This window comes from Actinoplanes octamycinicus, from assembly GCF_014205225.1.
GTDB lineage: Bacteria > Actinomycetota > Actinomycetes > Mycobacteriales > Micromonosporaceae > Actinoplanes > Actinoplanes octamycinicus.
On the sequence record NZ_JACHNB010000001.1, the window covers coordinates 6,339,514 to 6,396,205 of the forward strand.

General features: G+C 71.4%; 52 protein-coding genes (1 of these 52 cut by a window edge). 32 read left to right on the forward strand and 20 right to left on the reverse strand.

Translation table 11 applies throughout. The features are described from left to right. From BJY16_RS28025 to BJY16_RS28035, 3 genes are all read left to right on the forward strand, one after another. A protein-coding gene (locus BJY16_RS28025) for a glycosyltransferase 87 family protein (protein WP_185042553.1) crosses the window boundary here: on the forward strand, positions 1–455 show its 3' portion. 778 nt of this gene lie to the left of the window's left edge; 455 of the gene's 1,233 nt are visible here — the last part of the coding sequence; its start codon lies beyond the left edge, outside the window; the stop codon is at positions 453–455. A gap of 17 nt (positions 456–472) precedes the next feature. Beyond that, positions 473–886, forward strand: coding sequence for a DUF6069 family protein (locus BJY16_RS28030; RefSeq protein ID WP_185042554.1), 414 nt, complete (start codon positions 473–475; stop codon positions 884–886). Positions 887–1,158: 272 nt separating this feature from the next. Further along, positions 1,159–1,353, forward strand: coding sequence for a hypothetical protein (locus BJY16_RS28035; RefSeq protein WP_185042555.1), 195 nt, complete (start codon positions 1,159–1,161; stop codon positions 1,351–1,353). A gap of 13 nt (positions 1,354–1,366) precedes the next feature. On the opposite strand, the gene BJY16_RS28040 is transcribed toward BJY16_RS28035, so the two are convergent. Beyond that, positions 1,367–2,707 carry a glucose/sorbosone family PQQ-dependent dehydrogenase gene (locus BJY16_RS28040; protein ID WP_185042556.1) on the reverse strand — a complete coding sequence of 447 codons (1,341 nt, stop codon included), beginning with the start codon at positions 2,705–2,707 and terminating at the stop codon, positions 1,367–1,369. A 143-nt stretch (positions 2,708–2,850) separates the two neighbouring features. On the opposite strand from BJY16_RS28040, the gene BJY16_RS28045 reads away from it, so the two are divergent. After that, entirely contained in the window at positions 2,851–5,883 is a 3,033-nt protein-coding gene (locus BJY16_RS28045) for a hybrid sensor histidine kinase/response regulator (RefSeq protein ID WP_203759088.1), read from the forward strand. Between the two features lie 20 nt (positions 5,884–5,903). On the opposite strand, the gene BJY16_RS28050 is transcribed toward BJY16_RS28045, so the two are convergent. Further along, positions 5,904–7,130, reverse strand: coding sequence for a sensor histidine kinase (locus tag BJY16_RS28050; protein ID WP_185042557.1), 1,227 nt, complete (start codon positions 7,128–7,130; stop codon positions 5,904–5,906). A 221-nt stretch (positions 7,131–7,351) separates the two neighbouring features. Here BJY16_RS28050 and BJY16_RS28055 point away from each other — a divergent pair, with 221 nt between their 5' ends. Together BJY16_RS28055 and BJY16_RS28060 are read left to right on the forward strand one after the other, a co-directional pair. After that, entirely contained in the window at positions 7,352–9,655 is a 2,304-nt protein-coding gene (locus BJY16_RS28055) for an arylsulfatase (RefSeq protein WP_185042558.1), read from the forward strand. A 132-nt stretch (positions 9,656–9,787) separates the two neighbouring features. Beyond that, positions 9,788–10,351 carry a dihydrofolate reductase family protein gene (locus BJY16_RS28060; protein ID WP_185042559.1) on the forward strand — a complete coding sequence of 188 codons (564 nt, stop codon included), beginning with the start codon at positions 9,788–9,790 and terminating at the stop codon, positions 10,349–10,351. 144 nt (positions 10,352–10,495) lie between these two features. On the opposite strand, the gene BJY16_RS28065 is transcribed toward BJY16_RS28060, so the two are convergent. From BJY16_RS28065 to BJY16_RS28075, 3 genes are read right to left on the reverse strand one after another with little or no spacing between them, the layout of a single operon-like run. Then, positions 10,496–10,699: a tautomerase family protein gene (locus tag BJY16_RS28065; RefSeq protein ID WP_185042560.1), complete on the reverse strand. Its 204-nt coding sequence runs from the start codon at positions 10,697–10,699 to the stop codon at positions 10,496–10,498. Positions 10,700–10,701: 2 nt separating this feature from the next. Further along, the gene (locus BJY16_RS28070) at positions 10,702–11,100 is read right to left on the reverse strand and encodes a nuclear transport factor 2 family protein (protein ID WP_185042561.1); all 399 of its coding nucleotides are present in this window, start codon (positions 11,098–11,100) and stop codon (positions 10,702–10,704) included. Then, the gene (locus tag BJY16_RS28075; RefSeq protein WP_185042562.1) at positions 11,097–11,834 is read right to left on the reverse strand and encodes an SDR family NAD(P)-dependent oxidoreductase; all 738 of its coding nucleotides are present in this window, start codon (positions 11,832–11,834) and stop codon (positions 11,097–11,099) included. Before BJY16_RS28075 ends, BJY16_RS28070 begins: the two co-directional genes overlap by 4 nt. Positions 11,835–11,956: 122 nt before the next feature. Here BJY16_RS28075 and BJY16_RS28080 point away from each other — a divergent pair, with 122 nt between their 5' ends. From BJY16_RS28080 to BJY16_RS28095, 4 genes are all read left to right on the forward strand, one after another. Then, on the forward strand, positions 11,957–12,898 hold the full coding sequence (locus BJY16_RS28080) for a LysR family transcriptional regulator (protein ID WP_185042563.1): 942 nt from the start codon (positions 11,957–11,959) through the stop codon (positions 12,896–12,898). Positions 12,899–12,991: 93 nt separating this feature from the next. Next, the gene (locus BJY16_RS28085) at positions 12,992–13,315 is read left to right on the forward strand and encodes a hypothetical protein (RefSeq protein ID WP_185042564.1); all 324 of its coding nucleotides are present in this window, start codon (positions 12,992–12,994) and stop codon (positions 13,313–13,315) included. Between the two features lie 35 nt (positions 13,316–13,350). Continuing rightward, positions 13,351–14,019, forward strand: coding sequence for a VOC family protein (locus BJY16_RS28090; protein ID WP_185042565.1), 669 nt, complete (start codon positions 13,351–13,353; stop codon positions 14,017–14,019). Between the two features lie 75 nt (positions 14,020–14,094). Then, a complete protein-coding gene (locus BJY16_RS28095; RefSeq protein WP_185042566.1) occupies positions 14,095–17,751 on the forward strand; it encodes an ATP-binding protein in 3,657 nt (1,218 codons plus the stop codon). Here BJY16_RS28095 and BJY16_RS48610 read toward each other — a convergent pair. The 5 genes from BJY16_RS48610 to BJY16_RS28120 all read right to left on the reverse strand — a co-directional run bounded on the left by BJY16_RS48610 (position 17,748) and on the right by BJY16_RS28120 (position 25,858). Next, a complete protein-coding gene (locus BJY16_RS48610) occupies positions 17,748–18,197 on the reverse strand; it encodes a DUF6232 family protein (protein ID WP_185042567.1) in 450 nt (149 codons plus the stop codon). The genes BJY16_RS28095 and BJY16_RS48610 overlap by 4 nt on opposite strands. A gap of 38 nt (positions 18,198–18,235) precedes the next feature. Next, the gene (locus tag BJY16_RS48615; RefSeq protein WP_185042568.1) at positions 18,236–18,727 is read right to left on the reverse strand and encodes a hypothetical protein; all 492 of its coding nucleotides are present in this window, start codon (positions 18,725–18,727) and stop codon (positions 18,236–18,238) included. Next, entirely contained in the window at positions 18,717–19,274 is a 558-nt protein-coding gene (locus BJY16_RS28110) for a hypothetical protein (protein ID WP_185042569.1), read from the reverse strand. The genes BJY16_RS48615 and BJY16_RS28110 overlap by 11 nt, the downstream gene beginning before the upstream one ends. Positions 19,275–19,335: 61 nt before the next feature. Beyond that, complete coding sequence (locus BJY16_RS28115) at positions 19,336–21,579, reverse strand: putative bifunctional diguanylate cyclase/phosphodiesterase (protein ID WP_185042570.1); 2,244 nt, start codon at positions 21,577–21,579, stop codon at positions 19,336–19,338. Positions 21,580–21,631: 52 nt separating this feature from the next. After that, positions 21,632–25,858, reverse strand: a complete 4,227-nt coding sequence (locus BJY16_RS28120; RefSeq protein ID WP_185042571.1) for a PAS domain S-box protein — start codon at positions 25,856–25,858, stop codon at positions 21,632–21,634. Positions 25,859–26,326: 468 nt separating this feature from the next. Between BJY16_RS28120 and BJY16_RS28125 the strand changes: the two genes are divergently transcribed. From BJY16_RS28125 to BJY16_RS28170, 10 genes are all read left to right on the forward strand, one after another. Then, positions 26,327–26,746, forward strand: a complete 420-nt coding sequence (locus BJY16_RS28125) for a hypothetical protein (protein ID WP_185042572.1) — start codon at positions 26,327–26,329, stop codon at positions 26,744–26,746. A gap of 513 nt (positions 26,747–27,259) precedes the next feature. Continuing rightward, the gene (locus BJY16_RS28130; protein WP_185042573.1) at positions 27,260–28,132 is read left to right on the forward strand and encodes a helix-turn-helix domain-containing protein; all 873 of its coding nucleotides are present in this window, start codon (positions 27,260–27,262) and stop codon (positions 28,130–28,132) included. Between the two features lie 162 nt (positions 28,133–28,294). Then, on the forward strand, positions 28,295–28,795 hold the full coding sequence (locus BJY16_RS28135; protein WP_185042574.1) for a GyrI-like domain-containing protein: 501 nt from the start codon (positions 28,295–28,297) through the stop codon (positions 28,793–28,795). Between the two features lie 407 nt (positions 28,796–29,202). Then, positions 29,203–30,294, forward strand: coding sequence for a sensor histidine kinase (locus tag BJY16_RS28140; protein WP_185042575.1), 1,092 nt, complete (start codon positions 29,203–29,205; stop codon positions 30,292–30,294). Positions 30,295–30,571: 277 nt separating this feature from the next. Continuing rightward, a complete protein-coding gene (gene kdpF, locus BJY16_RS48620) occupies positions 30,572–30,661 on the forward strand; it encodes a K(+)-transporting ATPase subunit F (RefSeq protein WP_185042576.1) in 90 nt (29 codons plus the stop codon). Further along, a complete protein-coding gene (gene kdpA, locus BJY16_RS28150) occupies positions 30,661–32,307 on the forward strand; it encodes a potassium-transporting ATPase subunit KdpA (protein WP_185042577.1) in 1,647 nt (548 codons plus the stop codon). The genes kdpF and kdpA overlap by 1 nt, the downstream gene beginning before the upstream one ends. Then, positions 32,304–34,424 carry a potassium-transporting ATPase subunit KdpB gene (gene kdpB, locus BJY16_RS28155; protein ID WP_185042578.1) on the forward strand — a complete coding sequence of 707 codons (2,121 nt, stop codon included), beginning with the start codon at positions 32,304–32,306 and terminating at the stop codon, positions 34,422–34,424. Before kdpA ends, kdpB begins: the two co-directional genes overlap by 4 nt. Positions 34,425–34,429: 5 nt before the next feature. Next, entirely contained in the window at positions 34,430–35,209 is a 780-nt protein-coding gene (locus tag BJY16_RS28160; RefSeq protein WP_185042579.1) for a potassium-transporting ATPase subunit C, read from the forward strand. Positions 35,210–35,249: 40 nt separating this feature from the next. Further along, the gene (locus tag BJY16_RS28165; RefSeq protein WP_185042580.1) at positions 35,250–37,733 is read left to right on the forward strand and encodes a sensor histidine kinase; all 2,484 of its coding nucleotides are present in this window, start codon (positions 35,250–35,252) and stop codon (positions 37,731–37,733) included. Beyond that, a complete protein-coding gene (locus tag BJY16_RS28170) occupies positions 37,730–38,401 on the forward strand; it encodes a response regulator (protein ID WP_185042581.1) in 672 nt (223 codons plus the stop codon). The genes BJY16_RS28165 and BJY16_RS28170 overlap by 4 nt, the downstream gene beginning before the upstream one ends. 7 nt (positions 38,402–38,408) lie before the next feature. Here the strand turns inward: BJY16_RS28170 and BJY16_RS28175 are convergent, their stop codons facing one another. After that, positions 38,409–40,331 (reverse strand): APC family permease, encoded by a 1,923-nt coding sequence (locus BJY16_RS28175; protein ID WP_185042582.1) that lies wholly within the window; start codon positions 40,329–40,331, stop codon positions 38,409–38,411. A gap of 206 nt (positions 40,332–40,537) precedes the next feature. Between BJY16_RS28175 and BJY16_RS28180 the strand changes: the two genes are divergently transcribed. Genes BJY16_RS28180 through BJY16_RS28200 form a run of 5 tightly spaced genes read left to right on the forward strand, consistent with a single transcriptional unit; the run spans position 40,538 to position 43,084 of the window. Further along, positions 40,538–40,864: a PadR family transcriptional regulator gene (locus BJY16_RS28180; protein ID WP_185042583.1), complete on the forward strand. Its 327-nt coding sequence runs from the start codon at positions 40,538–40,540 to the stop codon at positions 40,862–40,864. Beyond that, entirely contained in the window at positions 40,861–41,217 is a 357-nt protein-coding gene (locus BJY16_RS28185; protein ID WP_185042584.1) for a DUF1048 domain-containing protein, read from the forward strand. Before BJY16_RS28180 ends, BJY16_RS28185 begins: the two co-directional genes overlap by 4 nt. 1 nt (position 41,218) lies before the next feature. Further along, positions 41,219–41,551, forward strand: a complete 333-nt coding sequence (locus BJY16_RS28190; RefSeq protein ID WP_185042585.1) for a DUF1048 domain-containing protein — start codon at positions 41,219–41,221, stop codon at positions 41,549–41,551. Next, positions 41,535–42,326 (forward strand): ABC transporter ATP-binding protein, encoded by a 792-nt coding sequence (locus tag BJY16_RS28195; protein WP_185042586.1) that lies wholly within the window; start codon positions 41,535–41,537, stop codon positions 42,324–42,326. The genes BJY16_RS28190 and BJY16_RS28195 overlap by 17 nt, the downstream gene beginning before the upstream one ends. Next, positions 42,323–43,084 carry an ABC transporter permease gene (locus BJY16_RS28200; RefSeq protein WP_185042587.1) on the forward strand — a complete coding sequence of 254 codons (762 nt, stop codon included), beginning with the start codon at positions 42,323–42,325 and terminating at the stop codon, positions 43,082–43,084. The genes BJY16_RS28195 and BJY16_RS28200 overlap by 4 nt, the downstream gene beginning before the upstream one ends. 47 nt (positions 43,085–43,131) lie before the next feature. Here BJY16_RS28200 and BJY16_RS28205 read toward each other — a convergent pair whose 3' ends face one another. Beyond that, positions 43,132–44,130 (reverse strand): DUF389 domain-containing protein, encoded by a 999-nt coding sequence (locus tag BJY16_RS28205; protein ID WP_185042588.1) that lies wholly within the window; start codon positions 44,128–44,130, stop codon positions 43,132–43,134. Between the two features lie 193 nt (positions 44,131–44,323). On the opposite strand from BJY16_RS28205, the gene BJY16_RS28210 reads away from it, so the two are divergent. Together BJY16_RS28210 and BJY16_RS28215 are read left to right on the forward strand one after the other, a co-directional pair. Further along, positions 44,324–45,256, forward strand: coding sequence for an ATP-binding protein (locus tag BJY16_RS28210; RefSeq protein ID WP_185042589.1), 933 nt, complete (start codon positions 44,324–44,326; stop codon positions 45,254–45,256). 121 nt (positions 45,257–45,377) lie between these two features. After that, complete coding sequence (locus tag BJY16_RS28215) at positions 45,378–46,223, forward strand: aldo/keto reductase (protein WP_185042590.1); 846 nt, start codon at positions 45,378–45,380, stop codon at positions 46,221–46,223. 126 nt (positions 46,224–46,349) lie between these two features. On the opposite strand, the gene BJY16_RS28220 is transcribed toward BJY16_RS28215, so the two are convergent. After that, positions 46,350–46,601 carry a hypothetical protein gene (locus BJY16_RS28220; protein WP_185042591.1) on the reverse strand — a complete coding sequence of 84 codons (252 nt, stop codon included), beginning with the start codon at positions 46,599–46,601 and terminating at the stop codon, positions 46,350–46,352. 122 nt (positions 46,602–46,723) lie between these two features. Further along, positions 46,724–48,370: a Na+/H+ antiporter gene (locus BJY16_RS28225; protein ID WP_185042592.1), complete on the reverse strand. Its 1,647-nt coding sequence runs from the start codon at positions 48,368–48,370 to the stop codon at positions 46,724–46,726. Between the two features lie 281 nt (positions 48,371–48,651). On the opposite strand from BJY16_RS28225, the gene BJY16_RS28230 reads away from it, so the two are divergent. Both BJY16_RS28230 and BJY16_RS28235 read left to right on the forward strand, forming a co-directional pair. Then, the gene (locus BJY16_RS28230; RefSeq protein ID WP_185046705.1) at positions 48,652–48,855 is read left to right on the forward strand and encodes a cold-shock protein; all 204 of its coding nucleotides are present in this window, start codon (positions 48,652–48,654) and stop codon (positions 48,853–48,855) included. A gap of 137 nt (positions 48,856–48,992) precedes the next feature. Continuing rightward, the gene (locus tag BJY16_RS28235; protein WP_185042593.1) at positions 48,993–49,205 is read left to right on the forward strand and encodes a hypothetical protein; all 213 of its coding nucleotides are present in this window, start codon (positions 48,993–48,995) and stop codon (positions 49,203–49,205) included. 388 nt (positions 49,206–49,593) lie between these two features. On the opposite strand, the gene BJY16_RS28240 is transcribed toward BJY16_RS28235, so the two are convergent. The 4 genes from BJY16_RS28240 to BJY16_RS28250 all read right to left on the reverse strand — a co-directional run bounded on the left by BJY16_RS28240 (position 49,594) and on the right by BJY16_RS28250 (position 51,633). Continuing rightward, positions 49,594–49,938 (reverse strand): STAS domain-containing protein, encoded by a 345-nt coding sequence (locus tag BJY16_RS28240; RefSeq protein ID WP_185042594.1) that lies wholly within the window; start codon positions 49,936–49,938, stop codon positions 49,594–49,596. 132 nt (positions 49,939–50,070) lie between these two features. Further along, a complete protein-coding gene (locus BJY16_RS47565) occupies positions 50,071–50,481 on the reverse strand; it encodes an arsenate reductase ArsC (protein ID WP_203759087.1) in 411 nt (136 codons plus the stop codon). A 39-nt stretch (positions 50,482–50,520) separates the two neighbouring features. Further along, positions 50,521–51,243, reverse strand: a complete 723-nt coding sequence (locus BJY16_RS47570) for an aquaporin (protein ID WP_203759086.1) — start codon at positions 51,241–51,243, stop codon at positions 50,521–50,523. Between the two features lie 21 nt (positions 51,244–51,264). Continuing rightward, positions 51,265–51,633, reverse strand: coding sequence for an ArsR/SmtB family transcription factor (locus BJY16_RS28250; protein ID WP_185042595.1), 369 nt, complete (start codon positions 51,631–51,633; stop codon positions 51,265–51,267). Between the two features lie 100 nt (positions 51,634–51,733). Between BJY16_RS28250 and BJY16_RS28255 the strand changes: the two genes are divergently transcribed. From BJY16_RS28255 to BJY16_RS28265, 3 genes are all read left to right on the forward strand, one after another. Further along, a complete protein-coding gene (locus BJY16_RS28255; protein ID WP_185042596.1) occupies positions 51,734–51,943 on the forward strand; it encodes a hypothetical protein in 210 nt (69 codons plus the stop codon). Positions 51,944–52,037: 94 nt separating this feature from the next. Next, a complete protein-coding gene (locus BJY16_RS28260; RefSeq protein ID WP_203759091.1) occupies positions 52,038–53,426 on the forward strand; it encodes an FAD-dependent oxidoreductase in 1,389 nt (462 codons plus the stop codon). Positions 53,427–53,432: 6 nt separating this feature from the next. Beyond that, a complete protein-coding gene (locus BJY16_RS28265) occupies positions 53,433–54,710 on the forward strand; it encodes an MFS transporter (RefSeq protein ID WP_185042598.1) in 1,278 nt (425 codons plus the stop codon). Here the strand turns inward: BJY16_RS28265 and BJY16_RS28270 are convergent. Both BJY16_RS28270 and BJY16_RS28275 read right to left on the reverse strand, forming a co-directional pair. After that, on the reverse strand, positions 54,705–54,872 hold the full coding sequence (locus BJY16_RS28270) for a hypothetical protein (RefSeq protein WP_185042599.1): 168 nt from the start codon (positions 54,870–54,872) through the stop codon (positions 54,705–54,707). The genes BJY16_RS28265 and BJY16_RS28270 overlap by 6 nt on opposite strands. Positions 54,873–54,951: 79 nt before the next feature. After that, positions 54,952–56,682: a DUF1996 domain-containing protein gene (locus BJY16_RS28275; protein ID WP_185042600.1), complete on the reverse strand. Its 1,731-nt coding sequence runs from the start codon at positions 56,680–56,682 to the stop codon at positions 54,952–54,954. Between the last annotated feature and the right edge of the window lie 10 nt (positions 56,683–56,692).

Here is a 56,692-nt window from a genome sequence, read left to right on the forward strand (position 1 = left end):
CGCTGTGGCTCGCCGTGGCCGGGCCGCTCGCCGTGGCGGTGGTGGCCGTCGCCGCCGTCTGCTGGCGCCGCGGCGACCGGGTGCTCGGCACCGGGCTGGCCGCCCTGGCCATGTTGCTCGCCTCGCCCATCTCCTGGTCCCACCACTGGGTGTGGGCCGTGCCGATCGGACTGGCGCTGGGGGAGCGCAGCCGGATCGCGAGCATCCTGTGGACCGCGACCTTCCTGACCCGCCCGTTCGTCTGGCCGCCTTGGGGCCAGCGCCGCGAGTACGAGTGGGCCCCGATCGAACACCTCCCGGGCAACGCCTACCTGCTCGCCGCCCTGATCCTCACCTTGTGGACGGCGGTGCGGCTCGGTCGCCCGGCAAAGAGCGGACCAACCAAAGTTGTAGGCGGCCCCGACCGGAGAGGGCGCGGTCCGTTCCTGCGGTCCGATGTGGCGCGGTGCCGGTAGCCGAGATGCTCATCGGCATGACGAACCAGATGCAGACCACCGCTTTCGGTACGACCGGCCGGACCGCCCGCCTGATCACCATCGGCGCTGCCACGACGGCCGTGCTGGTGCAGTGGACGAGCAACGAACTGTGGGCCGACACCCCGCTGACCGTCGTGCGGGGCGGCGCCACCCAGCACCTCGGCGCGGGCGCGGTCACCGTCACCGCCCTGGTTGCCGGGCTGGCCGCCTGGGGCCTGCTCGCCGTGCTCGAACGCACCACCCGCCGCCCGGTCCGCGCCTTCCGGATCATCGCCACGGTCGGGCTGCTGCTGTCGCTGGCCGGGCCGCTCGGCAGCGGCGCGGACCCGCAGTCGACGACGACCCTGCTGGCCATGCACACCACCGTCGCCGCCGCCCTGATCCTCGGGCTGCCCCGCCGTCACTGCTGATCCGGTACGCCGGGCGTACCGGTACTGTGGGGTGCGGTCCTGATCCGCGAGGCCGGGCCGATCCTGTCCACGCCCGGAGACCAGACTGCCGTAGTGATCATCATTGTTCTTGCGGGGCGCCGCCCGACACGCGCCGCCGCCGGTCCACAGCACGGCATCGTCGCAGCGGGGGCCGGTGTCCGCCGACCGCGCCGTGCAGTGGCATGACCTCCTCCTCCCCGCGATCCGGGCGAGACCGTCCGGCGGCGCCGCGCCGCCGGACCGGGCCGCGGATGCCGATGTACCGGGCGGTCCTCGCGCTCGGCCTGCTGTCGGCGGGACCGCCGCTGGTGATCCATGACGGCTGGGCCGGCGCGGTTCCGGCGGCGGCCGCGGCCGGCTACGCCGTCTTCCTGCTCGGCGGCAAACGGTGGCCGCGCCTGTCCCGGCGCCGCAAACCCGCTGCCCGCGGCGGCGACCAGGACTGATCAGCTCGGGTGATCACGAGGCCGCGGTGCGCTGGAAGGCGAGGACCGCGCCCGGATGCTCGAGCTTCGTCGTGGGCTTTCCGTTCCGGCCGAGGGCGCTGCCGGCGGGATCGGTGGCGACGAAGACGGTGCGGCCGTCCGGGCTGATCGCGACGTCGCGGTAACGGTCGACGGTGCGCAGCTCGGGGATCGGATCGGTGTGCCGGCCGAGCGGGATCCGGTACACGGTGCCGTCCTTGAGGGCCGGCATCAGCAGCGATCCGCGCCAGCCCGGGATGCCGGGCGCGTCGTAGAAGTCGAGGCTCGACGGTGCCACCGTGGGCCAGCACATGTTCAGGTCGTCGGCGCATCGCCGGTCACGGAAGTCGTGTCCGTCCGGCACGGTGCCCACCGTCAAGAGCGGTTCGGTGTACGCCACGCTGCTGAAACTCGTCTCGGAGTGGGTGGGCACCGAGGGCGGGACGGTGTAGTCGCTGTAGGTCAGCGACGAGCAGGGGACCGGCGCGGAGGCCGACCAGTCGGCGTACCGGTAGGCCTGGTCGTCGCGACGCCCGGCGACCCGCGGCCAGCCGTAATCACCGCCCGCCCGGATCTCGTTGATCTCGTCGTCGGTCTTCGGCCCCTGCTCGCTGGCGTACAGGCGGCCGCGCCCGAAGACCAGGCCCTGCGCGTTGCGGTGCCCATAGGACCAGACATGCGTCCGTACGCCGCCGAGCACCGGGTTGTCCGCCGGGACCGAGCCGTCGCGTTCCAGCCGCAGGACCTTTCCCTGGTACGCCGACCGGTCCCGGGCGTCGGCCGGCAGGTCCCGGGCCCGGTTGCGCAGGCAGAACCGGTCGAACTGATTGTTCCCCTGGTCGCCGATCGTGTAGTACAGCTTGTCGTCGGGGCCGAGCACGAGCCGCCCGGAGTCGTGGTCGGGACTGGCCGGCAGCCCGGTCAGCAGGTCGGCTCGGTGACGTAGCGTGCCGGTCGTGACGTCGTACCGGAAATTGGCGATTTTGAATCTCTCGGCGATCGCCGGGGACGGATCGCTGTCGTAGCTGTAGGCGAGGTAGACGTCCGGCAGGCGCAGGGCCATGCCGAGCAGCCCGTCCTGGCTGCGGTCGCCGCCGATCGCCTCGGTGACGGTGGCCGCGACCTTGGTCGTGCCGGTCGCCGGGTCGATCCGGAGCACCCGGTGGCCGGCGCGCTCGGTCACCCAGAGCCATCCGTCCGGACCGGTCAGGATCTCCCACGGGTTGCGCAGGCCGGACGCGAGCACGCGCGGCGTGAAGCCGGCTGCGGCGGGCGCCGCGGTCGAGCAGGTCAGCAGGACGGTGACGGCGACCGCGGCAACCAGGAGTCTGCGCACGCGGCGGGCATACCCGCGATCCGGCCGGCCAAGCAGCCATTTACCTGGGCGTTCGCCAAGAACTCGGGCCCGATTGTCATAACCTGGTATGGATTGCCCCTTCGCCGAGGCCGGTCCGCCCGCCCGGCGGGACTGAGGTTTCGATGGCGCAGATCCTGGTGACGTCGCTGTTCGCGCTGATCATGGCGTGGGTGTCCTGGCGATACCTGCGGCGCCGTGATCCGCTGATGCGCGACGTGATGTGGATGTTCTCCTCGGTCGCGATGCTGTTCGTGCTCGGCCTGGTCCGCCTCTTCGTGGGGACGCCGCCGCGCTCGGTACTGATGCTGGCGATCGCCCTGTTGCTGGCCAAGCCGCTGTTCAGCCTGCGGCTGGCGAGCCGGCTACGGCCGTTGCGCTCCTGGTGGTGGCCGTCGGCGCTGGCCGGATGGGCGGTGACCGCGGTGCCGGTCCTGGTGTCGGCCACCCGGCCGCTGCCCCGGCCCGCGGTGTGGCCCGCGGTGACCGTTTTCTTTGCCGTCGAGACGCTCGCGGCCTGGCTGCTGGGTGCGGAGGCACAGCGCCGGGGCGGCGCGGCCCGGGCCCGCCTGCGGTGCGCCGCCGCCGGCACCGGCGTGTTCGGCGCCGCACTGCTGATCTCCGCCGCCGATCGTGCCGTCGCGGCGCGCGTCCTCGCCGTGGTGTCCGGCCTGCTGTACCTCATGGCGTTCGTGCCGCCCCGCTCGCTGCGCCGGATGTGGGCGCAGGGCGCCACCCACGCGGTGATCCGCCGGCTGCTCGCCGTGCCCGCGAACGAGTCCAACCGGACGTGGCAGAGCTACTGTCAGGACGCCGCCGCGGTGCTCGGCGCGGATGCCGTCGTGGTGCTGATGACCGACGCCGACGACCGGGTGCGGGTGGCCGGCTGCGGCGGACCGCCGCCGGTCCAGCGGGAATGGACCCGGGCGGAACTCGCCGAACTGCTGGCCGCCGGCGACACGATCGACGCACTGGCGGGCTGGACCCACCCGCCCGGGCTGGCGGTCACGCTCGCGCACGAGACCGAGACCCGGTACGTGACCGTGGCGCCGGTGCCCGCCTCGGCCCGACCCGGTGCGCTGGTGCTGCTCAGCCGCTACCGCAGCCTCTTCGCCGAGGACGACGTCGCCGCCTTCACCGAACTGGCCGGTCACGCCGCGGCGCTCGCGGACCGGGCCCGCACGCTCGCCGAACGGGAAAGCCTCGCGGTGATCGTGGACTCCTCGCACGACGCCATCGTCAGCAAGAACCTGGACGGGACGATCACCAGCTGGAACAGCGGCGCCGCCGACCTCTACGGCTACCGCCCGGAGGAGATCGTCGGCCGGTCCGCCGCCATCCTCTTCCCACCCGGGCGGCGGGACGCCGAAGAGCAGTACATGCTCCGCATCGCCACGGGGGAGCGGATCGACCAGCAGCGGGTCGAACGCTGCCGCAAGGACGGCACCACGATCACCGTCGCCCTGACGTTGTCACCGATCACCGGCCCGGACGGCAGGATCGTGGGCGTCGCGTCGGTGTCGCGCGACATCACCGAACGCGAACGTGCCGAGGCCATGTTCGAAGGTCTGCTGGAAGCGGCACCCGACGCGATCATCGGGGTCACCCGGGACGGCACCGTCACGCTGATCAACGCCCAGGCCGAACGCCTGTTCGGCTACCGGCGGGAGGAGCTGCTGGGCCGGTCGGTCGAGGTCCTCGTCCCGGAACGGTTCCGGGCCGGTCACTCCCGCCACCGCGACGGCTACTTCGCCCATCCCCGGATCCGGCCGATGGGCGCCGGGGCGGCACTGGCCGCCGTCCGCAAGGACGGCACCGAGTTCCCCGCCGAGATCAGCCTCTCCTCGGTCGACACCGACCACGGCATGATCGTCACCACGGCCATCCGGGACGTCACCGACCGCCTCATCGCCCAGGCCGAACGGGAACGCCTGATCGGCCAGGCCGAACGCGATGCCAGCGAACGCCGCATGCAGCACACCCGCCGGCTGGAGAGCCTCGGCCAGCTCGCCGGTGGCGTCGCCCACGACTTCAACAACATCCTCGCGGTGATCAGCAATTACGCCGAGATGATCGCGGAGACCCTGGACACGCCGAACCCCGGTCCCGACGACCTGGCCGAGGCCCGCACCGACATCGGCCAGATCAGCCGCGCCGCGGAACGCGCCGCCCAGCTGACCAAGCAGCTGCTCGCCTTCGGCCGCCGCGACATCACCCAGGCCGAAGTCCTCGACCTCAACCACGTCATCGGCGACGTCGAGCAGATGCTGCGCCGCACCCTCGGCGAACACATCCACCTGATCACCACCCCGCACCGCGACCTGTGGCCGGTCTACGCCGACGCCGGCCAGATCGAGCAGATCCTGGTCAATCTCGCCGTGAACGCCCGCGACGCGATGCCTGGCGGCGGCACCCTGTCCATCGACACCACCAACGCCGAGATCGACGACGACGACCTCACCGGCTCGCCGCTGGCCGCCGGCCGCTACGTGCGCATCCGGGTCAGCGACACCGGCAGCGGCATGCCACCCGAGGTGATCGAACGCGCCTTCGAACCGTTCTACACCACCAAACCCAAAGGCTCCGGCACCGGCCTGGGCCTGGCCACCGTCTACGGCATCGCCACCGCCGCCGGCGGCGACGTCCGCCTGTACTCCGAGAACGGCATCGGCACCACCGTCACCGTCATCCTGCCCGCCGCCGACGCCGCCACCGGCCATCCCGCCATCAGCACCGAACCGGCGGCGGCGCCGGTGCCCGGCACCGCACCGCACGAGACGATCCTGATGGCCGAGGACGAGGACGACCTGCGGGTGACCACCGGCCGCATCCTCACCCGCGCCGGTTACCGCGTCCTCATCGCCAGCGGCGGCGACCAGGCCCTGCACCTCGCGAGCACGCACGAGGGGCCGATCGACCTGCTCCTCACCGACGTGATCATGCCCAAGATGACCGGCAACGAACTCGCCGCCCGCCTGCGCGCCCTGCGTCCCGACCTCCCCGTGCTCTACATGTCCGGCTACGCCGAACCGGTCCTCGCCGAGAACGGCACCCTGCCCGAGGGCGTCACCATCGTCGAGAAGCCCTTCACCAGCCGGGACCTGCTCACCCGGGTCCACAACGTCCTGCATCAGCGCACCACCGCCAGCCCTCGCTGACCGCGGCGGGCCAGCACTGATCAGCTGGGGACGGGCAGGACGACGCAGACGGTGGTGCCGCCGCCCGGCGTCTCACCGAACTCCAATCGGCCACCGTGCGCGTAGGTGATGCGGGCGCACGTCGACAGCCCGATCCCGAAGCCGGCCGCGCCGGTCGGGTCGAGCCGGGTGAACGGCTCCAGGATCACCTCGCGCTGGTCGGCGGGGATGCCGATGCCGTTGTCCGCGACGCACACCCGGAGGCAGTCGTCACCGGTGCGGGCGCCGACGCTGACCTGGCAGGGGCGCTGCGGGTGGCGGTACTTGACCGCGTTGCCGATCAGGTTCTGCAGCAGGATGCGCCACTGCGTCACCTCGCCGGTGACCACGGGCAGCGCTCCCACGGTGAGGTCGGCGCCGGCTTCCTTGATCGGTACGGCGAGATCCTCGATCACCTCGCGGGCGACCTCGGCCAGGTCGACGTCCACCCGATGGCCGGCGGCGTCGGTGGTGGCCTGCCGCAGCACGTCGTCGATGAGCTGAGTCATCCGCTGGGCGGACGAGGCGACGCGCTCGGTGCACCAGCGGGCGTCCGCGTCGCCGGCGACCGCGGGCAGTGACCGGAGCTCGGCGGCGCAGGCCAGCACACCGGTCAGCGGGCTGCTCAGGTCATGGGCGACCTGGGCGGCGAAATGGCGCAGCGTGGCGTTGGTCTGCTCCAGCGCGATCCGGGTGCGCTGTTGCTCCTGAAGCAGGTCGGCGACGAGGAACCCGTGGCGGCGCAGCTCCAGCACGTCGACGGCCAAGCGCCCGAGACGTTGCAGACCCTGCTTCTGCTGCTCGGTCAGCTGCCGCGGGACCTGGTCGAACACGCACAGCGTGCCGAGCACGAACCCGTCGGGCGTGCAGAGCCGGCAGGAGCCGTAGAACCGGAACCGCTGGAACTTCCCGGTGACGAACGGATTCTCGGCGAACCGCTCGTCCAGCCGGGCGTCCTCGATGAAGGTCGGCTCCGGATTCACCAGGGCGACGGAGCACATCGACTCGTCGCGCCGGCAGGCGTCCACCTCGATGCCGATCGCGGCGATCTGCTGCTGCCGATCGGCGTCCAGCACGAACAGCACCGCGATCGGCACCTCGCACAGCTGTGCGGCCAGCTCCACCACGGTCTGGAGATCCGGCTCCTTCGGCCCGTCGAGCAGCCGGTACCGGGCGAGGGCCGCCGCCTGCCGCTCGATCGTCTCGGCGGGCATGGTGCCGGGCGTCATGGGACTCACCTCCGCCCGCGAGCGCCTGTGCGTCGCTGTACCGCATTCACCGTATCGGCCGGTGACGCCGCTGGTGAGCCGAACGACCGCAACGGTCACCCGTCACGGGTGACGACCCGGTGCGCGGGCGCGGGGATCATCGGGCCTGCGGGGAGCCATGCGGCCGGGTCTCACCTCCGGGCGGCGAGCCGCTGAGTCGCGACTTCCGACGAGGGGAACCGATGGACGTCCATGAGGTCTTGCCTTTCCCGCCGGTCCCGTCCGCGAGCATCGCCGGCCGGACCCTGCAGGAATCGGTGTACGCGCAGCGTGCCGAGCCGCGACGGCTGCCCGAGGACGCGCCCAACATCCTCATCGTGCTGATCGACGACGCGGGGCCGGGACTGCCCAGCACCTTCGGCGGCGAGGTCCGCACCGACACGCTGACCCGGATCCACCAGGAAGGCATCGGCTTCAACCGGTTCCACACCACGGCGATGTGCTCGCCGACCCGGGCGTCGCTGCTGACCGGCCGCAACCATCACCGGATCGGCAACGGGCAGATCGCCGAGCTGGCCAACGACTGGGACGGCTACTCGGGGACGATCCCGAAGAGCAGCGCGCTGGTGGCCGAGGTGCTCAAGCAGTACGGGTACGCGACCTCGGCGTTCGGCAAATGGCACAACACGCCGGCGGCCGAGACCACGCCGGCCGGCCCGTACGATAATTGGCCCTCCCACATCGGCTTCGAGTACTTCTACGGCTTCCTGGCCGGTGAGGCCTCGCAGTACGAGCCGAACCTGGTGCGCAACACCACCGTGGTGCGACCACCGAAGAGCGCGGCCGAGGGCTACCACCTGAGCGAGGACCTGGCCGACGACGCCATCGGCTGGTTGCACCGGCACCACGCGTTCACCCCGGACAAGCCGTTCCTGATGTACTGGGCCAGCGGCTGCCTGCACGGGCCGCACCACGTGGCCAAGGAATGGGCCGACAAGTACGCCGGGAAGTTCGACGACGGCTGGGACGCGTACCGGGAGCGGGTCTTCCACCGCGCCAAAGAGATGGGCTGGATCCCGGCGCAGGCGCAACTGACCCCACGGGACCCACGGATGCCGGCCTGGGAGGACATCCCCGAGCACGAGCGGCCGTTCCAGAGCCGGCTCATGGAGGTCGCCGCCGGCTTCGGCGAACACGTCGACGTGCAGGTCGGCCGGCTGATCGACGAGGTCGACGCGCTCGGCTACGGCGACAACACGCTGGTGTTCTACATCTGGGGCGACAACGGCTCCTCCGGCGAGGGCCAGAACGGCACGATCAGCGAACTGCTGGCCCAGAACGCCATCCCGACCACCGTCGACATGCACCTCGAGGCGCTCGACGAGCTCGGCGGCCTGGACGTGCTCGGCTCACCGAAGGTGGACAACCAGTACCACGCCGGCTGGGCGTGGGCCGGCAGCGCCCCGTACAAGGGCATGAAGCTGCTCGCCTCGCACCTGGGCGGAACCCGTAACCCGATGGCGGTCCGCTGGCCGGCGCGGGTCGCTCCGGACGCGGCGCCGCGGGCCCAGTTCCACCACTGCAACGATCTCGTCCCGACGATCTACGACATCGTCGGGATCACCCCGCCCCGGGTGGTCAACGGCGTGCAGCAGGACCCGATCGACGGGGTGAGTTTCGCCTACACGTTCGATCAACCGGACGCGCCCGGCCGCCTGAGGACCCAGTATTTCGAGATCATGGGCAGCCGGGCGATCTACCACGACGGGTGGATGGCGTCCGCCTTCGGCCCCCGAGCCCCGTGGGTGCCCGGCCTGCCGCCCGGCATCGGCGACTGGACGCCGGACCGGGACACCTGGGAGCTGTACCACCTCGACGAGGACTGGACGCAGGCCAACGATCTCGCCGGCCAGCGGCCCGACAAGCTGGCCCAGTTGAAGGAGACGTTCGCCATCGAGGCCGCCCGCAACAGCGTCTACCCGATCGGGGGCGGCCTGTGGATCCCGGTCTTCCACCCCGAACTGCGCATCTCCACGCCGTACCGGGAATGGAACTTCGCCGGGGACATCACCCGGATGCCGGAGTTCTGCGCGCCGGCGCTGGGCAACCGGGCCAACCGGGTGAGCATCGACCTCGACCTCCCGGCCGACGCGAACGGTGTCCTGTACGCCCTCGGCGGCACCGGCGGGGGACTGACCTGCTACCTCGAGGACGGCATCCTCTGCTTCGAGTACAACCTGTTCATCGTGATGCGCACGAAGATCCGCGCGGAGCGCAAGCTGCCGGTCGGCAAAGCGCGGATCGACATCGAGACGACGTGCCCGGAGCCTCGCCCGGCGGGACCGCTGGACATCACCATCGCGGTCAACAAGGAGCAGTACGCCGCCGGCCGGGTCCCGGTCAGCGCGCCGCTGCTGTTCTCCGCCAACGACTGCCTGGACATCGGCACCTGTCTGGGCGGCCCGGTCTCGCTCGACTACTTCGACAAGGCCCCGTTCGCGTTCAACGGCACGATCGAGAAGGTCACCGTACGCTATCTGTCCTGAATGTCGGTGGTCGTAGCACCGTCGTAGCCTCGGCTTCGCTTTTCTCGCCGATGGTGTCGGATCCGGGCCGGGTCTTTCGTAGAACAGGTGAGGGGCGGACATCTCTGCCCGCGCGCGCCGGGAGGAAGAGGCATGGCCAAGCTGACCTACATCACCAACGTGTCGATCGACGGGTACATCGAGGACGAGAAAGGGACCTTCGCCTGGTTCCCGCCCGACGACGAGGTGTTCGCGTTCACCACCGGCCTCATCCGGTCCGCGGGGACCTTCCTCTACGGGCGGCGGCTGTACGAGATGATGGCGGTCTGGGAGACCGACGCTGCTCTCGCCGCGCAGTCCGGCCTCTTCGCCGACTTCGCGAGCGCCTGGCAGGCGGCGGACAAGATCGTCTACTCCACGACTCTCACCGAGGTGCCCACGGCGCGCACCAGCGTGGAACGCCGTTTCGACCCGGCCGCCGTGCGCCGGCTCAAGGACACGGCCGGCAGCGACATCATCGTCGGCGGTGCGCACCTGGCGGCGCAGGCCATCCAGGCCGGACTGGTCGACGAGTGTCAGCTGCTCGTCTGGCCCCTGGCCGTCGGCGGCGGCAAGCCGGGCCTGCCGACCGGCACCCGCACCGACTTCACGCTTCTCGACGAGCGCCGATTCGGCAACGGCGTCGTCTTCCTCCGCTACGGCGTGGCCGGCCACTGATCGAGCTTCCACCTCGGTCGCGGCCGGAATGACGACGGTGCCGAAGGGTGGCGTCTCGCTGGAGACGCCACCCTTCGGGACCCTTGCGCTGGCGGCCAAGCGCAGGGACTTCGCCCCCGAACACCGGAGTTTGGTGCAGCAGGATCAGGTGGCACTCTTGCGGAACTCGGGAACCGGCAGCCCTCCGATGCCCCAGTCCTCGAGATCCACCTCGTCGATGACGACGAAGGTGGTCCGCGGATCCTTGCCGAGCACGTCGGCGAGCACCTGGGTCATCGCACTGATGATGCGGCGCTTCTGGTCCCGCGTCACACCCTCACGGGTGATCTTCACGTTGACGTACGGCATGGTCAGCCCTCCTCGGCACGGCGTCGCGCAGTCGCGTGGAACGCCTTCGTCACGATCTGCCAGCGCCCGCCGGCATCGAGCAGGGTCAGCACATCGAGGTAGTCGACGTCGCCCAGCGAGCACTCGACAACGGCAACGATGAGGCTCGGCGCGACCTGCGTGATCGAGACGACCCGGTCGTTGCGTGGTTCCCCGCGTGCTGCCGGAGACGTCCGGTGCGCGACCACGTCGAGGTAGGTCGGCAGGTCGCGGTGCAGCGTGCCGTCCGGCGTCTGGGTGATGTACAGCGCGGCGGGGTGGAAGACAGCCGCGAGACGGTCGGCGTCGCTGCGGTACAACCCTTCGAAGTAGGTCGTCAGCACACTCTCGATGTCCTGGAACCCGATGGCGGCGGCGGTCATGACCGGACCGCGACGAAGCCGCCGTCAACCGCGAGGACGTGACCGGTGACGAACTGCGCCGTCGCGAGGTAATGCACCGCCTCGGCGATCTCGTCGGCCTCGCCGACGCGGTTCAGCACGGCGAGCCCCGCGAACGCGTCGACGTCGACGCCGGCGTGCAGCGGGGTCCGCACCACCCCGGGAGCCACCTCATTGACCCGGATCGCGTGCGGCGCGAGTTCGGCGGCGAGTGCCACGGTGAGCGCACGGACCCCGCCCTTGGACACCAGTGCCGCGGACGCGGGGAAGCCGGTGACGGCGTGGTCGTTGAGCACCGTGCCGATGTTCACCACGCTGCCACCCCGGCCTCGCGCGACCATGTGGGCAACGACCGCCTGAGTGGTGAGATAGGTGCCCCGGAGGTTTCCGCCGAGGAAACCGTCGAGCTCCTCGCCGGTCACGTCGAGGAACGGTTTCGCGGCGAACGTGCCGGCGCTGTTGACCAGTACGTCGACCCCGCCGAACCGGTCGACGGCAGTGCCGACGAGGCGCTCACCGGTGTCCACGGCACCGATGTCACCGGCGACCGTGGCCACCCGGTCACCCGCTGACAGGTCCTCCTCGGCCTGCTTGAGCCGCGCAGCACTACGTCCGCCCAGGACGACCTGATAGCCGTCGCCGAGGAAGCGGCGCGCTGCGGCGAGGCCCAGCCCGCTACCGCCACCCGTGATGATCACTGTCGAGGAACTGCTCATGGCGCATCCTGTCGTCGCACGCCGGCCGATCGAGTTCGGCCGGTCCGTCGAGCAGTGACGCTACGGAGGAAGCAACCGATCAGTCCAAGACGCAATGGACCCGAATATCATAAGCTCACCTTATGAACGTGGATGTGCGCGACCTGGAGCTCCTGGCAGCGCTGGCAGGCGGCGGGACGCTGCTGCAGGCAGCCGAGAAGCTCTATGTGAGCCAGCCGGCGCTCAGCCAGCGACTCGCCAAGATCGAGGCACGCGTCGAGGCGCATCTCTTCGAACGCCGCGGGCGCCGCCTGGTGGCCACCGAGGCGGGCAGACGCCTCACGACCACCGCCGTTCGCGTGCTGCGCGAGCTCAGCGCGGCCGAAGACGACGTGCGCCGCATCGCGCACTTCGGGCGCAGCCGGGTGCGGGTCGCCACCCAGTGCAGCACGACGTTCAGCTGGCTCACCCCGGTGATCCGCAACCACCGTGCCGACCATCCCGACAGCCAGGTCCGGGTCGAGTCCGTGCTGGATGACGACGTGGTCGGCGCGCTGCTCGACCAGCGCCTCGACGTCGCGGTCCTGACCAAGCTCGACCGGCGGGCCGAAGAACTCCACCTGACCCGGCTCTTCGACGACGAGATGGTCGCCGTGGTGGCGCCGCATCATGCGTGGACGCGGCGCGACCACGTGGTGGCCCGCGACTTCACCCACGTCGATCTGATCATGTACGACTCCTACGACCCGGGCCGGGCACTGGCCACGCCGCTGCCGCTGCCACCCGGCGCCCATCCCCGCAGCCTGACAACGGTCCCGATGGTCACGGACCTCGTCGTCGAGCTGGTCACCGCGCAGGAAGGCGTCTCCGTGCTCCCCTCCTGGGTGATCGCGCCCTACGCCGAGCGCGGCGACGTCGCGGTGGTTCACATCGGTGCGCGGCCCACCACCCGCACCTGGTACGCCGCGGTCCGCGCCGGCGACGAGCGCGCCTCGGTACACGGCTTCGTCGACGCGCTGCGGCAGCACTTCACCGGCCAGGGCCCCCGCGCTGTCCTGCCGCCGGATCGAGCGGTCGCGATCTGACGGGAGCCGACGGGGAAGGCGACCGCGCCGACCATCTCGCTGCGTAAGCTGTCGGCTCGTCCACCCGTCCGTGATCACCCGAAGGACTGAGTTGTGCCCGATCGGCCGGAGATCGTCTGCATTTGTGGCTCCCTCCGGTTCGCGGATGCGATGAGCGCGGCGAACCGTGAGCTGACCCTCGCCGGTGCCATCGTCGTCGCGCCCGGCGTCTTCCCGCACGCCGAGGATCATGCGGTGGCCGAGTCGATCACCGACGAGCAGAAGGCCGCGCTGGGCGCCCTCCACCTGCGCAAGATCGACCTGGCGGACCGGGTGCTGGTCGTCAACCCGGGTGGGTATGTCGGCGAGTCCACCAGCAGGGAGATCGCCTACGCCCGGGCCGCCGGCAAGCCGATCTCGTTCACCGATCCCGTCTGATCGGCGGCCGCCGCGGGTGCGGTAGCTTGCCGGGCATGCAGATCGGTGTGCAGGCCGCCGTGCCGGTGCTTTACGTGCGCGGCGTCGAGTCCGCCCGCGCCTTCTACGGGCTGTTCGGCTACGGCGAGGTGAAAGCGGGCGGTGACGGCGCGGCCCGCTGGTCCTATCTGCAGTGCGACGAGCACACGCTGCTGCTGGCCTGCGTGCAGCCGCCACTCGTCCAGGTCGAACTGCCGCTGCTGATCTACCTGTACGTCACCGACCTGACCGGCCTGCGCGCCCGGCTCGACGAGGCCGGCCACGCCTACGAGATGGCCGGCTACCCGGAGCACGCACCCGGCGGCGAGCTGCGCACGCACGATCCGGACGGCAACGTGGTGCTGGTCGGGCAGCGGTCGCCGGCCGCCGCCGAGGCGCGGGTGGAGCCGACCGGGCCCGAGGCGCGGTTCTCACTCATCCGGCAGGCGGCCGAGACGGTCGCCCGGCGCGGTGGTGCGCCCGCCTCCTGCCAGATCGGTGCGGCGGACGGCACGGCGTGCCCGGAGCCGGCCGAGGTCAAGCTGGCCGACACCTGGGGTGCGACGGTCTGGGGGTGCCTGTCGCACGTCGACGAGGCGCTGATCAACGCGCCGGCGGCGTTCATCGCCGTCGAGGACGACCAGGGGCTCGGGCCGTGGCTCAGCCGCCGCTCGGCCAAGCTTTGACCAGGTGTGCCGTTCCCGGTTGTGGGTAATGGTCGGCGACCGGGACAGGCGAACAGTGAGTGGTGATCGGGTTTCATGACAGCGGCCGACGCTCTGTTCGCCTCGGGCGGTGAGACCGGCCGGCTGATGGCCGGGCTGGACTGGTCGGCCACCGAGCTGGGCCCGGTGCACACCTGGTCGCAGACCCTGCGGGCGGTGGTCCGGACGGTGCTGTCGTCGCGGTACCCGATGCTGCTGCTGTGGGGTCCGAACCTGATCCAGCTGTACAACGACGCCTACTCCACCCTGATCGGCGACAAGCACCCGGCGGCGCTCGGCCTGGATGTGCGGGTCACCCTGGCCGAGGGCTGGGACGTGCTGGCGCCGCTGATCGAGGAGGCGACCGCCACCGGCGTCGCCAGCTGGGTGCCCGCCCTGCAACTGCTGCTGGAACGGGCCGGCTACCCCGAGGAGGCGTACTTCAGCGTCTCGCACGCGCCGGTCCGCGACGACGACGGCGTCACCGTCGGCGTGCTGACCGTGTGCAGCGAGGTCACCGATCAGGTCGTCGGTGAACGGCGGCTGCGGTTGCTGCGTGACCTCGCGCTGCCCGCGGCCGGCGGGCCGCTGGAGGTCGACCGGACCTGCGCCCAGCTGTGTCAGGTGATCGGCGGGCATGCCCTCGACGTGCCGTTCGCCGCGATCTACCTGCGCGAGGGCGACGCCCTGACCCGCCGTGCCACCGTCGGTGGGGTCGACGCGCAGCTTCCGGAACGGATCGAGCTGGACCCGGCCGGCGCGGACCCGTGGCGGTTGCGGGCGGCGGCCGGCGCCGTGGTGACCGAGCTCGACGACGTGACCGAGCGTCTCACGCTGACCGGCGGCCCCTGGCACGATCCGGTCCGGACGGCGGTGGCCCAGCCGCTGCCGTCGGCGGACCGGGCCCAGCCGATCGGGGTGCTGCTGACCGGGCTGAGCCCGAGCCGCGCCCTGGACGAGACGTACCGATCGTTCCTGCAGTTGCTGGCCCAGCAGGTCGCGGTGGCGATCCGGAACGCGCGGGCCTACCAGGAGGAGCGGGACCGGGCGGCCACGCTGGCCGAGCTGGACCGCGCGAAGACCGACTTCTTCACGAACATCAGCCACGAGTTCCGGACCCCGCTGACGCTGATGCTCGGCCCGCTCGCGGACGCTCTCGCCGATCGGGACGAGCCGTTGGGCGAGGCTCAGCGCGGCCGGGTGGACACCGCCTGGCGCAACGCCGGCCGGCTGCTGACCCTGGTCAACGAGCTGCTCACGTTCGCGAGCATCGAGGCGGGCACGGCCCGTCCGGCGCCGCGCGTGCTCGACCTGGCGGCCTTCACCGCGGAGCTGGCCGGGGTGTTCCGGGCGGCGATCGAGCGGACCGGGCTGCACCTGGTGGTGGACTGCCCGCCGTTGCCGCACCCGGTCGCGATCGACCCGGAGCTGTGGGAGCGGATCGTCACGAACCTGATCTCCAACGCCCTCAAGTTCACCTTCGTCGGCACCATCCGGGTCGGCCTGGACGCCGACGCGACCGCGGTCCGGCTCACCGTGGCCGACACCGGCATCGGGATCGACGCGGCCGAGCTGCCCCGGCTGTTCGACCGGTTCCACCGGGTCCGCGACGCCCGGTCCCGCAGCCACGAGGGCACCGGCATCGGCCTGGCGCTGGTCCGCGAGCTGACCCGGCTGCTGGGCGGCGACGTCGAGGTGCGCAGCGAGCCCGGCGCCGGTACCACCTTCACCGTGCTGGTGCCGTGGGCCGCGCTGCAGCCGGCCGAGGCCGTGGACGCCGCGCCGGCCGGGGTCGTGGACGGCGACGCCGCGCCGGACCGGCTGGACGCGGCCCGCGCCGCGGCCGACGAGGCGGTCGCGTGGAGCGGCGGCGACAGCAACGAGCAGACCGGCCATCGCGTTCTGGTCGCGGACGACAACAGCGACATGCGGTCCTACCTGAGCCGCCTGCTGGCCGCCGAGGGGTGGCGGGTGGAGACGGCCGCCGACGGTGAGGCCGCCCTGCAGTCGATCCGCCGCAGCCGCCCGGCGCTGCTGATCACCGACGTGATGATGCCGCGGATGGACGGGTTCGCTCTGGTCCGCGCGCTGCGTGGCGACGAGGCGACGGCCGGTCTGCCGATCCTGATGCTGTCCGCGCGCGCCGGGCAGGAGTCCGGTGTCGAGGGGCTCGCCGCGGGCGCCGACGACTATGTGATCAAGCCGTTCCGGGCGGTCGAGCTGATCGCCCGGGTCCGCAACCTGCTCGACCTGTCCTCGGCCCGGATCGCCGGGGCCGGGCACCCGGCCGCCGACATCACCACCGTGATCGCCGCCGGCCGCGCCCTGGAGGAGCCGTTCCGGATCGCTGCCGGCTACGCCCGGGCGCTGCTCGGCGGCCGCTCCGCGGTGACCCTCCTGCACGGTGATGAGAATCGGCCACAGCTGCGCTTCGACCTCCCCGCGGACGGCTCCGCCTCAGTGGACGGCTTCGCCTCAGCGGGCGAGACGGTCCGCGCCGAGATCCGGCATCCGGACGGCTCCCGGATCGGCGAGATCGCGGTCGTTCTCGATCGAGGATCGTCGCCGGATCCGTCCGCCGCCGACCTGCTCGGCTCCCTGACCGGTGTGCTCGCGGTGCTGGCCCGCGGTGACTGGCGACCCGGCCGGGACGCGGACCGGCCGGCGGATCTGCGGCAGAGCCTGCTGCCGCCGGACCTGCCGGCGCCGCCCGGCTGGGAGCTGCATGCGGCATTCCGGCCGGCCGTCCCCGGGCGGGCCGGTGGCGGCTGGTATGACGCGGTGACCGCCCCGGATGGCACCCTGCTGATCAGCGTCGGTCAGGTCGCGGAGGAGGGTCCGGCGGCGGTGCTGGCCGGCGAACTGCTTCGCGCCGAGATCCGCGCCCATCGCGCCGAGAGTCCCGCGCAGCTGGTCACCCGCGCCGCCGCGCTGGCCGGCCGGTTACGTCTCGCCCACCCGGTGCGGCTGGTGGTGGTCGCCGTCGACCCGGGCACCGGCGCGGTCGTCTGGTGCGGCGCGGGTCAGCCGCCGCCGCTGCGGCTGGCGCCGGACGAGCCGGCCCGTCCGCTGGCCGGTGCGGCCGGTCCGCCGCTCGGTTCCGGCACCTGTCGCCAGAGCACCGACACTTTGCGGTACGGCGGACAGCTGCTCGTCCACGGCATCGCCCTGGCGGCGGAACCGGGCAGCGACGGCTCGTACCGGCAGTGGACCGCGGGCGTCCCGATCGCCACGGTCGCCGACGCCGTCGAGCCCGGTGCGGAGGACGTCGCGCTGGTCGTCGTCCGGCGTCACGCGCAGCCCGCCGAGCCGGTCGGCGCGGTCCTGCCACCGCGGGACACGACGTGGACGTACCCGCTCGACCCGGGCGCGGCCGCCGCCGCCCGTCGCGACCTGCGAGCCGCCCTGGACCACGACGCGGTGGACCCGGACCTGCTGCACGACCTGCAGGTCGCCGCCACCGAGGCGATCAACAACGCGGTCGAGCACGCCCAGCAGCCCCGCCGCCCGGAGATCCGCATGCGCCTGCGGGTCACCGGCGACCTGGTACGCATCGAGGTGCAGGACTTCGGCGGCTGGCGGGCCCGTCCGGCGGCCCGGGACCGGGGCCGCGGGGCGATCCTGATGAACGCCTACGGCGACGTGCGGGTCACCACCAACGACAGCGGCACCCTGGTCACCATCGAGCGCCGCTGGTCCGCTGCCCCGGTCTAGCGCCTCTCCCGCATGGCGGTCTTCACGGCCTGCACCACGCGGGCGAACTCGCGGGCGTCGTCCGACTCGTACAGTCGCAGCTGGCCGTCCCAGATGCCGCAGAACAGCGTCCATTGCGGGGCGTTGCGGGTCTGGACGAGCGAGGTCACGCAGTGGATCAGCAGGGACCCGAAGAAGCCCACGAGTCCGGCCACCACCAGCTTCTCGCCACTCTGGTACGCGAGCAGCCCGCCCACCACCACGATGAGCAGCGAGGCAGCCCCGAGGAGCAGGTTGCGCCGCCGCTTGGTCGCCCGATGCCCCACGGTCAGCGACCGCATGTCGGCCAGCCGCAGCCGCCCCTGCGCCGAGCCCGGCTCGTGCAGGATGAAGTAGTCGCTGGTGACCGCGATGCCGGGCCCGCGGTAGTAGACACGTCCGGGAAGGTCGTCCTCGTCGATATCCACAGTCGTCGAGTATCCGATACGCCGGGATGCCGCGACATTCACGGAGTGAGCTGCCGTCCCTCGCCGTCGTAGAGGTCGACGGCGACCAGGCCACTGTCCCGGTCCGCCGGGGCGAGGCCGACGACATAGCGTGCCGACGAGCCGTAGGTGCCGACCCGCAGCGGGGTGCGCGCGGTTCCCGGGCCCGGCGCGAGTTCGGCACGGGCCGCGGCCGCCGGCACCATGCCGATGACGACCTTCTCGGTGGTGCCCGGCAGGGTCACCACCTCCGCCTGGTAGTCGTCCAGCACGCTCAGCACCGTGCAGGAGCGGTGCACCTGCACGCCTGCTCGCCGCAGCTGCAGGCAGTCGCCCCAGTCGCGTTCCCGCACCACCACCACCGACCAGCCCGGCGTGCCCTGGGCCAGCACCCGGGGGTTGGTGACCGGCGGTGACCGGCCGTCGAATCCCTCCCAGGACAGCACGGCGACGGTGAGCCCGATAGCCAGTCCGACCACGCTGAGCCCGAGCCGGATCCGGTCATACGACACGCAGCTCACCGCCTCCGGCGTCGTGCAGCACGAGCCCGATGAGCTGGGCCCGGGCGCCGGCCTGGTAGTGCCCGTAGAACCGGTTCGAGCCGTCGCCACCGGCCTTCGTCGGGATCCGCCGCGTCACCCCCGCGGGGAAGGTCAGCACCACCTCGGTGGCGGCCGACGGCACGATCCCGTAGAAGATCCAGCCTTCGGTACGGTCGTCGGCGGACACCTCCTCGGCCTGCCCGCCGCCCAGCCACCCGTCGCCGCCGGCGAGCCGCGGCCAGGCACAGTCCAGGCTCCTCGCCTGCCAGTTGTCGTACCGCGCGTTCGGCTTGTAGCGCTCCAGCTTGGCGCACTCGACGCCGAAGTGGCCGCCGGTGACCCGGACCCGGTAGTCCGTGCCGGCCACCTCGAAGGTGAACAGCGACTTCTTCCAGTCCTCACCGCACGCCAGGAACAACCAGAGGCTGACCAGGGCCAGGATCACCAGCGTCACCAGCACCCGCGTACCGGCCTTGCGGGGCGTGGTGCCGGGCGGGGGTGGGCTCTGCGCGGTCATCCAGGCTCCTCGGCGCCGTCGGATCCGCCCTCAAGCTATCGGCAGGCCGCAACGCCGCGGTTCACGCCCGGTTGCTGCTGGAGTGGGACCGCTGGGCGGCGAGCAGCTCGTGCAGCTTGGCTACCGGGGCCGGGCGGGCGAAGTGGTAGCCCTGGGCCAGGTGGCAGCCGAGGTCGCGCAGCCGTTGCGCCTGCGTCTCGGTCTCCACCGCCTCGGCCAGCGTGCACAGGTCCAGGCTGCGGCCGAGGTCGACGATCGTCCGTACGAAAGCGATCTCCTTGGGGCTGCCCGCCTCGATCTGCTGGGACGTGAACGAGCCGTCCATCTTCAGGATGTCCACCGGCAGTTCGCGCAGGTACGCCAGCGACGAGTAGCCGGTGCCGAAGTCGTCGATGGCGATCCGGACGCCGTGGTCGCGCAGCTGCTGCAGCTGGACGATCGTGGTGGCGGCGTCGGTGACCGTGGTGACCAGGACCGTCTCGGTGATCTCGGCGATCAGCGCGGCGCCGGGCAGGCCCACCTGGCCGAGCCGTTCGAGCAGCCGGGTGGCGAAGCCGGTGTCGCGCAGCTGATGGGCCGACACGTTCACCGTCACCGGCAGCCGGTACGCCTCCCACAGCCCGGCCAGGTCGGTGCAGACCCGGCCGAGGACCCATTCGCCGAGCAGGGTGATGTCGCCGCTCTGCTCGGCCAGCGGGATGAAGTGGGCGGGGGAGACCGGGGTGCCGTCCGGCCGGGTCCAGCGCAGCAGCGCCTCGGCCGCCACGATCCGGCCGGTCTCCAGGTCGACGATCGGCTGGTAGTGCATGCTCAGCTCGTCGGTGCCGAGCGCGTGCTGCAGATCCGCGACCAGATCACGGTTGGCCCGCCACTGCGCGTACGCACCCGGGTCGAAGACCGCCACCCCGTTGCCCTCGGCCCGGGCAGTCTGCAGGGCCAGGTCGGCGTCGCGCAGCGCGGTGGCGCCGTCCGCGCCGGCCCGGATGGTGACGGCGCCGATGCTGGCCCGGACCCGGCGCCCGGTCAGCCCGGCGGTCGGGTACGGCTCGGCGAGCACCTGCAGCAGCCGCTCGGCCAGCGCGTGCAGTGCCTGCTCGCCGCCGCGGGTGAGCACGGCGAAGGCGTCGCCGTCGAGCCGGACCACCACGGCGTCGCTGGGTGTCGCCGCGCGCAGCCGGTGCCCGCTCTCGGTCAGCACCGCGTCGCCGGTCTTGTGGCCGAACGCGGCGTTGATGTCGCGGAACCCCTCGAGGTCCAGGAGCAGCAACATCCGGTCGTCCGGGCTGGGCCGGTGCAGCGAGTTCTTCAGGGCGGCCCGGTTACCCAGGCCGGTCAGCGGATCCACGTGGGCGCGCTGGTTGAGGGCCGCGCCCAGCTGCGCGAGCCGGCCGATCAGCAGCACGGACGTGACGCAGCCGAGGCACAGCAGCACGATCAACCGCCAGGCCCGGCCACCGGCCGCCACCCCGGCCGCCTCCGCCACTCCGAGCCCGGCGACCAGCGCGCTCAGCACGACGTACGCCAGCAGACGGGTCCGGGTCAGCAGCGCCGCGTTGCGCGGCATGCTTCCGGTGCTGCGCGCCATCGACGGGTGCAGCGCGGCGGCGCCGATCATGAGGTACGCCGCCAGCCAGCCGACCTGGACCCAGTCGGCCGCGCCCCGCCTGCCGTGCGCCAGCGTGGCGTAGAAGACGACGTCGGTGGTCACCCACAGCGCCGCCGCGGCCACCATCAGCCGGTAGGCCGCCGTGCGGACCCGGGAGACCACCGCGACCCGCACGGTCAGCGCCAGAACCAGCAGGTCGAGGCCGAGGTAACAGAGGTAGCTGCCCAGGCGCAGTCCGCTGAACCGGCCGCCGAACAGCAGCGGCGCGACCACCGCCGCCCAGACCACGGCGCCGCCACCGGTCAGCGCGATCGCCGCGTCGAGCAGGCCGCCGCGATAGCGGCCGGGCCGGACCCACCAGTAGACGCTGGTGAGCAGCATCCCCATCGAGGCGAGGAAGAACAGGTCACCGGCCGACGGGAACCGGGGCGTGCCGCTCGGCGTCATCGACGCGGCCCACCCGACGTTGGCCAGCACCGACGCGCCCACCGTACCGACCAGCAGCCGCCAGGGCCGCGACCACACCGGCCGGTGCCGGCGGATCCCGGTGACCAGCGCGGTCAGCACCAGCACGGCCACCAGCATGTAGAGCCACATCCGGTGCGGTGACGGCGTCGCCAGGACGGCAGCGGCGAGCGTGCCGCCGAGGCCGAGGTACCAGCGGGGCACGGCTTCGGCGGCCCGGTCCGGTCTTGTCACAAAGCTAAGCAGAGCATGTCGTGCGCGCCGCGCGGGGCCGAATCCGACGCAGTCAGGAGGTGGCCGGGTCGAGGTGCATCAGCAGCGTGGCGGCCAGGCCACCGGCCCGGATCGGGTGCAGGTGCAGCCCGTCGGCGAGCTGCCGGGCGAGCCACAGGCCGCGGCCGCCCGGCGTGTCCGGCGCGGGCGGCGTGTCCGCCGGGCTCACGCTGCCGCCGGTCGTACCGTCGTCGCGAATCTCGCAGGCCAGCATGGTCGCGGTGCGGCGCAGGCGCAGCTCGCCCCGGCCGCCGCCGTGCCGGACGGCGTTGGTGAGCAGCTCGTACACCGCGATGGTGAAGTCCTCGGCCCGGTCGGGGGAGAGGCCGGCGCGCTCGGCCGCCGCCCGGGCGGTGTGCCGCAGGCCGCCGATCATCTCCGCGGTGAACGCCGTCCGGAAGTCGTCCGCGTCGTCCCGGGCGGCCCTGGGCCGGTGCCGGACCACGACGAGCGCCTGGTCGTCCTCCCCGGCGTGGGCGGCGGCCAGCACCGCGTCGGCGATCTCGTCGGCGGAGGCCTCGGCGCTGGTGGCGGCCAGGGTGGCGTGCAGCTCGCGCACCTCGTCGTCGTATCCGGTGTCGCGACGCTCGACCAGCCCGTCGGTGTAGGCCAGCAGCGCGGTGCCCGGCGCGAACGGCACCGAGGTGACCGGGACCGGCCGGGTCACCAGGCCGAGCGGCGGGGTGCGGTCGGTGGCGACCGCCGCCGGCGCGAGGTCCGCGCCCAGCATGATCGGGTACGGGTGTCCGGCCCGGACGACGTCGGCGCGTTCCCGGTCCGGGTCGAAGACGGCGACCACGGCCGTACCCCAGAAGTCGCGGCCGACCAGAGCGGTGAACCGGGCGAACAGGTCGGCGAGCGGCACCTGCAGCCGGATCAGCGTGTTGATCACGGTACGCAGCTGTGCCATGTCGGCGGCCGCGTCGATGTGGTGCCCCACCACGTCGCCCACCACCACGGCGAACCGGCGGCCGGGGAGGCTGATCAGGTCGTACCAGTCGCCGCCCAGACCGAGGCCGGACAGCGCCGGCCGGTACCGCACGGCGATGTCCAGGTCGTCCGGCACGGCGGCCGACGCCGGATGCAGGCGGGTGGCCAGCCGGGTGATCAGCTGGTGTTCCGCGGCGACCAGCCGGGTGCGCTCCAGGGTCTGCTCGCACAGGTCGGCCACGGTGTCGAGCCGGGCCAGGTCGTCGGCGCCGAAGTGCCGCCGGTCCGGCCAGCCCAGCCCGAGCGCGGCGACGGTGCGGCCCTGCGAGTCGTGCAGTGGCAGCGCCGCCGTGGTGGCGACCTCCTGCCCGGCGCCGGCGTACTGAACGGTCCGCTGCCCGGTGCGCAGCGCCACCGCCACCGCTCGCGAGTCGTCGGGTCGCAGGTCGGTGTACGCCGCGGCGGCGGCGTCCGAGCCACCGGTGAACAGCCGCAGCCGGTCGGCCGGCTCCAGCACGAGCAGGCACGACTCCGCGACGCCGAGCACCGCCGGAACCGTCTCCAGCACCACGGCGATGGTCTCGTCCGGGGTGCGGGTGACGCTGAGCCTCGCGGCCAGCGTGGCCATGCCGGAGGCGGCGGCGATCAGATCGGTACGCTGCAGCGCCTGGCCGATCAGGTCGGCCACGGTCTGCAGCACGCTCCGCAGCCGGTCGTCGATCTCGACCGGCCGCCGCCAGCGGAGCAGCACGGCCCCGTCCGAGATCGCCGAGCTGCGGACCACCGGCACCGTGAACGCCGAGCCGGACTCCGCGACCGCACCGGCCGTGGCGTCCGAGGCCGCCAGCCACGTGGCCGAGGCGGCCTCGGCGACGGCCGGCAGCAGCAGCCCCACCGCGTCGATGACCGCCGCCCGGTCGGTGGCGGAGCTCAGCGCGCCGGCCAGCCGGGCCAGCGCCTCGGCCTGCCGTAACGTGCGCTGCCGATCGGTCACGTCGCGGGCCACCACCGCGAGGTGCGGAGTCGCCTCGGTGTCCCCGGCCACGGTGAAGGCCTGCAGATCCACCTCGGCGGGGACCCCGGTGCGGGCGGTGGGCAACGCCTGGATGGTGCGCTGCGGTGACGGGCGGTCCGCGTCGCGGGCCTGCAGCGGCTCCCCGATCAGGTCGGTGAGCCGCTCCGGCGGCCGGGTGCGCCCGGTCATCCGCAGGCCGGCCGGGTTGACGTAGCGCACCGAGCCGTCCAGCCGGGCCACGGCGATCAGGTCCCCGGAGCGCTCCACCAGCGCCTGGAAGAGCCGGGACTCCGCCTGCGCGGCGCGTTCGGCGGTCAGGTCGGCGGCGTACGCCAGCCAGCGCAGCGGCGCCTGATCCAGCGCCACCACGCCGATCAGCACCGGCACCCGGTGCCCGTCGGCGTGCAGATATTCCTTGGGGAACGCGCTGGACCGCCCGGTGGTGGTCAGCTCCTCCAGGGAGCGCCGGTCCGCGTCCTCCCAGCCGGGCGGGGTGAGGTCCGGCCAGCGCAGCCGGCCCTGGTTCAGGTCCTCCCGGGTGTGCCCCAGCATGGTCAGGAAGGCGTCGTTGGCCTCGACGATCGTCTCGTCGATGCCGCCGAAGACCGCCAGCACGTCGGTGTCCACCAGCCGCTCGAACCGGGTGCGCTGCTCGCCGAGGGCCTGCAGCAGGCGGGTCCGCTCGGTGACGTCGACGATGGTGAACCCGACGCCGACGTCCTGCGCCGAGCCCGCGATACGGATCGGGAAGTAGCTGGCCACCCGGTGCCGTGGCAACCCGGTGTCCGGCGCGGGCGCGGTGAACTCGACCCCGGTCACCGGGCCGTGCTCGATCGCCTGGCGCATCAACTCCTCGATCCGCCGCCCGGTCGCACCCCACAGCTCGGCCGGGCGCCGCCCGAGGTGGTCGGCGACGGACAGGCCGTTGATCCGGGACAGCGCCGGGTTGATGTGCCGCAGCCGCAGGCCGAGATCGGCCCAGCCGATGCCGACCGGCGCCTCCCGCAGGATCGCGTCGATGATCGCGGTGGCTCGGCGGACGTCGTCCTCGGCCGCGACCTGCCCGTGGACGTCGGCGATCGTGCCCAGCCACTCCACGACGTCGCCGTGCTCGTCCCGGATGGCGGCGGCCCGGCCGAGCACATGCCGGTAGGCGCCACTGCCGGCGTGCCACAGCCGGTAGCCGACCTCGCCGGCCGCCTCCGGCACCGCGGCCGCCAGCCGGGCCCGGTCGTCCGGGTGGACCATCTCCAGCCAGCCGGACCCCCGCTGGTCCGGCCACGGCTGGCCGGTGTAGCGCGCCAGGGAGTCCTGCGGCTCGCGGATCATGCCGTCCGGGTCGCGGGACCAGACCACCGTGTTGGTCGCCTCGACCAGCGAGCGGAACCGGCGCTCGGCGCGGGTCTGCTCGGTCTGGATGGCCGCCTCCAGCTGCCAGGCCCGCGCCTGCTCGGTGGCGCTGGCCGCCGCCGAGCGCAGCTGATCGGTCAACCGCCGCTGCTCGTCGCGGGTGTGCAGCCGCTGCAGCGCCTGCCCCGCGGCGGTCGCGGCCAGCCCGAGCACCAGGTGCTCCTCGCCGGTGACCGGGCGCGGCTCGGCGAACGCGATCCACAGCCGCCACTCGCGGCCGGCGGCCCGGATGCGGGCCGGCACGCCGGGCACCGGGCCGGCCGACTCCGCCGGGGCCGGCCCGTCGCCCGGCACCGGTCCGGGCGACTCCGCCCGGGCCGGCCCGTCGTCGTGGACGGCCAGATAGACCTCGGCGTCGAACATCTCGGCCAGGTCATGTTTCAGCAGCTGCAGGACCTCGTCGACGTCGGAGGCGTCGTTGAGCCGCTGGGACAGCGTGACGGCGAGCTGCTGCCGCCGCCGCACGGCGCGGTGCTCGGTGACGTCGCGGGCCGTGCCGACCAGCAGCCGCCGCGCCGCACCGGGATCGGGCACCGACGTCGCGGTGATCGACACCCAGATCCGGCGGCCGCTGCGGTGGCGGAACCGGACCTCGTACGATCCGCTGCTCCCGGCGCGCAGCTGAGCCAGCGCCGCATCCAGTTGGGCGCGCACCTCGGGATCGTCCCCGGACTCCGGCCACCAGGGATGCGGTGGAGGATAGGGAGCCTGGTCGCGCCCCCAGCCGACGAGCCGCGCCCAGGCCTCGTTGACCTCCAGCACGACGCCGTCCTCATCGGCCACGAAGATGCCGTCGTCGCTGTCCCGGAACAGGCTCGCCGACCATTCCGCCAGCTGCACCGACTCGGTCCGCACGGCGTGCCGGGTGGCCTCGGCGTCGCTCACGGTGCGACCTCCACCCGACCAAGAGACAAGAACCGAATCTTATCCTCCCCGTCCGGGTCGAACCGCCACTGACGGCCGCCCGGGGCCGGCTCAGCTCGCACCCGCGGGCGCCGCGCCGTACCGAACGATGTCGATCTGCCCCGCGGCCTGACCACTGTGGTGACGAAGCTGGCTCTCCTGACCGCAGAAGAATCGGCAAGCGCCAGTCTCGCCATGGTCACGTGGGTCGAGCGGGTCTACGACCTTACGACCTGTGATGGCGAGGACGTGGCGGTGGAGGGGTATTCCAGCCTTACCAGACACCCGCAGCTGCACGGCGCGGGGCCTGAGGATCGGACATCACGCCGGTCGAGCCGACGCGCTTTGGCAGCCAGATCCAACGCTCGCCAGAGCCGTAACCGACGGGAACTGTCGGCTGCGGCGAGGAGCTGAGCGAGGTCCCGTCGTTCCAGCGGAGGAACGCACACAATGACGATGATCATCGGCAGTACAGCTACAGCCAGCTCGGTGACGACGAACAACGTGATCACCATCAAGGCAGCGACCACGAACACACCGTTCACGTCAGGCCCCTTGAACCGCGACGGCGATGATCAGGATGAGCGCGACGCAAATTCCGGCCCCTGCCGTGGCAGCTGCCGCAAGTGCCCGGAGGAGCGGGCCTATCGGAGCGAGCGCGCGTCTGAGCCCGACAAGCGCGACGGCGAGGCAGGTCGCGGCGGCAAGCAGCGTGAGTTGCCCGAGCGAGAGTGGCGGCCACATGCCGGTTGTCGTGGTTGCGGCGAGTTGCAACATGCGAACCTCCTGGCCATTGCTTCGTTTGAGATGGCGACGGATCCCGGTCTGTCGGTCCACTTCCGGAGCGATGTCGGACCTACCGCCGGATGATCCAGAATGGCGGCCTATTGTCAGGGTGAAGCTCACCTGCACTCGCCACAAGCGCATATGCAGCTGACGCGAATAACGGACATAGGTCCTCTAAACGGCAAGGTAGCAGGCTGCAACATGACTGATCGTCACCAAGGTCCGCTATCGGAGGGCTGACGCGCCTCGGGCCGATCACATAATTCCGGTTGGTGTCTTCATGACGCCCGCCCAAGAAGAACGGTGGCGTAAGAGACTATGATCAATGCTGAGAATGGGGTCCGCGAGACTGCCCGACCGGCGCTAGAACTGCTGGCAACGAGCTGTTCAAGTGGGACCTGCCCGACCGTCTTCCGGACCGACCGTGGGACGATCCTCGTCCAGGGATATGCAGTGGACGCGCAACAAGCCGGGGTGACCCTCACTGCTGGTGAGCTGCTGGTAGAGATTCCCGCCGAGCTTCTGACGGCTGCCCATCAAGCCGCTGGCTGAATGTAGCTCCAACGCGGCGATTGCCGCACCGAGGGGGAGGCGAGGATGAGCACCGGTCCTACCGACGAATCCGGTAACCCGTCCGAGTCGCCTGGTGCGGCCATCGCCCGCATGCGCCGCAAAGCCGGCATCACCGGACAACAGCTCGGCCAGATGACGAAGATGAGTCAGGCCAAGATCTCCCGGATCGAGACCGGACAGACCTCTGTGTCGCCTGAGGATGTCGCCCGTCTCGCCCGAGCCCTCGGCGCCTCACCAGAGGTCACCAATCGTCTGATCAACCATGCCGAACGTGTTCATAACCGCATGACCGACTGGCGACAGACGACCGGCTCGGTCGGAGGCATCCAGTCCGAGGTCGCCCGGATCGAAGCTAATACTCGCGAGTTTCGTGTATTCCAACCAGGTGTCATGATCGGCCTGGTCCAGACCAGCGAGTACGCACGCGCGATCTTGTCGTCGATCGATGTGGTCTACGGGCCTCGGCACCGCGAGGGACGCGTCACCAGCGTCGCGGAAGCCGTCTCCGCTCGCGTAGCTCGCCAGGAGATCCTCGTAGAGCCTGGCCGTCAATTCAACTTCATGCTCGGGGAAGCCGCTCTGAGCAGCCGGGTGGCTAAACCCATTCACATGCTCGGCCAAATCGAACGCCTCCGCCAAGTGGCAGGCCAGGCCAACGTCAGCCTGAAATTCATTCCGGCCGACGCGACGCTTCCGTTGCCGCTCATCCACGGCTTCGAGCTACTCGACGACACCTGCGTAGTCATCGACGCCTTCAACACGGCGATGATGAGCCGAGGCCCAGATGACGTAGCGTCATACCGGCAGGTGTTCGACATGCTCGACGATGCGGCTACCGACGATGTTGAACCGCTTCTCGAAAAGTATCTGCGCCAGTACCGCGATCTCGCGGCCTGATCCGGCGCCAACCGCCAACCGCCAACGCGCAACCAGCGCGAGGGCAGCCGACCTCGTCGAGGTCCATTGTCCGGGTCTGAGGCGCCCTCAACAAGCGTTCCCACCTACAGCGCCGGTGTCCTGGTAGGCCCTTGGACGACCGAGTCCGACGTGGAGGAGCCGATGGAGATCATCAACGGTCCGGCGATCGTCGCCCAGCCCGACCGGCACTGCGTCGGCATCCGCACGGTCACCCCCTTCCGCGGCATGTTCGCCGTCCGCGATGAGCTCATGCAGGAGCTTTACTCGTGGGCGGACGAGCGGGCGTTCGCGTACGGTCACACGTTCTTCCGCCTGCACGTGGTGGACATGGACGGTCCGATGGACATCGAGGTGGGCGTCCTCACCGACGAACCGGTCGCGGGCGACGACCGGATCCGGCGCGGCGTGCTGCCGGCCGGCCGCTACGCGAGCCTGACCTACGTCAATCACGGCCGGCGCGCGAACGGCTTGCTGCGCGACTGGGCCACCGAGCAGGGACTCGCGCTGGACCGGGCGGACACTCCCGAGGGTGAGTGGTTCGGCTGCCGCTACGAGGCCTACCTCACCGACCCGCGCTCGGAGCGGATGAAGACGCGCTGGCGCACCGAGTTGGCGATCCGCCTGGCCGACGATCCTTCGTGAAAGCCGGGGACACCTTCCGCCGCCGGAGCTCCTGAGCGTCGATGCCGCGGCGCACGTCCTGGGGCTCACCCGGACCGCGGTATTCGATCTCGTGGCAGCCGGCCAGCTGGAACTCTTCCGCTCGGGCGCCGATCTGCTGGTCCGCCGCACGAGTGTGGACGACTTGCGCGGCCGTTGACGCCCAGGCAGCCGGGGGATCGCCGGGCGAGCGCGACCGCCGCACGCCCACCAGCGGCCTCCCCAACCACCTCGATGCTCGGCCGCGCGGAAGGACGGCCCGGCGGATCCAGCCGCGATCCGGAGTCGGCTCGGCGATGAGCGCGGAGTGGCCAGGTGCGCCGACCGGCACGTGGCAGCATCTACAGCTGAGGTCCCCGAGAAGCGCGACATGGGCGGTGGAACGGTCGATGGGCATACGTGGCCGTGCCTCCAGGCTGCTCAGCGACCGTGTCGACTGGCGGCCGCGGCCGTTGTGGGGCCTGCTCGCGGCGGTGCTGCTGCTGCTCCTGCTCACGGCGATCGGTCTCGGGCTGCGCGGCGGCGGCCAGGTGGCGCTGTCCAGCGCGGTGCTGGTCTACCTGGTCGCGGTGGTGATCGTGGCGATCGTCGGCGGCGTCTGGCCGGGGGTGGCCGCGGCGGTGGCCAGCGACGCGTTGCTGAACTGGTTCTTCATCCCGCCCTATCGCACCCTCGCGGTGGATGATCCGGACAATCTGACCACGCTGGTGGTGTACGTGCTGGTCGCCGTGACGGTCAGTGTGCTGGTCAACGTCGCTGCCGGGCAGCGGGCCGCCGCCGAGCGCAGCGGTTCGCGGGCGCAGCAGCTGGCCGAGGTGGACCGGCTGCGCACCACGATCCTGCGGGCGGTCGGCCATGATCTGCGGACGCCGTTGACCGCGATCAAGACCGCGGCGTCCGGGCTGTCCAGCCGTGATGTGCGATTCAGCGACGAGGACCGGGCCGAACTGGTCGACACCGTCGTGGAGTCCGCCGACCGGCTCGGTGACCTGATCGAGAACCTGCTGGCGCTGAGCCGGCTGCAGGCGGGCGTGCTGTCGGTCGAGCTGCAGCCGATCGGCGTCGACGAGGTGGTGGCCCAGGCCGCGCTCGGGTTCGACCCGGCCCGCCTGCACGCGCAGGTGCCCGACGACCTGCCGCTGGTGTACGCCGACCCGGGCCTGCTGGAACGGGTGATCGCCAACCTGGTGGACAACGCCCTGCGCGCGGCGGCCGGCGGTGACGTGTCGGTGCTCGCCGAAGTTCACGGCGACACGGTGCGGGTGGCCGTCGTCGATCACGGCCCGGGAATCGCGCCCGCCGACCTGGACCGGGTGTTCGCCCCGTTCCAGCGGCTCGGTGACCGCTCCGCCGAGGGACATCTGGGCCTGGGACTGGCGATCGCGCGCGGCTTCACCGACGCGATGAACGGCCGGCTGGTGCCGTCCCGGACCCCGGGTGGCGGCCTCACGATGACGATCGACCTGCCGATCGCGCGGTAACCGGCCTCCTGGCCGTCCACGAGGACCGGCCCGGTCGCAGGCGCCGCCGACGTAGTGCACATCACTCCCGCGTCAAAGACGCGTCAACATTCCGGCGGCCGGCGTAGGCATCGCGTGAACAACGCTGACAATCGGTCCTCCGCCGCGCTTGGCTCCTCCCATGACCCGAGCAAGATTCGTGCAACGAGGAGCCTTCCGTGGCTGACCTCGGCTTCGTCGTACTCACGGTCGTGCTGTTCGCGGCGCTGACCGTGCTGATCCGGGCGGTCGAACGCCGGTGAGCGCCGTGAACCTGGCCGGCCTGATCCTGGCCGTGCTGCTGGCTGCCTTCCTGGTGGCCGCTCTGCTGTTCCCGGAGAAGTTCTGATGGCGGGCTGGCTGTTCGTCATCGCCCTGGTCGCCGCGCTGGTCGCGGTGTACCGGCCGTTCGGCGACCACATGTACCGGGTGGTCACCGGCAAGCGGCACACCGTCGTGGAGCGCGGCGTCTACCGCCTGGTCGGGGTGGACGCGGACGCCGGGCAGACCTGGGCCGTCTACGCCCGCTCGGTGCTCGCCTTCTCGGCCGTCTCGATCCTCTTCCTCTATGCCCTGCTGCGCCTGCAGGACAGGTTGTGGTTGTCGCTGGGGATGGACCCGGTCACCAGCCACCTCGCCTGGAACACCGCGGTCAGCTTCACGACCAACACCAACTGGCAGGCCTACTCCGGCGAGTCCACGATGGGTCACCTGGCGCAGATGGCCGGCCTGGCCGTGCAGAACTTCGTCTCGGCCGCCGCCGGCATCGCGGTGGCGGTGGCCCTGGTCCGCGGCTTCGCCGCCCGCAGCCGCAGCACGCTGGGCAACTTCTGGGTCGACCTGATCCGGATCGTGCTGCGGGTCCTGCTGCCGATCTGCGTGCTGGTCACGGTCGTCTTCATGATCGGCGGGATGGTGCAGAACCTGTCCGCCGGCACCGGCATCACCACGCTGACCGGCGCGACGCAGCACCTCACCGGGGGTCCGGTCGCCTCCCAGGAGGCGATCAAGGAGTTGGGTACGAACGGTGGCGGCTTCTTCAACGCCAACTCCGCGCACCCGTTCGAGAATCCGACCGCCTGGACCAACTGGCTGGAGGTCTTCCTGATCCTGCTGATCCCGTTCTGCCTGCCCCGGGTCTTCGGCCGGATGGTCGGGCAGCACCGGCAGGGTTACGCGATCGTCGCGGTGATGGCGGTGCTGGCCCTCGGTTCGACCGCGTTGACCGTGGGCTTCGAGACCCATGGAGCCGGCACGGTGCCGCAGGCGGTCGGTGCGGCGATGGAGGGCAAGGAGGTCCGCTTCGGCGTTCCGAACTCCGCGACGTTCGCCGCGGCGACCACCCTGACCTCGACCGGCGCGGTCGATTCGCTCCATGACTCGTACACCGCGCTGGGCGGCATGATGCCGATCGTCAGCATGATGCTCGGCGAGGTCGCTCCCGGGGGCACCGGCTCCGGCCTGTACGGCCTGCTGATCCTCGCGGTGATCACGGTCTTCGTGGCGGGGCTCATGGTCGGGCGCACCCCGGAGTACCTGGGTAAGAAGATCAGCGCTCGGGAGATCAAACTCGCCTCGCTGTACTTCCTGATCACCCCGGCGCTGGTGCTGGGCGGCACGGCCGCGGCGTTCGCCACCGGCACCAACGCCACCGCACTCAACGCCGGCCCGCACGGGCTGTCCGAGGTGCTGTACGCGTTCACCAGCGCCGCCAACAACAACGGCTCCGCCTTCGCCGGCATCACGGTCAACACCCCGTGGTGGGACACCGCCCTGGGGCTGGCCATGCTGCTCGGCCGGTTCCTGCCGATGATCCTGGTCCTGGCGCTGGCCGGGTCGCTGGCGAAACAGCCGCCGGTGCCCGCGTCGGAGGGCACGCTGCCCACCCATCAACCGCTGTTCGTCGGCATGCTCGCCGGCGTCACCGTGGTGCTGGTCGCCCTCACCTTTCTGCCCGCTCTCGCTCTCGGACCCCTCGCGGAGGGCCTGTCATGACCACCCCCACCCTGCAACGCCCGGCCGGCACCGGCTCGGTCCCGGCCACCACCCGCCGGGTCGGCGGCGGGCTGCTCGATCCGGACCAGCTCTGGCGATCGCTGCCGCGGGCGCTGGCCAAGCTCGATCCGCGGACCATGTGGCGCAACCCGGTGATGTTCGTCGTCGAGATCGGCGCGGTCTTCACCGCCGTTCTGTCGATTGCCGAACCGAGCCTGTTCGCCTGGCTGATCACCACGTGGCTCTGGCTGACCGTCGTCTTCGCCAACCTGGCCGAGGCGGTCGCCGAGGGGCGCGGCAAGGCCCAGGCGGCCGCGCTGCGCGCCGCCAAGCAGGACACCGTGGCCCACCTGCGAGACGGCCGTACGGTCGCGGCGCCGGAGCTGCGGCCCGGTGACGTGGTCGTGGTCGAGGCCGGGCAGACCATTCCCGGGGACGGCGACGTGATCGGGGGTGTCGCCAGCGTGGACGAGTCGGCGATCACCGGCGAGTCGGCACCGGTCATCCGGGAGTCCGGCGGTGACCGGTCGGCGGTCACCGGCGGCACCAAGGTGCTCAGCGACCGGATCGTCGTGCGGATCACCCAGCGGCCCGGCGAGAGTTTCGTGGACCGGATGATCGCCCTGGTCGAGGGTGCGAACCGGCAGAAGACCCCGAATGAGATCGCCCTGAACATCCTGCTGGCCGCGCTGACGATCATCTTCTTGCTGGCCGTGGTCACCCTGCAGCCTCTGGCGATCTTCAGCAAGGCCTACCAGGCGGCCGCGCCGGACACCGCGGCGATCAACGCCCACGGGGTCACCGGCATCGTACTCGTCTCGCTGCTGGTGTGCCTGATCCCGACCACCATCGGCGCGCTGCTCTCGGCGATCGGGATCGCCGGGATGGACCGGCTGGTGCAGCGCAACGTGCTGGCGATGAGCGGGCGCGCGGTCGAAGCCGCCGGCGACGTCAGTACCCTGCTGCTCGACAAGACCGGCACCATCACGCTGGGCAACCGGCAAGCTGCCGAGTTCGTACCGGTCAATGGGGTCGAACCGCACGCCCTCGCGGACGCCGCGCAGCTCAGCAGCCTGGCCGACGAGACGCCCGAAGGGCGGTCGATCGTCGTTCTCGCGAAGAACCGGCACGATCTGCGGGAACGCGAACCCGGGCTGATGCCCGGCGCCACCTTCGTCGGGTTCAGCGCGCAGACCCGGATGAGTGGTGTCGACCTGCCCGGCCGCCGGATCCGCAAGGGCGCCGCCGCCGCGGTCCTGACCTGGGTGCGCACCCACGGCGGGCAGCCGGCCGAGGAGGTCGGCGAGATCGTCGACGCGATCAGCGGATCCGGCGGCACGCCCCTCGTCGTCGCCGAGCACGCCGACGGGCAGCCGGCCCGGGCGCTCGGCGTGATCCACCTCAAGGACGTGGTCAAGTCCGGGATGAAGGCCAGGTTCGACGAGATGCGCCGGATGGGCATCCGCACCGTGATGATCACCGGCGACAATCCGCGGACCGCGGCGGCGATCGCCGCCGAGGCCGGCGTCGACGACTTCCTCGCCGAGGCCACCCCGGAGGACAAGCTCGCCCTGATCCGCAAGGAACAGCGGGGCGGCCGCCTGGTGGCGATGACCGGCGACGGCACCAACGACGCCCCGGCGCTGGCCCAGGCGGACGTCGGGGTGGCGATGAACACCGGCACGTCGGCCGCGAAGGAGGCCGGCAACATGGTCGACCTCGACTCGGACCCGACCAAGCTGATCGAGATCGTCGAGATCGGCAAGCAATTGCTGATCACCCGGGGCGCGCTGACCACGTTCAGCATCGCGAACGACATCGCCAAGTACTTCGCGATCATCCCGGCCATGTTCGCCGCGGTCTATCCGGGGCTGGACACACTCAACGTGATGCGGCTGCACTCGGCGGGCTCGGCGATCCTGTCCGCGGTCATCTTCAACGCCCTGGTCATCGTGGCGCTGATCCCGCTCGCGCTGCGCGGCGTGCGCTATCGGCCGTCGTCGGCGAGCGCGCTGCTGCGCCGCAACCTCGGGGTCTACGGCCTGGGCGGCGTCATCGCGCCGTTCCTCGGCATCAAGCTCATCGACCTGCTCATCTCATTCGTCCCGGGGATCTGATCCGTATGCGCCTTCCCGCCTGGCTCGCGCAGCACGTCGCCGCGCTGCGCGCCCTGCTCGTCCTGACCGTCCTGCTCGGCCTGGCCTACCCGCTCGCCTTCGTGGCGCTCGGCCGGATTGCCGGCCTCGGCGAGGACCGCAGCCTGATCGGCCAGTCGTTCACCGACGCGGCCGGCAACCCGGTCGCGAAGTACTTCCAGAGCCGCCCGTCCGCGGGCGACTACGACCCGGCCGCGACCGGTGCCAGCAACCTCGGCCCGGAGGACATGGTCGACACCGGCGCCCGCAAGAGCCTGCTCACCCTGGTCTGCGCGCGCAGTCTCGCGGTCGGCGAGCTCGAAGGTGTCGACGGCAGCCGCCCGTACTGCACCGCCGGCGGCGTCGGCGCCGTCCTCGAGGTGTTCCGCAGGGACGGCCTGACCGGTCCGGTGACCAGGGTGATCTCGGTGAACGGGCCGGCCTTCGTCAGCACGTACGACGGTGTGCCCGTGGAGCCGGGGACCGGGGCGATCGCGGGTGGCGTGCTCACCCCGGTCCGCGGCGACGCCCCCGCCGACCCCGTGGTACCCGCCGACGCGGTCACCGCGAGCGGCTCCGGCCTCGACCCGCACATCAGCCCGGCGTACGCGGCACTGCAGGCACCCCGGGTCGCCCGGGAGCGCGGACTCGACCCCGCCCGGGTCCGCGAACTGATCAAGGAGCACACCACCGGCCGGGCCCTCGGGTTCCTCGGCGAGCCCGCCGTCAACGTCCTGGACCTGAACCGGGCGCTCGACGGCAAGTGACGGGACGGCCGGGGCCGGCCGGTTGGCACGGAGGATGTCCATGGCACGCGGAGAACTGCGGATCTACCTGGGCGCGGCGCCCGGCGTCGGCAAGACGTACACCATGCTCGAAGAGGCGCACCGGCGGGCGGGACGCGGCACCGACGTCGTGGTCGCCCTGGTCGAGACGCACGGCCGCGAGCACACCGCCGCGATGGTCGGCGACCTCGAGATCGTGCCGCGCCGCACCGTGACCTACCGCGGCGCGCGGTTCACCGAGATGGACGTCGACGCCGTGCTGGCTCGCCGGCCCGAGGTCGCCGTCGTCGACGAACTGGCCCACACCAACGTCCCCGGCTGCCGCAACGACAAACGGTGGCAGGACGTGCGGGATCTGCTCGACGCCGGGATCAGCGTGCTGACCACGGTCAACGTCCAGCATCTCGAGTCACTCAACGACGTGGTCGCCCGGATTACCGGCGTCGGCCAGCGCGAGACCGTGCCGGACGCGGTGGTCCGCACCGCCGAGCAGGTCGAGCTGGTCGACATGACGCCGGAGGCGCTGCGCCGCCGGATGGCGCACGGCAACATCTACCGGCCGGAGAAGGTCGACGCGGCGCTCGGCAACTACTTCCGGACCGGCAACCTCACCGCGCTGCGCGAGCTGGCCCTGCTCTGGCTCGCCGAGCAGGTCGAGGACCAGCTCGACCGGTACCGCTCCGACCACGACATCGACGCCACCTGGGAGACCCGGGAACGTGTCGTGGTGGCTCTGACCGGCGGCCCCGAGGGCGACACGCTGATCCGGCGCGCCGCCCGGATCGCCGATCGCACCAAGGGCGCCGACCTGCTCGCGGTGCACGTGACCCGCAACGACGGGCTGGCCGGCGCCGACCCGGCACAACTGGCCAGACAGCGGCTGCTGGTGGAGAGCCTGGGCGGCAGCTATCACCAGGTGGCCGGCACCGACATCCCGGCCGCGGTGCTGGAGTTCGCCCGTGGCGTCAACGCCACCCAGATCGTGCTCGGCGCCTCGCGCCGCGGCCGGATCGCGCAACTGTTCACCGCCGGGGTCGGGGTGACCACGATCGCCCGATCCGGGACGATCGACGTGCACCTGGTCACCCACGAGCACGCCGGCCGCGGCCGGCGGCGGGGCCCGATCCCGCCGGCGTTGTCGCGCAGCCGGCGCCTCGCCGGCATCCTCACCGTGCTGCTCGGACTGCCGCTGCTGACCGCGCTGCTCAAGACCGGCCCGAGCCTGTCCCTGACCAACGACATCCTGCTGTTCCTGGCCGCCGTCGTCGGTGTCGCCCTGATCGGCGGGCTCTGGCCGGCGCTGCTCGCCGCGATCGGCGGCTCGCTGCTGCTCAACTGGTACTTCACGCCGCCCGTCGGGCGGTTCACCATCGCCGAGGCGCAGAACCTGCTCGCCCTGGCCATCTTCGTCGTCGTCGCGGTCGCGGTCAGCTGGGTCGTCGACACCGCGGCCCGCCGGACCCGGCAGGCCGCCCAGGCCGGCGCCGACGCGCAGACGCTGGCCACCGTCGCCGGCAGCGTCCTGCGTGGCCAGCGGCCGCTGGCCGCGCTGCTCGACCGGCTCCGCGAAACGTTCGCCCTGGACTCGGTCACCCTGGTGGACGACGGCACGGTCGTCGCGGGCGTGGGGCAGCCGGTGTGCGGACGGCCCGCCGACGCCGACATCGCAGTCCGGGTCGACGCGCACCTGACCATGCTGATCAAAGGGCCCACCCGGCCCGCCTCCGACCGGCGCATCCTGGAGGCGTTCGCCGCGCAGGCCGCCGTCGCGCTCCGTCAGGAACGGCTGGCCACCGAGGCGGCAGCTGCCAGGCCCCTCGCCGAGGCGAACAAACTACGGACCGCGTTGCTCGCCGCGGTCAGCCACGATCTGCGGACCCCGCTGGCCTCCGCCAAAGCCGCCATCGCCGGCCTGCGCAGCACCGAGGTGCAGTTCGACGAGGACGATCGGGGCGAGCTGCTGGCGACCGCCGACGAGTCCCTGGACCGGCTGGACCGGCTGGTCGCCAACCTGCTCGACATGAGCCGCCTGCAGGCCGGCGCGCTCGGCGTCGCCGTGGTCGAGCTCGGCGCCGAGGAGGTCGTACCCCGGGCCTTGGACGATCTCGGTCCGCCGAGCCGTACCGTGATCGTGCATGTCCCGGACGACCTGCCCGCGCTGCACGCCGATCCGGGACTGCTGGAACGGGTCCTGGTCAACCTGCTCGCCAACGCGCTGCGCTACAGCCCGGCCGGCCACCCGCCGATGATCACCGGAAGCAGCCACGGCGACAGTGTCGAGCTGCGCGTCATCGACCACGGAGCCGGCATCCCCAGCGACCGGTGGGACGAGGTCTTCCTGCCGTTCCAGCGCCTGGGCGATCGCGACAACCACACCGGCGTCGGGCTCGGCCTGGCCCTCTCGCGCGGGCTGACCGAGGCGATGGGCGGTACCCTCACCCCCGAAGAGACCCCTGGAGGAGGCCTCACCATGGTGCTCGCCCTGCCCACGAGCGCGGCCGGATGACCCGGGTGCTCGTCGTCGACGACGAACCGCAGATCCTGCGCGCGCTACGGATCAACCTCAAGGCCCATGGGTACGACGTCGACACCGCGGGCGACGCCAGAGCCGCCCTGCGCGCCGCCGCACAGCAGCCGCATCCCGACCTGGTGGTGCTGGACCTGGGCCTGCCCGACATGGAGGGCACCGACGTGATCGCCGGGCTGCGCGGCTGGACGACGGTGCCGATCATCGTGCTCTCCGGCCGGGCCGGCAGCGCCGACAAGGTGGGCGCGCTCGACGCCGGCGCCGACGACTACGTCACCAAACCGTTCGGCATCGAGGAACTGCTCGCCCGGATGCGCGCGGTGACCCGCCGCGTGCAGCCGGCCGGGACGGACAGCCCGGTGGTCCGGATCGGCTCCCGGGACATCGATCTGGGCCGGCGCTCGGTCAGCGGCGACGTCCGCCTCACCCCGACCGAGTGGCAACTGCTCGACCACCTGCTCCGGCATCCGGGCAAGCTGATCACCCAGCGGGAGCTGTTGCTGGACGTGTGGGGGCCGCACTACCAGAACAACACCAACTACCTGCGGCAGTACATGGCCCGGCTGCGCCGCAAGCTGGAGATCGATCCGGCCCGTCCCCGGCACCTGCTCACCGAACCCGGGATGGGCTACCGCTACCAGCCCTGACCGGCGGTCAGCCGACGTGCACGTGCGGGCGCCGCCGCCGGTCCGGCTCGGCCTGCCGGATCATCTCCCGGGTCACCGGCGCCACCTCGCCCTGCCCGAAGATCAGATAGCGGGCGAAGTTCGCCACCGGGTTGCCCTCGGTCCACTCGAAGTAGATGTGCGGCCGCCGGTGTGTCGTGTCGCGCATCCACAACACCAGGGCCGCCAGCGCGCTGGGCACCGACGAACTCTCCACGGTCAGCACCCGATACCGGTGATGCAGGACCTCACCGCGTACGTGCAACTCGGTCTCGAAGTCCGAGGCGTCCCGCACGTTCACCTCGACGAACAGCACGTCAGCCTGATCGGTCATGTCGTTGTCCGCGATGATCTGGGCCATCTTGTCGGAGTATTCGGCCGCGTCGCGCCGGTCCGGCTCGTTGGCGATCAGCCGGATCTGTCGTTTGCCCAGCTCCTGGAGAAAGCCCTGGGTGACGTGGTCGGCCTCGATGTGGGTGACCCGCAGCTCGAACGCCCGGAAGATCCGGGACAGCAGCGACACCAGCAGGATCGCCATGATGAAGCACCCGGCAATCTTGACGCCGTCCGGGCGCTCCACCACGTTCGCGACCGTGGTGTACGCGAAGACCGCGGTGACCAGCGCGAACGCCCACGTCCGGCCGCGCTGGCGGCGGCGGCGAGCAGACAGGGTCACCGCCGCGGCGGCCGAGGTGATCAGCACCAGCACGCCGGTCGCGTACGCGCCGCCCTGCGCGTCGACGTCGGCGTCGAAGATCCAGGTGATCAGGAACGCGGCGCCGGTGAAGACCAGCACCAGGGGACGCACCGCGCGGGCCCAGTCCGGAGCCATGCCGAACTTGGGCAGGTAGCGCGGCACGAGGTTGAGCAGGCCGGCCATCGCGGACGCGCCGGCGAACCACAGGATCGCGATGGTGGAGAGGTCATAGACACTGCCGAAGACGCTGCCCAGGTTCTCGTGCGCCAGGTAGGCCAGGGCCCGGCCGTTGGCCTCGCCGCCCGGCTCGAACTCCCGCTCCGGGATCAGCACGGTGGTGGCGACGCTGCTGGTGATCAGGAAGACGCTCATGATCCCGGCCGCCGTGGTGAGCAGCTGTTTCCCGCCGCGGATCCGCTGGTCGAGGTCGCCCTTGATGTGCGGCATGACGGCGACGCCGGTCTCGAAACCGGACAGGCCCAGGGCCAGTTTCGGGAAGACCAGCAGCGCGATCCCGACCATGGCCAGCGGGCTGCCGTGCGCGGTGGTCATCGCCCCGGTCCAGTCGCTGACCGCGTGCGGGTGCGAGATCACCTCCACCAGGGCGTCGCCGACCACGATCACGTTGAGCCCCAGGTAGACCCCGACCAGGGCCACCGCGATGCCGATCGCCTCGGTGAAGCCCTTGAGGAACACCCCGCCGAGCAGCGCGACGAGCAGCAGCGTGATCGCTACCTCGTGCCCGCGCATCGCCCCGGGCAGGAACGGGTTCTCGTCGATGTGGGCGGTCGCGTCGGCGGCGGACAGGGTGATCGTGATGATGAAGTCGGTGGCCGCGAATCCCAGCAGCACCAGGACGAACAGCTTGCCCTTCCAGAAGGAGAGCAGCCGGACCAGCATCGCGATCGAGCCCTCGCCGTGCGGGCTGTCCGCGGCGACCCGCCGGTAGACCGGGAGTGCGCCGAGCAGTGTCACCGCCACCAGGACCAGTGTCGCCAGCGGGGAGAGCACTCCGGCCGCGAGCGCCGCGATCCCCGGCTGGTAACCGAGCGTGGAGAAGTAGTCGACGCCGGTCAGGCACATGACCTTCCACCAGGCATGCGGCTTCTCGGGCCCGCCGGCCTCGGCATGCGGTCCCTCGTGCGGGGCGGTCCGCTCGGTGAGCCCCTGAAGAAGCCACCGGCGCACGGTGTGACGCTCTTCGGTTACGGCCATCGATGTCTCCCCGGCAGGATCCCGGCCGGGGGTGTACCCCGCCTTCGCCACCGATCCTGGCACTCGTGGACCCCGCGGGACCGGCTACGCCGCGTTAACAAAACGTCAAAAAGGCGATCGGTACTCGGTACTACCGGATACCGGTACTCGGTGTTACCGTATAGCGGTACCCAGTGGTACGAGGTACCGGGTGGAGGGACGGTTCGATGGAGGATCTCACCGAGATGTTGAAGGGCACGCTCGAAGGCTGCGTGCTGGAAATCATCAACGGCGAGGAGACCTACGGGTACGCCATCACGCGCCGGCTCAACGAGCTCGGTTTCGCGGACGTCATCGACGGAACGGTCTACACCATCCTGCTGCGACTGGAGCGCAACGGGCTGGTCCAGGTGACGAAACGACCGTCCGAGGTGGGCCCGCCGCGCAAGTTCTACGCGCTCAACGACGCCGGCCGCGCCGAGCTCGCGACGTTCTGGGCGAAATGGGAGTACGTCTCATCACGCATCGACAGCCTCAAGGAGGGCAGGCGATGAGCTTCTGGGAAACCATCACCGGCAGCGACCTCACCCGGGAGTGGAAGGCGTTCGAAGTGCGGGCGCAGGCGTTGCCACCCGACTATCGGGCGGCATGGGAGCAGATCAAGGTGCACCTGTTCCCGCACGGGGACTTCACCGGCCGCAATCTGATGCCGATCTTCGACGCCGCCCTGGCGCTGCTCGAAGAGGCGTCGGCGGACGGGCAGGGCATCCACGAGGTGCTCGGTGACGACATCCCGGGCTTCTGCGCGGCGCTCGCCGGGGGAGCCGGCGCGCCGACCTACCGGGATCGGTGGCGCGAGCAGTTGAACAACAACGTGGCGAGAAAACTCGGCCGGCTGGGAGGCTGACATGGGCATCCGCGACATCATCGAGGGCAAGAAGCAGTGGCGGGCACACGTCGCCCGGGTCAAGGCGCTCCCGCCGGACTACCAGATCGTCTACAAGGAGATGCAGAAGTACCTGTTCAAGGTCGGACCGGTCGACCTGGCCGACGGGCAGCTGCTCACCGGGATCGTCGACTTCTTCCAGGAGGGCGCGGCCGCCGGCAAAGGGGTGCTGGAGCTGATCGGCCCGGACGTCGCCGCCTTCTGCGACGGCCTGATCAAGGACACGCCCACCTACGCCGACGCCTATCAGGCGTCCATCAGCGGGAAGTACGGCTTCGATGAACGCGACCGCTGACCCGGCCGGGCAGCCGGCGATCCGCGTGCAGGGCCTGGAGAAATCCTTCAAGCAGCTGAAGGTGCTGCGCGGCGTGGACCTCGACGTGGCGCGCGGCAGCATCTTCGCCCTGCTCGGCTCGAACGGGGCCGGCAAGACCACCATGGTCACCATCCTGTCCACGCTGCTCAAGGCCGACGCCGGGACGGCCCTGGTGAACGGCTTCGACATCGCGGCGCAGGCTCCCCAGGTGCGCGAGTCGATCAGCCTCACCGGGCAGTTCGCGGCGGTCGACGAGATCCTCACCGGCCGGGAAAACCTGGTCATGGTCGCCCGGCTGCGGCACCTCAAGGACCCGGGAGCCATCGCGGACGACCTGCTCCGGCGCTTCTCGCTGACCGAGGCGGGCGGCCGGCGGGTGGCGACGTACTCCGGTGGCATGCGCCGCCGGCTGGACATCGCGATGAGCCTGATCGGCGATCCACCGGTGATCTTCCTCGACGAGCCGACCACCGGGCTGGACCCGGAGGCGCGGCTCGAGGTCTGGCAGGCCGTCAAGGAACTCGCCGCGGGCGGCACCACCGTGCTGCTCACCACGCAGTACCTGGACGAGGCGGAGCAGCTCGCCGACCGGATCGCGATCCTGCACGAGGGCCGGATCCTCGTGAACGGCACCCTCGCCGAGCTCAAGGCGCTGCTGCCACCCGCGAAAGTCGAATACGTCGAGAAACAGCCCACCCTCGAGGACGTCTTCCTCACCCTGGTCGGCGCCCGGACCGACAGGGGACCACAGTGAACAGGCATTTCCTCGGTGACACCACCGTCCTGCTGGGCCGCTCGCTGCGCCACATCGCCCGCAGCCCGGACACCATCATCACCACCGCGATCATGCCGATCGCCTTCATGCTGCTGTTCGTGTACGTCTTCGGCGGCGCGATCGAGACCGGATCCGACTCCTACGTCAACTACCTGCTGCCCGGCATCCTGATCATGACGATCGCCTCCGGGATCTCCTACACCGCGTACCGTCTCTTCCTGGATCTGCAGGGCGGCATCTTCGCGCGCTTCCAGTCGATGCCGATCGCCCGGGCGTCCGTGCTGTGGGCTCACGTCCTGACCTCGCTGGTCGCCAACCTGATCTCGCTGATCGTGGTGGTCGGCGTCGCCCTGCTGATGGGCTTCCGCAGCGGCGCGGACCTCCTCGGCTGGCTGGCCGTGGCCGGCATCCTGACCCTGTTCACCCTGGCCCTGACCTGGATCGCGGTGATCCCGGGGCTCACCGCGAAGTCCGTGGACGGCGCGAGCGCGTTCGCCTACCCGCTGATCTTCCTGCCGTTCATCAGCTCGGCCTTCGTGCCCACCGAGTCCATGCCCGGCCCGGTCCGCGCCTTCGCCGAGAACCAGCCGGTGACCGCCATCGTCGACGCGCTCCGGAACCTCTTCACCCAGCAGCCGGTCGGCACCGGCATCTGGACCGCCCTGGCCTGGTGCGCCGGCATCCTGATCGTCGCCTTCACGATCGCCACCGCGTCCTACCGCCGCCGGATCACCTGAGCGGTCGGCTACCCCTTGCCGATGCCCGGCCGGGGCGAGGGCTTCGATCAACGGGCGGGGAGCGTGCGGGAACCGCCGATGATCAGGGTGACGACGGCTTCCACGTCCTGCAGACCAGCCCGGTCCAGTTCGGTGCGCAGGGTGGCCTCGCTGGCCTCGGGTGGCCGACCCATGGCTTCCAGGTGCAGCACTCCACGTTGTACCTGGATGTCGGTGATCTGCCAGCCCTGCCCGGCGGCCCATCGCTCGGCGACCGGCTGGGCCTGGCCGATGATCCGCTGCTCCTGGAGCACCTGCCAGCTGCCGTAGCCGAGCGGCACCGCCATGAGCAGCAGACTGAGCGCCACGGTGGCCACCGTCTTGGCGCCGAGCGCCCCGACCGGGAGGCCGGCTTCCTTGGCGGCCTCCCGCAACCTGGCCGCGAGCATGATCGCGGTGCCGGTGGCGATGATCGCGGCGACGTTCGTGCCGAACAGCAGCAGGGCACCCAAGGACTCGCCGTAGGCGCCGGACTCGGCGGTCAGTCCGACGACCGCCAGCGGCGGGACGAGCGAGATGGCGATGGCCACGCCCGGCAGGGTGTCCGAGACGTCGGAGCGGATCAGCGCGAATCCGCCCACCAATCCGGTGGCCAGCGCCGCGATCAGGTCGATGAACCGGGGACTGACCCGGGACGCGACCTGCGAGTTGTTCGCGGCGACCACGTCGAGGTGGAAGGGTGCGCCCATCAGGTAGCCGATGGCCACCACCAGCGCGGCGCCGGCGAGCGTCAGAGCGAGGTGGTAGACCAGTTGCCGGCGGTCGGCCAGGACGATCGCCAGCGCGGTTCCGAGGATCGGTGTCATCAGCGGCGCGACGATCATGGCCCCGATGACCGTGGCCGTGGAGTCGGCGATCACGCCCGCGGAGGCGATCACCGCGGCCAGGACGAGCAGGACCCAGAAGTTGGTCAGGTTCCGGTGCCGGTTGCCGTGGGTGAGGAAGAGCCGGGTGAGGATCCGCTCGACGTCGGCGGCCGGGACCCGGATGCCGGACCAGACGTTCATGGTCCGACGCCGCGCGTGGTCGGGCGATCTCTCACCACGAACAGCATCGGCCTGGCTCCTTCCGGTGGGTCGCGCAGTCTTCGGGATCATGCGCCTGCGCGGCTGGCTGCCGCCTCACCCTGCTGGGGTGAGGCAGTGGTGACAACCGGCGTTTCGCTTGCGGGAGCCCGCCTCGTTCACTAGCTTACTGACAATGAAAATCGCTTTCACTGGCAAGGGTGGCAGTGGGAAGAGCACCGTGGCCACGTTGTTCGTGGCTCACCTGCGGGCCGCCGGTCATCGCGTCCTGGCCGTCGACGCCGACGTGAATGTGCACCTCGCGCCGCTGCTCGGTGTCACCGCCGACAGCCGCGGCGCCCTGTCGCACCCGGACAACGTCACCGCCTTGCGAAGCCATCTGCTCGGCGACAACACGCTGATCGGCGGGGTGCGGCGGTTCGTGGCGACCACACCGCCGGGCCCCGGATCCCGGCCGGTCACCCTCGAACCCAGCGACCCGGTGCTGGCCGCGCACGCCGTCGCGCTGGACGAGCGCACCCACGTGATGCACGTCGGCACCTATGAGCCCGAGGAGATCGGCGCCGGCTGCTACCACGGGCACCTGGCGATCCTGGAGAACCTGCTGTCGCACCTGCGGGCCGCCGACGGCGACTGGGTGGTCTGCGACATGGTGGCCGGCACCGACGCGTTCGCCAACTCCCTGCACGCGCAGTTCGACGCCATCGTCGTGGTCGTCGAGCCGACGCCGGAATCGGTCACGGTGGCCCGCCGCTACCGGGAGCTGGCGGTCGCGGCCGGGGTCGCCGACCTGCTGGTCTTCGCCGGCAACAAGGTCGCCGACGACCTCGATCGGGACTACCTGCGGCGGGAGCTGGGGACCGAGCCGCTCACCGTGCTGACCACGCAGGCCGGCCTGCGCCGGGCACGGCAGCTGGGCGCCTGCCCGAGCCTCGAGGACCTCGACGACGCGACGCCGCTGCGGCACATCGCCGAGCACGTCCGGCCGGTCGATCCGATGCGTCGGCGTGCTCTGCTGCGCGAGCTGCACCTGAGGACGGCAGACAAGGATTGGGTACGGAATGCGTACGGTGATGTCACTGATCAGCTGGAACCGGTCACCGTCTGATCGGCCTCTCCCGGAGCGGCCGGTTCCCAGCGGCCGGGACCGAATTCGGGCCGGTGATGTTCGGCGGCGCTCGATCGGGCATACCAGAGGCAGACGTACACATCTGTGGGAGGAAGCCATCATGCAGAGCCGTTCCATCGGTGACGTCCGGGTCAGCGCGATCGGGCTCGGCGGCATGCCGATGTCCATCGAGGGCCGGCCGGACGAGGACCGGTCGATCCGGACCATCCACGCCGCTCTGGACGCCGGGATCACCCTGATCGACACGGCGGACGCCTACCACATCGGGGCCGACGAGGTCGGGCACAACGAGTCGCTGATCGCCCGGGCGCTGGCATCCTACGGCGGGGACACCTCCGGGGTGCTGGTCGCCACCAAGGGCGGCCACCTGCGCCCGGGGGACGGGAGCTGGACCGTCAACGGGTCGCCGGACTACCTCAAGCGGGCGTGCGAGGAGTCGCTCAAGCGCCTGGGCGTCGACGCGATCGGGCTCTACCAGTTCCACCGGCCGGACCCGAAGACGCCGTACGCGGACTCGGTCGGCGCGATCCGGGACCTGCTGGACGCCGGGAAGATCCGGATGGCCGGCATCTCGAACGCCAACCCGCAGCAGATCCGCGAGGCCCGGGACATTTTGGGCGGCCGGCTGGTGTCGGTGCAGAACCAGTTCTCGCCGGAGTTCCGGTCCTCCGAGCCGGAGCTGGAGCTCTGCACCGAGCTGGGCATCGCCTTCCTGCCCTGGTCGCCGCTGGGTGGCATCCGGTCGGCGGGCTCGCTCGGCGGCGCGTTCGCCCAGGTCGCCGCGAAGTACGGGGTGAGCCCGCAGCGGGTCTGCCTGGCCTGGCACCTGGCCAAATCGCCGGTGTCGATCCCGATCCCCGGCGCGAGCCGCCCGGAGACGATCACCGACTCGGCGGCCGCTGACACGGTGCGTCTGACCGCCGAGGATCTGGCCGCTCTGGGATAGGCCGCCGCACGCGAGGCGTCCTGCCGTCACCGCGGCAGGACGCCGGCGCCCGGGCAAGCCATCAGCCGGGCCCCGCAAGCGCCGGGTGGACCCGGCGGCAGTCGCTCGCCGGTCAGGCCCGCGAGGTCACGGCCGGCTCAGTGCTTCGCCCGCGGCGGCCCGCAGCGTCACTTCTTGCCATTCTTCGTTGGAGCCGCGCCACGCGCCGGCGACGATCTGCGCCGCCCCGCTCCCCGGGCACTCCTGCACGCGGTAGCGCCCCGCCGTCCCACCGATCTGGACCATGACGTCCCACTGCGAGCCGTCGCTGCGGATGTAGACGTCGCGCCGGAAGCGGGGTGTGTTGCTGCCGTTCCACCAGTGCCGCTGAACCTTCATTCGACGACCCTACAGGCGCGCGGCCGGAGGAAGGTCCGCCGTTCGGCTGCCGGCGCCGGCCGGATATGTCATAGCGGCGCTGGTGGAAGTGAAGCCCGGACCGGTAGACGCGGGTGCCGGAGTCACCGGCGGGCCGGCCGGTCCGGCAGCAGCCGCTCCTCGAGATCCAGCTCGCGTTCCAGCACACGCAGCCCCGCGTCGGGCAGCCGGCCGGCATCGCGCCAGCGCAGGAACTCCTCCCGCTGGGCATCGATGGCCACCCGGCGCACATGTAGGGCGGCCTCGTACTGCGGCGAGATCGGTACGTCCGCCGAGTCGTTGTCGCGGAGCAGGGAGAGCCGATCCCGGTAGCGGCTCAGCCGAGCCCGCAACTGCTCGCGCATCGTCTCGATCATCTCGTCGCCGATGTCGTCGTGGTGCTGTTCCTGCAGTTCGTCGAGCGCGGTGAGGGCGGCCTCGACGGAGGCCGCCCGAGCCTGGTTGCGCAGCAGAGCCTGGTCGTTGTCGTCCGCGCGCAGCCCCAGCGTCCGGACCATCGGCGCGAACGTCAGACCTTGCCCGACCAGGGTGACGAGCACCACCACGACGGTGCAGAACAGGAGCAGGTCACGAGCGGGGAAGTCGGCCCCGGCCTCGGTGACCAGCGGCAGAGTGAAGATCGCCGCGAGACTGATCACGCCCCGCGTGCCGGCCCAGCTGAGGACGGCGACCTCCCGGGCCGTCCAGCGCGCCGACGTCGTCCCGGCCGTGCTGTCCCCGCTCCAACGGGTGTGCAGTGCCGCGGGCACGAGCAGGGTGAGTATCAGCCACAGTGGCCGTAGCAGCAGGGTCACGCCCACGGCGATCGAAACCGCGACGACGACGGTGGCGGTGTCATATCCGGCCAGGCCGCGGATGATCGCCGGCAGTTGCTGACCGATCAGCAGAAACACGAAGCCTTCGAGTAGGAAGTCGACCAGCCGCCACACCGCGTTGGTCTGCAACCGACCCGCTCCGGACGCGGACCGCGGCGTGTGGTGCCCCACGATCAAACCGGCTACGACCACGGCCAGCACGCCGGAGACATGTATCACCTCACCGAGGAGGTAGGCGCAGAACGGTGTAGCCAGCGACACGGCGTTCGCCATGATCGGATCGCCACTGAGCGGCCGGGACAGCAGGCGGACGGCGAACGCTGTCAGCGCGCCCACGGCCACGCCACCCGCGGCGGCCAGCAGGAACCGGCCGAGGGCGGCCGGCGCCGAGAACCTGTCCCCGGTGGCCGCGGCGACCGCGACGCTCAGGATGGTCAGGGCGGTGGCGTCGTTGAGCAGCCCCTCACCCTGGATCAGCGTGATGATCCGCGGGGGGAGCCCCACCTTGCGGCCGACGGCGAGCGCGGCGACCGGGTCGGGTGGCGCGACCGCCGCACCCACCGCGATGCCGGCTGCCAGGGTCGCCCCGGTGACGAACCACGCGAAGCCCAGACCGATCAGCAGCGCGGTGAGCAGGACCAGGAGCACCGACAGGCTGACCACGGTACGCAGATTGCGGCTGATCGCGATCATCGACGAGTCCAGGGCGGCGCTGTACAGCAGCGGCGGCAGCACGAACGCCAGCACCAGGTCCGGATCAAGGGGGATGTTGGGGCCCGGAAGGACGGCGTATCCGATGCCGATGACCGGCAACAGCGCGGCGGCGGGCAGCCCGGTCCGGCCGGCGACCCACCGCACCACCACGACCACAGCGACAGCGGCGAGGACAAAGATCAGAGCCGGCTCGACATCCACCGTGTCATCCTTTACGGAACACCCGACGTCGGCCACGAAATTCGGTGGCTGGTAGCGCCGGGCCGGAAATCGGCGCCGGATTTTCCGTCGTCATCCACATTCCTGTGCTACGGTTGGCACGTTGCAGTTTTGATTTCCGTAGACGTTTTCAGCGCCTGATGGGTCATCTTAACCCTCACGGGCGCTTTTTCGTTTTCCGCGTCGATGCGATGCGGGTGATCAACACGGCGGCGGGAGAGTCCGCGCGGTGCGGATTCCGACAGCTTGCTAAGGAAAAAAACATGGTTACAGGTACCGTGAAGTGGTTCAACGGCGACAAGGGCTTCGGCTTCATCAGCCAGGATGAGGGCGGCCCCGACGTGTTCGCTCACTTCTCGGCGATCTCGGCGTCCGGCTTCCGCAGCCTCGACGAGAACCAGCGGGTGGAGTTCGACATCACGCAGGGCCAGAAGGGCCCGCAGGCGGAGAACATCCGCGCTCTCTGATCCACAGACTACCGACGGCGGCTCGACTGGTTCAGCGAGCCGCCGTCGGTTTGTTTTTCCGCGTTTTCTGAGACTGTTCACTGAAAATTCGACGGCTTCCGCGCCTGGAAAGTGCGTGCTGTTCGAGAAAGGCTTCTATGACGACGATCACCGAAGTGGTTCGCGTACCCGATCCCCGCCCGCTCTACCGCCTGACGGATTTCCCTGGCGCGACCCCGGCCGCGACCACCGGACGACTGACCCCGTTCCTCGCCCCTGCCACGGCAGCGGATCCGGCGCCCGCGCTGCGCGACCCGGATCGCGGCGAGCACGCGATGTATCTGCTCCGCGACCCGTTCACGTCACCGTAGAGGGGTCCCCGGTCCGTCGACGAGCCCGATTCCCGGCGCGAGCCGTCCGAAGATGATCACAAAACTCGGCCACCGGCGACAGGGTGAAGCGGCATGGCTGCGTCGGAGCGGGGAATTCTGGCGGCATGGCGGCACACGCGGGGGACCAGGCGGAGAAGACCCGGCATTTTCAGTGCGCGCGCTGCGGCGAGCGGGTGCTGGTGCAGGCCGGGGCGATGATCCCGCCCTGTCCCAACGGCCACCTCGAATACCGGAGCCGGATGCAGGCGAATTCGAGTAGGCGGCGGTCAGGCGGGTAGTCGGCCGGCATGCTGAAGCGAGGCGTGTGGCACGGATTGGTGGCCGGTCTGGCCGGAGCCGTGGTGATGACCGCCGCGGAGAAGCTTCGTCATGCCGCGAAGTCCGGCTCATCCTGGTGGGTGACCACCGTGTCCCGCAGCCCGCAAGCCGCTACCAGCGGCAGCAAGCTGTCCGGACACCGGATGACCCGAAGTTCGCCGCCGCGCTGACGCATCACGAAGCGTGCGTGGAGCAGCATCGCCATGGTGTCGGCGGCGGGAGCGGTCACTCCGGTGAGGTCGACGTCGACGCGGTGCGCGCTCGGCGCCGTACAGGTCCGGAACAGGCGGCGCTCGAAGCTCGCGGCCGGATCCTTCTCGAAGCGTTTGCTCGCTCGGACCACCTTGCGGCGGCGCGGCGAGCGACGGCTGTTCGTCGAGGTCACCACGATCACCTCGCCTTCCTCCGTTGACCAGCCGACGGTAAATCGACGCAGCAACCGACGCAATAACTACCGGCGGGTGTCCCTCTCCTGAGTCCGCGGGCGCTTACGCCGCTGGCGAGACGTGTGTCGCCCGGAAGACTGTCAGGCGGGCGGAAGCAGGTCGGCGAGCAGACCCTCGATGCGGGTCTTGATCTCGTCGCGGATGGGGCGGACGGCGTCGACGCCCTTGCCGGCCGGGTCTTCGAGTTTCCAGTCCTCGTAGCGTTTGCCGGGGAAGACCGGGCAGGCGTCGCCGCAGCCCATGGTGACGATGACGTCGGATTCCCGGGCGGTGTCCCAGGTGAGTTTGGTCGGGGTCTGGTCGGTGATGTCGATGCCGGCCTCCCGCATCGCCTCGACGGCGGCCGGGTTGATCGTGTCGGCGGGGGCGGAGCCGGCGGAACGGACCTCGACGCGGTCACCGGCGAGGTGGCGCAGCCAGCCGGCGGCCATCTGGGAGCGGCCGGCGTTGTGGACGCAGACGAACAGGACGGTGGGCTTGGTGTCGCTCATGCGGGTGGTCTTCCTTGCGGGTTGGTGTGCTGGTGCCGGTCAGGCGGAGTGTTCGACCACGATGTCGTCCGCGGTTTCCCCGACGGCGGGGTAGAGGGCGAGCAGCAGGCCGACGCCGATGATCAGGCCGGCGAGCTGGGCGATGACGAAGCCGGGCACCGAGCTCGGGGCGATGCCGGCGAAGGTGTCGGTGAAGGCGCGGCCGAGGGTGACGGCCGGGTTGGCGAAGCTGGTGCTGCTGGTGAACCAGTAGGCGGCGCCGATGTAGGCGCCGACCGCGGCCGGTGCGACCCGGGCGCGGCCGGAGCGGCCGAGCGCGAAGATCAGCAGGAGCAGGCCGGCCGTGGCGACGATCTCGCCCAGCCACAGATGTCCGCCGGAGCGTTCTTTGGTGGAGAGGGTGATCGGGGCCAGGTCGAACATCAGGTTCGCCAGGACGGAACCGGCGATGGCGCCCACGGCTTGCGCGGCGGCGTACCCGGCAAGGTCTTTGATCGTCAGTCCCGAGGCGGTGCGGCGGCCGAGGAACCAGTCGGCGGCCGACACGACCGGGTTGAAGTGGGCGCCGGAGATCGGGCCGAAGGTGAGGATCAGCGCGCCGAGGGCGAACGCGGTCGCGATCGAGTTCTCCAGCAGCTGCAGCCCGGTGTTGCCGGGGGACAGGGTGGTGGCCATGATGCCGGAGCCGACGACGGCGGTGACCAGCAGCGCGGTGCCCAGGAACTCGGCGAGCAGCCGCCGCCACAGGATGATCTGGTGCATGGAGTGTTCTTCCCGCTCGGATCAGTCGGCGTCGGTGGTGAGCAGGGTGGCCAGCTGCCGCAGGAGGCCCGAGCGCGCCCGGTAGTACACCCAGGAGCCGCGGCGCTCGGCGTCGACCAGGCCGGCCTCGCGCAGCGTCTTGAGGTGGTGCGAGATGGTCGGGCCGGACAGCTCGAAGGCGGGGGTCAGGTCGCACACGCACGCCTCGCCGCCGGGCGCGGACGCGATCATCGACATCAGCTGCAGCCGGATCGGGTCGCCGAGGGCTTTGAACGCGGGCGCGAGCACGGCGGCGGTCGGCGCCGGGATCCGGCTGGTGGCCAGCGGCGGGCAGCACGGCGTGTCGGCGGTGAGGTCGGTGAGCGTGAGCGCCTCGCCTGGCTTTGACATGCGTCTAGGTTGACATCTATCGAAACCGCGTGCAACTCTTCGTTTCGAACAACGTCTAATTCGACAGATGTCGAGATCGAACCTGAGAAGGAGTACGACGATGAGCGAGAGCGCGGCCACCACGACCTCGGTCGGCACCATGTCGTGCTGCGGCAACCCGCCGCAGTCGCAACTGGCATCGCCCGAACCGGCAACCGAGGCCGGCGCCCCGTGTTGCGGCACCGGAGCCGAAGCGCGGCGGGAGGGTTCCTGCTGCGGTGCGGCGGCCAAGCAGAACGCGGTTGCCGCCGGTCAGGGCTGCTGCGGATGACTGCCGGCCCGCATGACGCCGCCATGTCCGGAACAGCCGGGATGCGCACCATCCAGTCCGACCTAACGCCGCCCGTACCGTTGAAAGGAATTCCATCGTGACCAAGGCCCTCGCCACCCTGCCCGTCGTCGTCATCGGCGCCGGCCCGGTCGGGCTCGCCGCCGCGGCCCACCTGGCCGACCGCGGCCTGCCGTTCCTCGTCCTGGAAGCCGGCGACCACCCGGCCACCGCGGTCCGCGAGTGGGGCCACGTGCGGCTGTTCTCACCCTGGCGGTTCACCGTCGACCCGGCCGCCGCCCGGCTGCTCGAGCACGCCGGCTGGGTCCGCCCCGACGACGACAAGCTGCCCACCGGCGCCCAGCTCGCCGCCGACTACCTGCAGCCCCTCGCCGACCTGCCCGCACTCAAGCCGCACGTCCGCTACCGGGCGCGGGTCGCCGCGGTCACCCGCCTCGGCCTCGACCGGGTCCGCACCGCGGGCCGCGAGAACAGGCCGTTCCTGGTCCGCCTCGCCGACGGCGACGACATCCTGGCCCAGGCCGTCATCGACGCCTCCGGCACCTGGGGCACTCCGAACGTGCTCGGCGCCTCGGGCATCCCGGCCCACGGCGAAACCGGCGCCGCCCGGTTCATCACCTCCGCACTGCCGGACGTCCTCGGCCACGACCGGGACCGGTTCGCCGGCAAGCACACCCTGGTCGTCGGCGCCGGCCACTCCGCCGCCAACACCCTGCTGGCCCTCACCGACCTCGCCGGCCAGCACCCCGGCACCACGGTCACCTGGGCGATCCGCTCCGCCAGCCCGGCCCGCACCTACGGTGGTGCGGCCGCCGACGCGCTGCCCGCCCGTGGCGCCCTCGGCTCCCGGCTGCGCGAACACGTCGAGAACGGCACCATCACCCTGCTCACCGGCTTCTCCGTCGACTCGCTCACCACCGACGGGGACACGGTCACGGCCTCCGACGGCGAACGATCGGTGACCGTGGACCGGATCGTGTCGGCCACCGGATTCCGCCCGGACCACTCGCTCAGCGGTGAACTGCGCCTGGACCTCGACCCGATCCTCGGCTCGACCCGCGCCCTGGCCCCGCTGATCGACCCGAACGAACACTCCTGCGGCACGGTCCCGCCGCACGGCGTCGACGAACTCACCCACCCCGAACCCGGCTACTTCGCCATCGGCGTCAAGTCCTACGGGCGGGCGCCGACGTTCCTGCTCGCCACCGGCTACGAGCAGGCCCGTTCGGTGGTCGCCGCCCTCGCCGGCGACTGGGACGCGGCCCGCGACGTGCGACTCGACCTGCCCGAGACCGGTGTCTGCAACAGCAACCCGATCGAAGGCGACGACACCGTCGCCGCGGGAGGCGGCTGCTGCGGGTCCGCCTCGGCCGCCGACGTCGCGGCCGGCTCGCTCGCCGTACCCGTGCAATTGATCAGCCTCGGCGACCGGCCAGCCGAAGGAAACAGCGGCTCCTGCTGCTGACGCACCGTGGACATCACCGACCCGCCGGCCGCCGATGGCGGCCGGCGCGTGTTCAGCGGCTGGTGGCTCGTCGCCACCTTCGCCATCACCCAGACCATCGGGTACGGCAGCCTCTACTACTCGTTCGCCGTCCTGCTGCACCCGGTCGCCGCCGACCTGCACACCGGCCCGGCCGCGGTGACCGGGGCGCTCACCACGGCGATCCTGGTCCAAGCCGGCATGGCGATGCCGGTCGGCCGCCGGCTCGACCGGCATGGCGGCCGCGTCCTGATGACCGCCGGCAGCCTGCTGGGCGCCGGCATGCTGGCCGCCTGGTCCCAGGTCCAGGCGGTATGGCAGCTGTACCCGGTCTTCGCCGGGCTCGGCGTCGCGATGGCGATGGCCCTCTACGAGCCGGCCACCGCCGTGCTCGTCGCCTGGTTCGACGCGGCCCGCCGCCCCCGGGCGATCCTCGGCATGATCGTCGTGGCCGGATTCGCCAGCACCATCTTCATGCCGCTGACCGGCTGGCTCAACGACCGGCACGGCTGGCGCGTCACCCTGCTGCTCCTCGCCGCCGGGTACGCCGCCGTCGCCGTCCCCCTGCACGCCCTGGTCGTACGCCGCCCGCCCCGCACGACCAGCACATCCCGGCGAACCGGCCCGGTGCAGCGCCGGACTCTTCTGCGGGCCGCACGCCGCGACAGCCGCTTCTGGTGGCTGGCCGCCGCGTTCGTCGCCCACGCCGCCGCGATGAGCACCATGACCGTGCACCTGGTCGGCTTCCTGACCAGCCGCGGACACCCGGCCACCTTCGCCGCCACCATCGCCGGGCTGCTCGGTGTCCTGTCGGTCACCGGCCGGCTGCTGCTCACCGCCACCGGCCGCCGGATACCGCTGCACCGGGTCGTCGCCGCGGTGTTCGCCCTGCAAGCCGCCGCCGCGCTGGGCCTTCCCGCTGTCGCCGGAACCCGGATCGGGGCGATCCTCGGGGTGACCGCGTTCGGGCTCGGCTTCGGCATCGCCAGCCTCGCCACCCCGCAACTGCTCGCCGACCGGTACGGCACGACCGCCTACGCCAGCATCGCCGGCACCCTCGCCGCGCTCGTCACGCTGGCCAAAGCCGGCGCACCGCTGGCCGCCGCCGTGCTGCTCACCGCCTCCGGCAGCTACCGGGTGGTCCTGCTCGCGGCCGGCGCGGCCTCGGTCATCGCGGCCGGTGGCATTCTCGCCCGCGCGACCACCGTGCCACCGATGCCGCGCGAGACCCCACCCGTCAGCACGACCACACCTGGCCGATCATGACGGCCGGTCAGTCCGGGGACAGCGCCCCGAGGTTCGCTGCGATCCTGGCGGCGTCCCGCGGTAGAGCACGGCGTGGTAGCGCGGGAGGGCCGGGCCCGCCGCCGCCCGCTCGCCGATGGCGGCCAGCTCCTCGTCGCTGAGCGTGTCGCCGGACTCGTCCATGCCGTCCCTCTCTCGTCGAGCCGGCCTGGTGCGGCCGGCCCACCCGGATACCGGTGGGCCGGCCGCGCGCTCGGACCGGTCAGGTGCAGTTCCGGCCCTTGTTCAGGCAGGTCGCGATGCGCTGCATGGTCCGGGCCGCGTTCACGTTGACGAAGTCGTCGTGGTCGGAGAACGGGTTGTGATTCTCCTCCGGGAAGGAGTCCAGCGCGTACTGACCCTTGAGCTGGACGTCGCGCGGAATCTCGTACGAAATAGTGATCCTCAGCTGCGGGATCGCGACGAATCCGGCCGGGCAGGCGCCGGTCACCCGGTCGGCGAAGGCGACGTGGCTGCGATGGTTGGCGCTGTCCACGTTCTTGCCGTCCCAGCAGCCGGGGAAGTCGTGCACGCGCTGCACCCGGCGGCCGGCCGGGCAGATCGGATACCGGTCGGTGAGCCGGTCGCCGAACCCGGAGCACGTCCAGGCGGCGCGGGCGTTGGCCGGGCCGCGGCTGGTGGGTTTCGCGTCGCCGGTGAGCGCGCGCAGGAACTTCGGCATCGGCACCACCTTGCCGGCGGCGTTGCCCCGGTACTCGATCAGTACCTTGGCCGGGCGGACGATGCCCCCGGTGTTGTTCGGCAGCTCCAGGTTCCTACCCCGCGGCTCCGGCAGCGCGCTGCTGCTCGGCGCGGGGGAGGCCGGACCGCCGGTCGGGCTCAGCGCACAGCCGGCCAGCCGTTCCAAGCCGGCGGGCCGGGCCGCGACGCGGCCGATGGCGATCGCGATCCGCTCCAGGACCGCGGTCCGCTTGGCCTTGAGCGGTCCGAGAATCGCGTTGTCGACGAAGGCGGCGCCGCCCTGCCCACGGCTGGTCACCAGCCGCTGATTCGCCTCGGCGATCTGCCGATCGAGGTCGGCCAGGTTCCGGTCGACCTCATCAAGAGCCTGCTTCGGTACGCCGGGCAGCTTGTCCCGCACACCAGGGCACCGCACCGTCGCGGTGGTGACGGTCCCGGCCGGGGCGTGCGAACTGTGCAGCGCGGCGTGGATGCCGTCGTAGCTGACGTCGCAGTCGGCCAGCGAAATCATCCCGGCCGGTCGGCGACCACCGGCGGCGCGGATGGTGTCGCCGATCCCGGCCAGCACCGCCGCGCGCCGGTCCTGCAGCGACTGCAGGACCGTCCGGTTCAGGTCGACGTTCACCCCGCGGCTGGCCAGCACCCGCCGACCGGCGGCGACCTCCAGCCGGTCCAGCTCGGCCAGCTGCCGGTCCACCGCCGCCTTCGCGGCCGCCGGGATCGCCGGCAGCCGGTCGCGGACCGCGGGACAGGCGACCGTCGGCGAGGTGCCGGCCAGGGCCCGCTGGACCGCGCCGCCGTCGCGGACCGACCGGTCGATCCGGACCACCGGCCAGAAGTACGACGACTTGTCGCCGTTGCGGCAGGTCGTCCCGGAGGCGTCCAGGTCGGCGTCCGACGAGGTCGCGGTGATCGCCAGGTTCCCGACGAAGTCGTGCACGTGCTCGGCGCCGTTGCGGATGCCGGGCTGCGCCACCGGGTTGTCCGGGCTGAACTTGCCGTTGCCGTTCGTCCCGCAGTCCACCGTGAACCGGCCCGCCGACCCGCCCGGCGTCACCCGCGGCCGGCGGACGTTCGGCGTCACCTGCTCGATCGGCACGTACTGCTGCAGGCTGGTGGCCGCCTCCGCGGTGCCCTTGCCGCCGCTGGAGACGAACGTGACGGTCAGGACACCCGCGGCGGCCAGCGTCACCGCGGCCGCCGCCACCCGTATGCCTTTCGCGTTGCCGAACTTCCGATGCCGGTAGCGCACCTGTGCCTCC

Excerpts from the sequence above, each read along its gene's own strand:
- BJY16_RS47565 (WP_203759087.1), bottom strand. The coding sequence starts at position 50,481 with ATGAGCGACACCAAGCCCACCGTCCTGTTCGTCTGCGTCCACAACGCC.
- kdpA (WP_185042577.1), top strand. The coding sequence starts at position 30,661 with ATGGCGGGCTGGCTGTTCGTCATCGCCCTGGTCGCCGCGCTGGTCGCG.
- BJY16_RS28065 (WP_185042560.1), bottom strand. The coding sequence starts at position 10,699 with ATGCCGTACGTCAACGTGAAGATCACCCGTGAGGGTGTGACGCGGGAC.
- BJY16_RS28195 (WP_185042586.1), top strand. The coding sequence starts at position 41,535 with ATGAACGCGACCGCTGACCCGGCCGGGCAGCCGGCGATCCGCGTGCAG.
- BJY16_RS47570 (WP_203759086.1), bottom strand. The coding sequence starts at position 51,243 with ATGCACCAGATCATCCTGTGGCGGCGGCTGCTCGCCGAGTTCCTGGGC.
- BJY16_RS28130 (WP_185042573.1), top strand. The coding sequence starts at position 27,260 with ATGAGCACCGGTCCTACCGACGAATCCGGTAACCCGTCCGAGTCGCCT.
- BJY16_RS28090 (WP_185042565.1), top strand. The coding sequence starts at position 13,351 with ATGCAGATCGGTGTGCAGGCCGCCGTGCCGGTGCTTTACGTGCGCGGC.
- BJY16_RS28050 (WP_185042557.1), bottom strand. The coding sequence starts at position 7,130 with ATGACGCCCGGCACCATGCCCGCCGAGACGATCGAGCGGCAGGCGGCG.
- BJY16_RS28165 (WP_185042580.1), top strand. The coding sequence starts at position 35,250 with ATGGCACGCGGAGAACTGCGGATCTACCTGGGCGCGGCGCCCGGCGTC.
- BJY16_RS28095 (WP_185042566.1), top strand. The coding sequence starts at position 14,095 with ATGACAGCGGCCGACGCTCTGTTCGCCTCGGGCGGTGAGACCGGCCGG.
- BJY16_RS28075 (WP_185042562.1), bottom strand. The coding sequence starts at position 11,834 with ATGAGCAGTTCCTCGACAGTGATCATCACGGGTGGCGGTAGCGGGCTG.
- BJY16_RS28135 (WP_185042574.1), top strand. The coding sequence starts at position 28,295 with ATGGAGATCATCAACGGTCCGGCGATCGTCGCCCAGCCCGACCGGCAC.
- BJY16_RS28180 (WP_185042583.1), top strand. The coding sequence starts at position 40,538 with ATGGAGGATCTCACCGAGATGTTGAAGGGCACGCTCGAAGGCTGCGTG.
- BJY16_RS28190 (WP_185042585.1), top strand. The coding sequence starts at position 41,219 with ATGGGCATCCGCGACATCATCGAGGGCAAGAAGCAGTGGCGGGCACAC.
- BJY16_RS28125 (WP_185042572.1), top strand. The coding sequence starts at position 26,327 with ATGACGATGATCATCGGCAGTACAGCTACAGCCAGCTCGGTGACGACG.
- BJY16_RS28110 (WP_185042569.1), bottom strand. The coding sequence starts at position 19,274 with ATGACCGCGCAGAGCCCACCCCCGCCCGGCACCACGCCCCGCAAGGCC.
- kdpB (WP_185042578.1), top strand. The coding sequence starts at position 32,304 with ATGACCACCCCCACCCTGCAACGCCCGGCCGGCACCGGCTCGGTCCCG.
- BJY16_RS28060 (WP_185042559.1), top strand. The coding sequence starts at position 9,788 with ATGGCCAAGCTGACCTACATCACCAACGTGTCGATCGACGGGTACATC.
- BJY16_RS28170 (WP_185042581.1), top strand. The coding sequence starts at position 37,730 with ATGACCCGGGTGCTCGTCGTCGACGACGAACCGCAGATCCTGCGCGCG.
- BJY16_RS28175 (WP_185042582.1), bottom strand. The coding sequence starts at position 40,331 with ATGGCCGTAACCGAAGAGCGTCACACCGTGCGCCGGTGGCTTCTTCAG.
- BJY16_RS28250 (WP_185042595.1), bottom strand. The coding sequence starts at position 51,633 with ATGTCAAAGCCAGGCGAGGCGCTCACGCTCACCGACCTCACCGCCGAC.
- BJY16_RS28210 (WP_185042589.1), top strand. The coding sequence starts at position 44,324 with ATGAAAATCGCTTTCACTGGCAAGGGTGGCAGTGGGAAGAGCACCGTG.
- BJY16_RS28140 (WP_185042575.1), top strand. The coding sequence starts at position 29,203 with ATGGGCATACGTGGCCGTGCCTCCAGGCTGCTCAGCGACCGTGTCGAC.
- BJY16_RS28255 (WP_185042596.1), top strand. The coding sequence starts at position 51,734 with ATGAGCGAGAGCGCGGCCACCACGACCTCGGTCGGCACCATGTCGTGC.
- BJY16_RS28045 (WP_203759088.1), top strand. The coding sequence starts at position 2,851 with ATGGCGCAGATCCTGGTGACGTCGCTGTTCGCGCTGATCATGGCGTGG.
- BJY16_RS28185 (WP_185042584.1), top strand. The coding sequence starts at position 40,861 with ATGAGCTTCTGGGAAACCATCACCGGCAGCGACCTCACCCGGGAGTGG.
- BJY16_RS28030 (WP_185042554.1), top strand. The coding sequence starts at position 473 with ATGACGAACCAGATGCAGACCACCGCTTTCGGTACGACCGGCCGGACC.
- BJY16_RS28235 (WP_185042593.1), top strand. The coding sequence starts at position 48,993 with ATGACGACGATCACCGAAGTGGTTCGCGTACCCGATCCCCGCCCGCTC.
- BJY16_RS28215 (WP_185042590.1), top strand. The coding sequence starts at position 45,378 with ATGCAGAGCCGTTCCATCGGTGACGTCCGGGTCAGCGCGATCGGGCTC.
- BJY16_RS28230 (WP_185046705.1), top strand. The coding sequence starts at position 48,652 with ATGGTTACAGGTACCGTGAAGTGGTTCAACGGCGACAAGGGCTTCGGC.
- BJY16_RS28205 (WP_185042588.1), bottom strand. The coding sequence starts at position 44,130 with ATGAACGTCTGGTCCGGCATCCGGGTCCCGGCCGCCGACGTCGAGCGG.
- BJY16_RS28270 (WP_185042599.1), bottom strand. The coding sequence starts at position 54,872 with ATGGACGAGTCCGGCGACACGCTCAGCGACGAGGAGCTGGCCGCCATC.
- BJY16_RS28220 (WP_185042591.1), bottom strand. The coding sequence starts at position 46,601 with ATGAAGGTTCAGCGGCACTGGTGGAACGGCAGCAACACACCCCGCTTC.
- BJY16_RS28070 (WP_185042561.1), bottom strand. The coding sequence starts at position 11,100 with ATGACCGCCGCCGCCATCGGGTTCCAGGACATCGAGAGTGTGCTGACG.
- BJY16_RS28160 (WP_185042579.1), top strand. The coding sequence starts at position 34,430 with ATGCGCCTTCCCGCCTGGCTCGCGCAGCACGTCGCCGCGCTGCGCGCC.
- BJY16_RS28055 (WP_185042558.1), top strand. The coding sequence starts at position 7,352 with ATGGACGTCCATGAGGTCTTGCCTTTCCCGCCGGTCCCGTCCGCGAGC.
- BJY16_RS28080 (WP_185042563.1), top strand. The coding sequence starts at position 11,957 with ATGAACGTGGATGTGCGCGACCTGGAGCTCCTGGCAGCGCTGGCAGGC.
- BJY16_RS28035 (WP_185042555.1), top strand. The coding sequence starts at position 1,159 with ATGCCGATGTACCGGGCGGTCCTCGCGCTCGGCCTGCTGTCGGCGGGA.